Below are 57,671 nucleotides of genomic sequence, written 5' to 3'. Positions count from 1 at the left end.
AAGCATTATTTGATAGCAAAACATCTATTTCATTGTTGCATAACAATTGATAAAGTACTGTTTTATTTTTGTAACAATTTCAACGGATTTTCAATAAAAAAGACTACTCCAACAAATACAAATAACAATATAGTTCTGAAACCATATTGTAATATTCCGTTATCAAATTGCACCAAACGACTCAATAAGTAGAGTAACCAAGCTACTATTATAAACGTCAAGACCTTCCTTAGATTATATTTAATGGGATAATATTTCTGTCCTAGAAAATGGGAAGCCAGCATCATTAAAAAATAAACAATTAAAGTTGCCCAAGCTGACCCCACATAACCAAAATGGGGTATAAACAAAATATTAAGCGAAAGCGTAATGATTGCACCTCCGATAGCGATATAAGCACCAAATTTAGTTTTATTGGCCAACTTATACCAAATAGATTGGTTGTAATAGATACCTAAAAATATATTGGCCATTAATAAAATAGGCACCACTTTTAATCCTTCCCAATAACGTTCATTAATGAACCATTTAAAAATATCTAAATACAAGGTGACCCCAAGAAAAATGAGTGAAACAACAATGACAAAATAAGTCATGACTGTTGAATAAATTTTTGCTTTATCTTTATTATGTTCTTGTGCAAAAAAGAAAGGTTCTGCAGCATATCTAAAAGCCTGAATAAACAGTGTAATAATAATGGATAGCTTATAATTGGCCGAGTAAATTCCGACTTGAGACTGGGCGTATTCCACTCCTTTGTCAATAAGTAATCGTTTTAATAAAATTCTATCAATGGTTTCATTAACAATTCCAGCAAAACCAGCAATCACCATAGGCAAAGCAAATATTACCATGGTTCTCACCAGAAATTTATCCCACACTAACCGAATGGCTTTAATTTCTTTCCACAAAAACAAAGGCTTAATTAGACTAGCAAATAAATTCGCAATAAAAATAAAGCCGATACCAAATTCTGGATAAATTGGGAGTAAAACAAATAAGAAAAATAAATTTAAAATAATAGTAACCCCAATGGATGACAATTGAATTAAAGCAAACTTTTTAGCCTTATTTTGGAACCTCAATTTCGCTAATAAAACAGCACTTAAAGCATCAAAAGCCAATATAAATGCAAACCAAATTACATAATTAGCATGTTCGGGATACATCATCCAACTGGCAATAGGTTGCGCAAAGAGTAGAACTGTTCCCAAAAACACGACATTAATAGACAAAACAATAGAAAAAGCCTGATTAAAAGTTTTCTCTTTGTCTTTCGCGCCATTAACGAAACGGAAAAACGTAGTTTCCATCCCGAACATTAAAAATACCACTAAGAAAGCTACATAAGCATAAAATTCACTAATTACACCATATTCAGAAGTGGTAAAAAAGTAGGTATGCAAGGGCACTAGCAGATAGTTGAGAAGTCGACCGACAATGGAAGACAAACCATAAATGGCCGTTTGACCTGCTAGTTTTTTTATTACTGACACAATTTCTACTTAATCGCTTTGTTAAATAACTTCATATTTTTCATACTAAAATCTCAAAAAAATCAAATCTCAATCCGCAATATTCAAATTCAAAAAAAGTGAAAAAATATTTGAACACTTCTCCCTAACCCACTTATGTTTTTTCAATAATTGATGACAATATTTTCTTCATTTCTTCTCCTTCTTGAATTAGGTATAATAACTGCTCTTGGTTATTTAAATCATTTGTGTCATTTATTAATCTCAACCAAAATATGGCTTCTTTCGTCTATTTTCAGCTAACTTTTACGCTATAAACAAAAAAGTTCGCTCTTCTAAATCATATGGTTTCTTATCAGTCAAAGAAATTTTTTTTAAGCTACTCATTCGTCCATATTTGAACTTTTTGAGATTTGTAATTTGAATATTTGATGCTTGAAATAATTCTTAAAAGAATTATTTCCTAAATTCTGCTTTTCTTTTTTCCATAAATGCAGTCGTACCTTCCACAAATTCTGGAGTACCAAAACATCTGCCAAACTCTTCTATTTCTTTATCATAGCCATTTAGGCCATCTTTAAAGTTAGCATTTACAGCACGAATGGCCGCGCCAATAGCATTTGGAGAGTTCTTTAATATTTTAGCTGCAATTTTCTCTGCTAATGCGATTAATTCCTCGGGCGTAGTGACATGGTTCACCAAACCCCATTGAAGTGCTTCATCTGCATTTATCATTCCAGCAGTAGCAATCATTTCGAAAGCTTTTCCTTTCCCTACCAATTGCGTCAATCTTTGGGTTCCACCGTAACCAGGAATTACACCTAGAGAAACTTCTGGTAACCCCATTCTTGCATTATCTGAAGCAACCCTAATATGTGAAGCCATTGCCAATTCAAGACCTCCCCCTAAAGCAAAACCGTTTATGGCAGCAATTACTGGCTTATCCATAGCTTCTATATAATTAAATAATATTTCATGTCCCCAAGCGGATAATTCTTGACCTTCACTCGGTTTAAAATTTGCAAATTCCTTTATATCTGCACCAGCGACAAAAGCTTTCTCACCCGATCCAGTCAAAATAACAACACCAATATTTTCGTCTTGATTGGCACTTTTTAAAGCCTCATGTAATTCTAAAATCGTTTCACGATTTAAAGCATTTAATTGATTTGGACGGTTAATGGTAACAGTTAAAACATGACCATTTTCTTGTATAATTATATTTGATTCACTCATTTGTCGGTTTATTTTAATGGAATTATAAAAGTAATAAGAATGCGTTAATTTTTAAAGCGTGGGCGTTTATTATTGTTAACAAGTAGATGTTTTTATCGGGCTACTTTCGCCGAAACTGTTCTCGATACACTTCAACAAGTTTAGTGCAGCGCAATTTTATAAAAGAATTCGCTACACCAACCTTTTAAAAAACCTCTCGAACTGACACTTTGTTTCCCTTTGCATGAAAACCGTTATAGGCACTTCTCGAACGGATTGTTGTTTTGGGTTGTCCGTTCGAGTGTTCTTAATGAAAACGGCAGTTTGAATTAAAAATGTATCGAGAACAAAAGTGCATCCTGAGTACATACCTAGACACCCATATACTTTCCTCTATGCGCCATACGGAAGAGTCAAACATGTTTACTATTGGATGGACTTATCGATAAAAATTCATTTCATCCAAATATTTTCGAACTGGTTCGGTAACCAAATACTGAATGCTTTTTTTATTTTGAATGGCGCGACGAATAAAGCTTGAAGAAATTTTCATTAATGGCGCATCTACCATTTGAACGTGTGGATGCTTTAAAAGTTCATTTTCTTTCAAAGCCTCTGTCTTTGCCAATTCTTGAACGGTATAGACCCGTGGATAAATAAAAATGGGATATTTCTCTAGAATCACATCAAAATTCTTCCATTTATGAAAAGACCTTAAATTATCCTCCCCCATAATTAAAGCGAATTGATAAGTTGGATGTTTTTCTTTTAAATAAGCTAAAGTATCAATAGTATAAGAAGGTATCGGCAGGTCAAATTCTATATCTGAAGCCTTTAATTTAAGGTTATCATCTATAGCCTCTTTCACCATAGCCAATCGGTGTTTTTCATCCAGTAAAGAAGCTTTAGATTTATGTGGGTTTTGCGGTGAAACCACAAACCATACCTCATCCAATTCGTTAGTATTTACAAAGTGATTGGCCAAAATTAAATGACCAATATGAATGGGGTTAAAAGACCCGAAAAATAGTCCTATTACCTTACCCGACTTTTCTCGGTCAGGTACAAAGGAATGGATTAAATCACTAACTAAATCACTCATTAAGTTTGTATAAAATCTTGAATAATTACTTTAATTTCTGCACAAGCATGTTCTAAATTATCATTTAATAAGGTATAATCAAAATCGTCTGCATGTGCAATTTCCTCGTTGGCTTTATCCAATCGCATCTTAATTTGTTCCGGTGTTTCGGTCCCTCTATTTTTTAACCTTTGCTCCAATACAAATAATGAAGGTGGTTTGATAAAAATAGAGATGGAGCGTTCACCAAAAATACTTTTAAGGTTTTTTCCACCTAAGGCATCTACATCAAAAACGACAATTTTGTTATTTTTCCAGGCCTTTAATACTTCCGATTTTAAAGTCCCATAAAAGTTATTGGTATAGACTTCTTCCCATTCCACAAATTCCTTTTTTTCAATACGCTCCTTAAATTGAGCTACAGTAAAAAAATGATAATCTACGCCACTCTCTTCCTTTCCTCTAGGCTGCCGACTTGCCGCCGAGATGGAAAAGCTAAGATTTGGTATTTGTCTCAATAAATATTTTACAATCGTGGTCTTTCCAGCACCACTGGGGGCTGAAAATATGATACATTTACCTGGTAAATCACCCCAAAATGGTTTTTCTATATGTCCAGATGTATTCATTTAAAGTGTATTTAAAATTTGCTCTTTAATTTTTTCAAGTTCATCTTTCATTTCCACCACCAACTTTTGCATTTCTGCATGGTAGGATTTAGAACCTAAAGTATTAATTTCTCTGCCAATTTCTTGTACGATAAATCCTAATTTTTTTCCTTGTGATTTAGGTTCTGCTAAGATTTCTCTGAAGTAATTTAAATGACCATTTAGTCTTAATTTCTCTTCAGCAATATCGATTTTTTCTATGTAATAAATCAACTCTTGTTCAAAGCGGTTTTTATCCACTTTAGCCAATCCAACAAACTCCTCTAAATTACTTTCAATTCTTTCTTTAATCCCATCTATTCTCGCGGCTTCAAAATTTGGGACTGCATTAAATGAACTTTCAATATTTGAAATTCTCATGCTAAATTCATCCGCTAATAATTTACCTTCTTGCAATCTGAAATCAACCAAATTAACCAAAGCTATCTTCGTTAAATCATATAAGGCTTGCCATTCTCCTTCATCTACTTCTTCTTCGGCTGTTGAAAAAACATCAGGCATTTTGGTAATGATTTCCAAAAGGTTGTCATCCTTCAAATTCAAGGCTGATTTAATGGCAGTCAATTGCTCGTAATAATTTGCAACTACGGCTTTATTAATCACCGTATTGCTTTTCTCTCCGTTAGACTCAATATTAATAATACACTCTACTTTTCCACGGTCCAATTGGTCGCCAATTAATTTTCTCAATTCAATTTCTTTTGACTTGTAAATATGTGGTATACGTACAAAAAGGTCTAAGTTTTTTGAATTCAGTGATTTAATTTCAACTGTAATTTTTTTATTTTTAAAGTTGGCTGTGGCTTTACCAAAACCAGTCATTGATTGCAACATGAATCTTATATTTTATACGAAGATAAGAGAAAATAATAGGATAGTAAAAGCGAGGTTCTAATTTTCACCCTTCAAAGGTCATATAAATTATGTGTATATTTAAAACCTCCTTTAAAAAAGGTGCTAATAAATCCAAAAACACCCAATATGATTAAATATTTATCCTATTTTTTTTTCGTTCATTTTTTCATATTTGTCGGCCATAGTCAAAATAATCCTTGCGCACAACTAGAGTCTTATAAAATTGTTGTCCTCGGATCATCTACCGCAGCGGGTGCTGGAGTATCCAATTCTGACAGTGCATGGGTAAATCGTTATAGAAACTATTTAGAGAGCATCAATCCGAACAATGAAGTGGTTAACTTAGCTGTAGGTGGATACAATACTTATAAAATAATGCCAACCGGATTTATTCAACCAGCAGGAAGACCAAGTCCAGATGTAAACAAAAACATTACTGCAGCATTGGCTTTAAACCCAGACGCTATTATCGTCAACATGCCTTCAAATGACGTTGCTGGAGGCTATAATTACGCAGAACAAATGTACAATTTGGACAGTATTTTTCAATTGTCGAACCTCAATAATGTACCCATTTGGATATGTACGACGCAACCCAGAAATTTTTCAGACACCAATAAACTGAACCTACAATATGAATTAAAAGACTCAATAACATCCATATTTGATCCATTTACCATTGATTTTTGGACAGGATTTGCTTTAGCTGACCATACCATAGATCCTGTCTACAATTCGGGAGATGGGGTACATATTAACGACACAGCACATGCAGTGTTATTGGCCCGTGTAAAGTTGGCAAATATTTTAGATTATTTATATAGTGCGAGTAGCACAGTAGACTACAGTGTAAATTCATTTATCCATGAGTTTGTGTCCAATTGCGGAGACTCTAGTGATTATATACAAGTGGTTATTGCCAACCATGGAATTTTAGATACTTTAAACGGAATTTTAAATTTGTCGGTCCAACACCTTAATACTGGATTAACAAACACGCAAACACTTCCCATTATGCCAATTGCTGCTTGTGCAATTGATACCTTCAATTTTTACATCAACACTTTTCAAGCAGGAAACTACCATGTATTTGCGAATTCAGTTGCTTTTAATGATACCACAATTGGCAATGACACCCTTTCCTTATTTATCAGCACAACGGGACGCCCTAGCCCTCTTTTATTGTTGGATACCTTATGTGATCCAGGTATGGGATTATTGGCAGTTCCTGCTATTCTGGGGGACTCAGTGCAATGGTACCAAAATAGTAGCGCTAACACAGCAATACATTCTGGAAACGTTTTTCAAACACCATTCATCTCTGCCAGTCAAACTTGGTATGTTGAATCAGTGCGAGGACCATTGTTTTACGGAGGAAATTTGGGAACAACGCAAACTTCGAATATTAATTTCAATGGTGCAATGCTAAACATGATGCCTAATGCCGATTTAATTTTGGACAGTGTAGGTTTAAAAATCCTAAATACCGGTCAAGAATCTGTTGACATATATTACAAATTAGGAAGTTATTTAGGTCATGAAAACAATGCAAGTAGTTGGACTTTACTTACCACAAGTACCGCAATGGTAACTGATAGTTTAGCACTTACCTACTTTAAATTGCCAACATTTAATGCAATGGCAAATGATACCATTGGATTTTATTTTCAAATGACCAACGCCAATAGTAAGTTGGGATACTTGTCAATGTCGAGTTCAAAAACTAGAAGCAATGCACAACTCTCTATTTTTACAGGTAGTGGCATCAGTTATAATTTCACCAATAATTATTTCCCAAGAGACTTAAATTGTGATTTCCGTTATTCTTATGCTAATACCTCATACGGCACTTGTAATTCTGGTAAATACCCTGCGACAGTATATGTTTCTGATTATGAATTTTCATTAGGTAACGATACCATCATTGACATTTTAGACAGTATTACATTTAACGTACCATCACACTTAAACAATTGGTATTGGCAAGATGGAAGTACGGATGATATTCTTACCATAGCAGCTGCAGACTTGGGCGTAGGCATTCACTATGTTACTTTAACTGGAGAAGACAGTTTAGGTTGTACAGCAAGTGATGAGTTAATTGTAGGTGTTGCGAATTTAGTAGGACTTTCAAAAACAGTAGCAACCACTATTCAATTATTTCCAAACCCAGCTACAAATTGGATTAACATAAAAACGGCGGCAGAAATTGAGCGAATTGACTTGATTGGTATTGATGGAAAAATGATTCGATCAAACATTACAATTCCAGCAGACATTTCTGCATTACCCGAGGGGAATTATTTTATAAAAATCAAGTCTTCAAATGAAACAACTACAATTCCATTTATTAAGAATTAATCAGTTAAATTAAAGATAATTAAATACTTTTATTTACTACATGGGAAATTTGACCCCATGAAAGTATTTATGCTCCTATTCATTTGTTTTCATTCATTTCGTGTAAAAAGAACCTATAAAAGGTTGCACGAAACCCAAGCTTTCAACTAATCTATGATTTACTGCAGCACAAAGCCATTGGTTTAAAAAACTAATTATTGGTATTGGTAAGTATATATTTTTGGCATTCCTTGAACTTGGGATGCTACATTTTCTTTAAGTAATAACCTATTTTCACTTAATTCAAGTACTTCTCTTCGTTCTATCCCCACTCCACCATTGAGTCCCTTACCTGCGATTTTAAATTTTAACTTAATGAGACTATACTCTTGCGCAAATTTCCATTCATCAAAACCGTACTCCTCATTACAATTAATTGCCCCAAATTGATTGGAAACCTTCCCGTCTTTACTGAATAAAATACTGTTATCTAATTCACAAGAATCCGCAATTTCAATTCCATTTTCTGAAATACTAGTCAGCGCCCATTCCTTATCGGTTAACAAATCTAATTGATCGTAATTATCAATTTTTTGACAAGCAGAAAAAACCAATAACACAGTGGAATACAGTAACATTTTATTCATAATCCTAATATTTAGAGATGAAGCAAAAGTATACAAATATTCCTAACTGACTTGTTAACAGTTGTTAAAGCTTATTCTATATAAACTGAAATGTACTAAACAACAATATGCAGACTTTTTGTCTGTAAAGGACTAGCCTTACTGCCATTTTGTCGTGTTTAATTGTCTGAAACTGACTTTTTGAACTAAAAAATGCTTTGGTACTGAAATTGAAGAGAGGTTAATTGTAAAAAGTTTAACTAAAAACACAAGACAATGACATTAACTAAAAAAACAAACCCTTTTTTTCCAGCAATTTGGAACGACTTATTTGAAAACAACGTATTAACGCCTCAAACTGCCGTTCAAAGAGGAATAAATGAGCCCGCAGTAAACATTAAGGAGAACGAAAACGGCTTCAGTTTAGCCTTGGCTTCCCCAGGTATGAAAAAAGAGGATTTCAAAATTAACTTGAATGAAAATATATTAAGCGTATCTGCAGAAGTAGAAGAGAAAAAAGAAGAAAATCAGGATAAATATACTAGAAAAGAGTTTAGTTTTTCCTCTTTTAAACGAGACTTTAACTTACCTGAATCCGTAGATACGGAAAGTATAACTGCAAATTATTTTGATGGTATTTTAACCATCAACATTGCAAAAAAAGAAGAAGCAAAACCAAAACCAGCAAGAGAAATAGCAATTAACTAACAAACGAACTTCTTCATTTTATAAATAGTGTAAAAAGACCCTTGAATTTATTCAGGGGTTTTTTATTTTTGGTATAAGCAATTTTTTAAATCCAGCAAAAAATCCATATCTTCTTCCACCTTATTTCCAATGACTACCACGTCTGCTCCTGCTTCAAAAGCAGCATCAACCCCATCAATAGTCCGTATACCACCCCCAATAATTAACGGGATTGTAATATTTGATTTAACAGCAGCAATCATTTCTGCATTAATAGCGCGTTTAGCTCCCGAGCCAGCATCCATAAAAATGGTACTTAATCCTAACATTTGTCCTGCAATAGCTGTTTTAACTGCAATAGATATTTGGTCGTTTGGTATCGGGGTAGTTTGGCTCACATAAGCTACAGATGAATTTTTTTCACCATCAATTAAAATATATCCTGTAGGAATTGGGGTTAATTTCATTTCCTTAATTAAATGTGCAGACTTTACTTGGTGCCCTATTAAATAATCAGGATTTCTACCTGAAATTAAAGAAAGAAACAAAATGGCATCTGCATTTGGACAAACTTGCGTTTGCGCTCCAGGAAAAATTACTACTGGAATAGTGGTAAGCGCCTTAATAATTGCAATACAGGTATTAATTTCCTGAGCTGTAACCGTCGATCCCCCAACAAAAATAAAGTCAGGCTTTAACAGGTTTATTTTTTTCAACAAAGGCACTAACCGCACCTCCGAATGCATTTTTTCTGGATCAATTAAAATAGCAATTTTTCTTTTACCGTCTTTTAGTTTTTGTTGAATTGAATTCATTGGCAGTAAATATAATCATATTTTTATTTCAAAATATGAAACAAGAGTGCCCAAATGAAAGCGAGTTTATCAATAGAATGATACCTTTGTAGTGAAAAATATTTTTACCATGTCCTTTAAAAAAATAAATCCTGAATTACTTGCAATTTTAGCGGAAGATGGCATTACTGCACCAAATGAGTTTCAAGCTAAAACCTTACCTATCATTAAACAAGGAGCTGACTTATTTGCAATTGGGCCAAAAGGTTGCGGTAAAACAACCACCATGCTGCTTGCCATATTGCATAAATTAAATTTTGAAGCTTTTGAAGATGCGCCACGTGCGCTAATTTTGGTAAAAGATAAAGAAGCAGCTTTAGCCTTGGAAGAAAAAATTGTGAAAATCACCAAATACAATTCAGATATTAGGACCTATTGTGCTTACGAGCAAAAATTAATCGAACACCAAAAAGATGAGATTTATTACGGCGTTGACATAGTAATTGCAACACCTAAGCGTTTGAGTAAGTTGTATTTCTTAAATTCCATCAACCTCAATAAAATACAAACATTCTGTGTACATGATGCTGATTTTATTATCCGAAAAGAGTTTCATACAGACATTGCAAGAATTTCAGAAAGTTTAACCAAATGTCAACATTTAATATTCGGAGAAGCATTCAATAGCAAAATGGCTATTTTAAATGAATTGATTATGCCTAAGGCTAGAAAAATTATATTTTAAGCTCCGGATGTGGGTGAAAAGCCCAAGCCAACATCATGTCATTTTTTAACTCCATTATTTTAAATTGCGGTTTAATTTCAATCCCTGCTATGTCTATAATTGCAAATTGATCGTTTTGCACGGAATCCAAATAAATATTGTCCATAAAAAAGACATCATCCATGTCCATTAATTTATAAACCGCCTCTTTTATACACCAGGCTTTGGTCAAGTTTTTTAGATCGATAAAAGTCTCTTTTGGGTGTAAGAATTTATGCCGTACTTTATTTATTTTTTCAGAAACTGGCTCAATATCCAAGCCAAGTTCATATTGAGCAGAGTAAGCAATGGCGATACAATTGTGCGAATGAGAAATACTCAAATAACCATTATCAATAATGGGTTTACCACTTTTACTATATTTTACTTTTTCACCATCTCCAAATTCTCGCCACAATTTACGTGTGTAATAAAATTCAAGTCTTCTTTTTTCTGAGCCATAGGCCATACAAGTCGCTTTTTCTGTTTCAGAAAGCAATTCCATATCCAAGTTATGCATTAAACTAGGGTTGTAATGTAGTAGTTTAATGTGCACAAAGGCTGTTTCAACAATATCTTCAATCCAATATTTCAAAATAAATTATTCTTTTATTTGAAAGTAGTTTCGTACTTTTGCACCGTAATTATAAGAAATTTTATATACAATGAGTAATACACAAGAAAAATTAAAATACAAAGTTAAGGATATTAGCCTTGCGGCGTGGGGAAGAAAAGAGATTATATTAGCTGAAGCAGAAATGCCAGGTTTAATGTCTTTAAGAGAAGAATACAAGGAGGAGCAACCTTTAAAAGGAGCAAGAATTGCTGGATGTTTACACATGACCATTCAAACTGCTGTTTTAATTGAAACTTTAACAGCATTAGGTGCTGAAGTTACTTGGTCTTCTTGTAATATTTTTTCAACTCAAGATCAAGCCGCTGCTGCTATTGCTGCAACAGGAGTTCCTGTTTTTGCTTGGAAAGGTTTATCTGACGAAGAGTTTGATTGGTGTATCGACCAAACCATTAAAGGTTTTGAAGGTGGTAAACCATTGAATATGATTTTAGATGATGGTGGAGATTTAACCAACATGGTGTTTGATAAATATCCTGAATTGTGTAAAGACATTAAAGGTTTATCAGAAGAAACTACTACTGGTGTACATAGATTATACGAAAGAATGAAAAACGGAACGTTGGTAATGCCAGCAATTAACGTGAACGATTCTGTAACTAAGTCTAAATTTGATAACAAATACGGTTGTAAAGAATCTTTAGTTGATGCAATTAGAAGAGCTACTGATACAATGATGGCTGGTAAAGTTGCAGTTGTTGCAGGTTACGGTGATGTTGGAAAAGGTTCTGCTGCTTCATTAAGAGGTGCTGGTGCAAGAGTTATTGTAACTGAAATTGATCCAATTTGTGCTTTACAAGCTGCAATGGATGGTTTTGAAGTTAAAAAAATGGAAAACTGTATTGACAGAGCTAACATTGTAGTGACTACAACTGGAAACTTTGACATCATTAGAGGAGAACATTTCGAAATGATGAAGGATAAAACAATCGTTTGTAATATCGGTCACTTTGATAATGAAATCAATGTACAATACCTAAAAGATAACGCTTCAAAAGATAACATTAAACCACAAGTTGATCTTTACAAATTAAATAGTAACGGAAACGAAATTATTTTATTAGCGGAAGGACGTTTAGTAAACTTAGGTTGTGCAACTGGACACCCTTCTTTTGTAATGTCTAACTCTTTTACAAATCAAACTTTAGCTCAAATTGAGTTATGGAAAGATTCAGATAAATATGAGAACAAGGTATATATGTTACCTAAACATTTAGATGAAAAAGTAGCATTCTTGCACTTGGCTAAAATTGGTGTTGAGTTAGAAGTTCTTTCTCAAGAGCAAGCTGACTATATTGATGTGCCTGTTGAAGGACCATACAAAGTAGAGCACTATAGATATTAATAGATAGACCGCTGCGCTACTAGATGCTAGACATTAGACCGCTGCGCTGCTAGAAAATAGATTTAAAACCATTCGTCTTTGACGGGTGGTTTTTTTTTTGCCTTCGACTGCATCAGTTCGCAAAAAAACTAGTGAACTTGCTTGTTAAAAACAATTAATTTGAAAATGCTACCTTTGAGTTTACAATGTGAATTTATGAAGATTACTTTTTTACTTGTTCTATTATTTCCATTTTTTGCTATGACTCAAACTTCAAACATTACCCTTGGCGATTCCACCATTCAGTTGGTAAAAGCATTTAATGCGCCAGCATCAAAAGTCTTGTTTTTTAATATGCACGAAGACGAACAAACGAGTATTGAGGTGAGTAAGGCATTTGGACAAGGACACGCCATTAATTTTGTTTATTTACATCACCAATTAACCCGTCGGGTGTTTTATAATGTGGGCAAACGTGAATTTTCAATAGACCCAAATCGAATTTATACGAAGAAAGGAAGGAGAAAAACCATTGCACCTTGGCGACCATTTGCCTTTAAAGCGAACAACGAAGCGGCCAAATTAGCCAATACTATTTTAAGCCTGATTAAGCCCTTTAAAACCATTGTAACCATGCATAACAACACGGACGTGGAATACACCATTAAAAGCTACCTACCGGAAGGAGAAGAAGCAAAGAACACAGCCGACATCCACGTCAGTGATAAATGGGATGCAGATGATTTTGTGTATACCACTTCTGTCGATTTTTTTCATCATTTGAAAGCAGCAGATGTGAATGTAATTTTGCAAGACAATGTCAAATTTGTCAATGATGGTTCCCTATCGGTTTTTTGTGGCATTAACGGAATTGACTACCTCAACATTGAAGCACAAAAAGGACATTTTGATGCACAATTAAAGTTGACCGAAATTGTATACCACATGTTGATGGCACATTAAAGCTTGACAATTTTATAAGTCATTGATTTGTCAGGTCCAGTAAAAGTAAGGACATACACGCCACTAATCAAGTAGGACAAGTCAATGCTTTGGTATTGAAATTTGTTTAAATCTCCTTCATGGATGAATTTGCCACTGAGTTCATGAATCACAAAATGATTGTATCCAATTTCTTGCTGATCAAAAGTGAGATGAATCACCTCATTAAATGGATTAGGGTAAATCACAAAATCAGTAAAAGCCGCTGGAATTTCGAGATTAATTGGTTCAAATCGATTGCCTTCATTGATCCAGCCTTCATTTTTAATTTTTAAGAGGCATGCAGATTTTGTGAAATTAACAAGCGGCCGAACAGAAAGACTCGTGTCTTTTTTAAAGTTTTGGCCTAGTAATACAATATATTCATCATTAATATCAAATGAATTATCAAACTGAAATTCACTTAAATCGGCCCACTGATTTAGATATTTAACACCCACATAATCACCACTAGTTGTAAACTTTAGCAACTGTAACATATAGTCTTTATCCGTTCCTAATACATAAATATTATCTTTTGTTTTCCTTAAATCAATTGGATAAAACACTTCATTATCCACCGTTGTGCTAGCGCTTTCCATCTTATTGAATTGCTTATCATATTTAAATTTAAAACCCTCAATTGTATAGCAGCTGCCCGAAGGGGATGAAACAGCCTCAAAGGGACCAAAACCTAAATGATTTCTATAATATCCCATACCAAAAAAATTCCCATCTTCGGTAAATGTCGCTTCTGTCAAACTCGTCATATCATTTCCGCCAATTTGAAGGGTATCCATTAGGTTACCGTCCAAATCAAAAGTTTGCACAAAAGCATTTTGCCCTTTATATGCACAAGACATCCAAGTATTATAATACATTTGATTTTGAACTGTTACAATGGTTTTATTCGAAGCGTTGTAATTAAAAACACGAGAATAACCATGATAATCTAACCAAGGAGTAGGGGTGTTTTTTAGCCACAGCACGTTGCCTTCAGCATCCAATTTCATCAAGGCAGACTCAATACTCTTAATCGAAGTGACTTTATGTCCATCTACCGTTTCAGCCTGAAATTGGCGGTAAAATAAAGGGATATAAATATTGTCTGATTCATCAATAGCTATACCTTCAAAACTAACATTATCAGTATAATAATCTTCAAATAAATTCTTTTCCCACATCACTTTTCCCGTTGCTCCATTTAGCTTACAAACAAAATCTACCGCGCGGTCGTTTATTACAGTTAAGTCGTCAAAAACACCATTCTGAAAAAAGCCGCCCACTATTATTAAATTTCCCGCTGCATCTAATTCAAATTCGTGTGGTAACATACTAAAATGCCAATCTCCTCCTACTTGATTCATCCACTGTAAAGTTCCATTTTTATCATACTTTGCAAATACATGAACATTTTTTAACTTGTTTATTACAGTGCTATTTGAGGGGCTCACACTGTAATCACTTGCAGAACCATATGGATTGATATAAAATTCAACAAATACATTTTGCGCTTTATCCATTCTAATTTTTTTGGGATAAATATCTTTATACCCCACATCTTTGGGGTCTTTTCTGAAAAAGAGGTTCAATTGCCGAAACCATTCTTCATTTGTACTCGAATCAAAAGCAGGTTGTGGTGCATCCAGATCCGAAAAACTTCTACGTTTTAAAATTAAACTATCCTTGTTTTTTACATACCAATAAATATAATTATCGTCCACATAAAATACCATATTTCCTTCAGGATGCTCGATTTTAAACAATGATTTTAGATTCTTTCCATCAATCTCATATAAATAAAAATAATCATCTCCTCTATTTGTCAATACAGCATATAACTTATTGGCGTGCATAAAATAATTATTGACGCCACCATAATTATTACTATACCCATTAATATTAACAGGTATAGGACTTCCTTTGCCAGGAACCAAATCGGCAACCAGTTCAATAGAATCATAAGCGTTGATGTGTGCTATTTCTAATCCTCGTTCTATTGAGTTAACATAAAAATAGGTGTCATTTATATTCCCTGTATTCTCATTATAACTAGCTTTAGTATTGCTTGCATAGGTTAATTCGTGGCCTGAAATCAGTCCCGGATTATTTAAACTACCTTTATAAAGAAGTACATCATCAATATTAAAACTACCAAAACTATTAAAACTAACGCCCTCAGTAAAAAGAAACTGGTTATTCTTAAACGCCATACTTTTTGGGGCAAAACCACTTAAAAATAAACTCGATCCCATAGAAGTCATGTCTGTTCTATAAATAACCGAATCATTTGTTGTAATTATATTATAGTAAGCATATTGTCCGTAACTCCCATAATATCGATAATTAATTATTTCCTCAGTTTGTGGGTAAGCATGATAATTACTAATTGTAATACCATCTGTAGATATCAGATTATGCGTGTTGGTGTCTTGTGTTACAAAAACCATTTTATTGCTTAATATAAAATGGCCTAATAAATTTTCAGTCTCAAAAAAAGGAGGGATAATAAGGTTTTCCCCGTGAGATTTCCATACTTTACTTTCCCCCACATCTCTTAGGAAAATAAAAAACTCTCCTTTGTAAAATTCAGTCTCAAAAATAGCCAATGGGTCTGCCGTCAAATTATAATAAAAACCATTCGATTTAAATATATTTCCATTAAAATCAACGTTATGTATACGATATCGTCTTAAAGAACTATTAGATTGTTCGTGGGTCAAATAAAAGACGCCGCTGTCAGATAACGTGACATTGAAAGCATTACTTTCTAGGTGGAGTAAATCGGTTGTTTGTTTAGTATTTAAATCAGTGATTTTTAACAACTTTTTGTTGTACCCATCTTTTAGAAGGGTTAAAATTTTGTCCCCAATTATTTTGAAATCTAATACATCATTATTTATCGAATTCCCCGATTGTTCGAAACTTACAATATCCTCAGTTTGTGCATGCGTAAAATTTACAGAACCAAAGACGGCAATAAATAAAAAAGTATTAAAAATATTTTTTAGACTTTTTAATATTATGGCTATTTTATTTTTTGATGGTTTCATTTATTTGGCACTTAAACATGATTAAACAAAAGACTTTTTCCGAACAATAGCAATATAGTTAAAACTTTAAACCTAATAATCAATCTTTTATAATTTATTTTTTAAGGATGCACATGGCAGTTTATTTTTTCCGAGCCCTACACTTGAAAATCTAGTATATTAGCATTTCAAACTCAATTTATGGAAAGAAGAGACCAGGTGAAAATCTGTCAGCAATGTAGACATAGAAAGATGAATTTTAATCGCGGTTTATTGTGTGGATTAACGGATGAGTTTGCAGACTTTGATAACAGGTGTGAAAATTTTGAAGAAGACAAAGCAAGTGTGATGACCCACACCACAAATCAAGTTTTTTTTGAAGATGAACCTGCGTCAGCCCAAATTATTTCTGGCAAACTTGCTGGACTTTTGATACTACTCATTATTGTTATTTCTTTTGTTATTCCATCCATTCTAGAACAATCTACGGAGAGTTTTAAAATACATGACGCCTACCATTATTTCCGGTTTTATGCTTTAACATTTTCAACTTGGTTATTTATTGGTTTAGCACTTAAAAAATTGAATTTTGCAATGATTGCCGGTGGGGTACATTTAGTCCTCTTCACAGCCTTAATATATAGCTCACCTTCTAACTATCTGCTTAGAGAAATTGCGCCTATACTATGCAGTAGTGCCTGTTTTTCTCTACTTGTATTTACAGATAAAAAAAATGCAATAAAATTTACACTCATAGCCATTTTCATCTTTCTTAGCTTAGGTCCCTTATCCTACACCCAATTGTCGATTATTTCAAGAGAATATCGCCATGTATTTAAAAGCATTTTTGACATACGTGATATGTTTCATCAAACGATATCGATACTTGCACAAATCTCCCTTTATACTATTCCCTTTATTTTACTGACCTTAACATATACCAAATTAGTTAAAAGTAATACCACAAAATTTAGCCTCAATAAAATATCCCTCTTACATGTTATGTCGAACAAAAATATGGCTTTGTTTGTCTTTATTTTCTATACCAGTATTTTATTACTTTCATTTATTTTATTGGAATCCATCATTAATACTTTACAATTATTAGGTGGCGCTTCCTATATAAATGGGAATATAAGTAACGGTTTTATCCTTTTTATTGTTTTTAAAAACATACTTAGTTTTGTGTTTTTATTGTTTTTAGGTTGGTTTTATCGAAACATTACCTTAGCATTTTACTTAGCGAACAATAAAGCGATTTCCTGGAATTATTTTTTTTCTATGCTGCCAATCATCAATATTATTTTATGGATAGTCAACCTATCTATATTTGAACGTTCAGCAACCTATAACCGTAATAACATTGCAGAGTTGCTTAAATCAAAAAGCATGACCCTTGTGATTATCATTATATTTATTACCCTATTAAAATGTTTTATTCCCTTGTTGGATTCAAGGGTAGACATGTGGACGGTATTTGCTCAAATTATTGATTTTGCATTGGTCGTATTTTATTTAAATAATAAATACGGGCTTTATGTAGTTCTTGGTCTTGAAACACTACTGATTTTATTGTTGGTTTTATTAGAAATTAATGGGTTCGATATTCCACGAAATGCCATTAGTGCTGCGGTATTTTTCAGTATCGTTCGTTTAATACTAATTTACCCTGTCTTCCATGGAAATGCATTTACTGTTGGGTTACCAAAAGCCACGTCTGAGCCGTTGTGATAAATTTTAATTTAATAGCCCATCCGTTATTAATGCATTTCGAATAGCCTTTGCATTATTGGATAAAAAGGACCAATCGTATTCATATGACTTGAATTCTCTTTGGATTTCAACTTCAAAGTGTTGGAATTTTTTTAATTCCTCGGCCATGAATTGTGCAACATAAATAGAATCGGTTAACTGTACAATAAACGCCTCATATTTAGCTTTGATATCCTGGTTATAAAGTGCTGAATACACAATCTTTTCAATGTCAAATTGTTTTTTTTTATATTGCTCTGCTATTGCTTTTTGGCCTAAATATGGCAAAGCCCAATCCAGTGCAGGATAAGGATCGTAACCCACCGGCTCCATCATCATGGTCTTAAAATTATAATAAAATCGAATATTAATCCAACCCATAGCGTGATAGGCCTTACCTAAATCACAAAGTGCATAATATTTACCCATTAGTTCAGCATCAAAATTGGTATAAACGCTATCCGTCTGCTGTTGGTATTCTTTTATTATTTCAATGGCTTTATTCTTTTTATACTTATTGGATTTATCACCATAAACTTTAATCTTTGCCGTTTTTAACAAACCATAAGTGGATTCTTTTTTGACATCTTTTTCAAAATATTCTCCATCTTCAAATTTTAAAATTAAACCTTTTGGTTTCTGTTGATGGTCTATCATTCTTTCGGTCAAGTGCTCTTCTAAGTTATAAATCCCCCAAGACTCTTCATTCACAAATAGCTCCACAAAGGACATTTCATTACTTAGAATTCCATTTTTAACTAATAACCTATGAAAGACATAGCCATTTAAATACCCTCTTGATTTAGGGTTTTGAAGACTAAACACCTTTAGCCCATCTGATAAGGAATCTTCTAATTTTACACGAAATGACCATTTTTTACCATTTAAATGATCCGTCCAGTCTCCTTTTAATCGTACTTTTCCTGGAAGAATACTACTGTCTTTTTTTATTTCACAATTGACATAATCATTTTTTGATCGTTTTAACACCCCTACCTCAAGGGCTTTATCTCTAATATTTTGTAATTCATCAAAGTCCTTTTTACTAATTGATAAATAAATTTTATCTAGCTTAAAAACGGGTTTTTTTAAAAAAAACCAGGTAAAAAAAGCAATAGATAAGCTTAGTAAAATGGTCAATGAAATTTTTTTCATGTGTTAAATATATGATTAAATAAAAAAACCCTGCTAGCAATTTACTAACAGGGCTCAATTTTAATCGTAAAAGCTATTTATTGTTTTACAACACGTTTAGTCATTCTTCAACCATCAACTCAACACGCATTCCAATGTCGAGTAATTCTGGTAGACTGTCATTTCTCATGGCTTGTTCCAAGGTAAATTTGTAAGTGCCAGTTGTAGGGAAAACACCTTTAGAAATCATAGCTCTATTTTCCACTACAGTACCAGAATTGTCTCCTAGCCAAGTACCTTTCGGATCGGCTAGGAAAAATTCTAATGTATCAATGTCATTGTAACCATTAGGATAGCTACTGTGTAAAAATAAGTATATGTTACTGTATGGGTAATCTGTCGTGTTCCTTAAATTGATAAATAACTTTACAGGCAACAAGGAGTCAACGATATCGAATTCGAAAGTCTTTGGGTCTTCATACACCCATATATTATCGTCAAACTTCTGGTTCTCTTCGTAAATCAATTGATTATCACAACCAATTAACGCCATACTTATACAGCCCAATAAAAAGTACTTAGCTTTCCTTTTCATTCGGTTTAGGTTTTCTTTTATTTCTATTATTTGGCCTTGGTTTTGGCTTGGTATTGGCAGGCTTTGTTCCTTGATTTGGATTTGGCTTATCTGCAGCAGCTTTTGTATTACCCTCACCCACCGCTTGTTTAGATTTTGGTCTAGGCCTTGGTTTTGGCTTTGCACTTTTTGCATTTGGGTTATTGTTGTTCACCACCTTTGCTTTTCCTTCTCCTTCAGCTTGCCTAGGTTTTGGATTATTGTGGCGACTTTTATCGTTCGACACCTGTGGCGACTTTTGATTTCCCTGAGCTGGTTTTCTTTTAAACGGCTTCTTTTTAGCCGGAGGATTTGTATTTTCTCCTTTTGTTTCTATTGGTGGTTTACTTTTATTGTTCGGATTATTTGCATTTGCACGAGCCGCATTGTTTTTATTTTTACTCGGTTTCTTTTTCTTTTTCCGTTTAAAAACATGCTCAAACCTGTTTAAACTATCTTGTCCCACTACATTGGTATAATCAGGTTCTTTAACAGGCTCTAAAACAATAAAGTCTTTTAAATCATTTGGTTGTTCTCCCGCTTTATTCAATGCAATAATTTCGTGTACTCTTTCAATCTTTAATGGCACAAAACCATTAGAAGCACCTTCAGAATTTGCGTCGTATAAATACCACATTAACCCTCTAAAAACATCTGTTTTTACGTGAAAAGCTCTTCCTTTTTTTGTTTGAAGTTTAATATCATTTCTAGGAAAGGCTTTTAAAGCTTCCACATAAGTATCTAATTCAAAATTCAGGCAGCATTTTAGCTTACCACATTGGCCCGCCAATTTTTGTTGGTTTAGCGACAATTGTTGGTACCTTGCAGAAGCAGTTGAAACAGATCTAAAATCTGTCAACCAAGTAGAACAACAAAGTTCTCTACCACAAGAGCCTATACCACCTAATCTTGCTGCTTCTTGTCGTGCACCAATTTGTTTCATTTCAATTTTCAAAGAAAATTGTTCTGCTAAATCTCGTATTAATTGACGAAAATCTACCCGTTCGTCCGCTGTATAATAGAAAGTAGCTTTTGAGCCATCCCCTTGATATTCAACATCAGAAATTTTCATTTTCAAAGCCAAAGCAGAAGCTATTTTTCTAGCCTCGAACATTGTTTCGTCTTCTTTTTCTCTACTAGCAACCCATTTTTCAATGTCTGTAGTATTTGCTTTTCTTATTATTTTATGTGCTTCGTGTGACTTTAAGTTTGGTGCTTTTTTTCTTACCTGGATTCTTGCCAATTCGCCTACTACAGAAACAACCCCAACGTCTGTTCCTTGTTCTGCTTCTACAACAACAGCATCCCCAACTTGTAAACTTAAGTTATTTGCATTTCTAAAAAATGACTTTCTGCTGTTTTTAAATCTAATTTCTAATATATCGTAAGTGCTTTGACCGTTTGGCAACTCAATGTCAGCCAACCAATTAAACACAGGTAATTTACTACACCCTCCAGAACTGCAAGTTCCGTTACTTTTACATCCACGAGGCACACCATTACTATTTCCGCAACTTTGGCATCCCATATTTATAAAGTTTAAGATGTAAAGTTAAGGATTATTGCTCAATTGGTTTTAAGACTAAGCACAAATTATTCACGGAAAAAAGTGAATTAACACGATTGTCCCGTCCTCGGACTTAAAAGTTGATTTTTTTAATTTGAACTTTTCCAGAATCTGAAACTTGAACATAAAGAATATTGTCTGCTACACCACCTCCAACGCCGCTAGTATAAAAATGAAAATTATCAAAATGCTGTTCGCTATATGCTGGAACAAAATCATATGCTCCTACGTCTCCAGCAAAAAAATAAACTGGTAATTCTAAATTTTCAAATAAATCAAACGCGTCTATCCAAAAATTAGACGGTCCAAAAATCAAATTGTCGGAATTAGTTACAATGGTATCCATGTCGGTAAAATGCGCATAAATTAATTTGGACCACCAAACATGATGTGTAAACACAAAGACATTTTGAATTCCCTCTAAATTATTTAATTCAGTCTCTATTCTATTGACTTGTTGCGCATCCACTGTCCAACCGTGAAAATTTGTGTTTAGAATTAAAAACAGGTTGTTTTTTTTTCGTTCAGTCAAAAAATAACTACTCTGTACCTCCTCCAAAAAGTAATCTGTTGCTATGTCGTGATTACCAGGTGCAATCCAATAATCAATGCCTAAGCTATCGAATTCCTGTAAAACATTCTTCCAATTCTCTGCGTTAGGAGTTGCTACCACATCTCCAGTGAAAATAAACTTATCGGGCTTCACAAATTCAGCAATATTTCCTAAAACAGGCACAAGAGGCGCATAAAGTCGCCATTGAAAAACCAATGGATTTCCATAAGCATGTCCTGTCACCACAAAATCCAATTTATCAGTTTTTAGCGGGCCAATATTTTCTTTTCGACAGGCTAGAATAGAGGTTAAACAAATGAATATGATAAATGTTTTAAACACCTTTTTTAATGAGTTTCGTAAGTTTAATTACCAAATCCGAAAAGAGCAACTTTGCATTCGCATTTCTATCAATATGATAAATTGCTTCATCAAAGGCCGTAATCAAATCCGTAATATTTTGATTATTAATAAATTTAGCAAATTTATTCAAAAATGCTTTTTCTTCATCTTTTACATTTACCTTCTCTTCCCCTAGGTAATTATATATCAGACTTTCTCGAAACATATGTAAGCTATACCTTAAAAAGTTTTTTTGATTTTCTCTACCTATTCCACCTAACTCTTCCGCTACATTCATTAAGGCAATGGCATCAATAGCATAAGCGGATCTCATTAATTTAACAAAGCTTTCAAAATACTGGTTATTAGCAACATCTCCTTGAGACATGAGGACACCTTCTACTAGATTACCTTGTGTTAAACTCGCAATAGATTGGGCTTGATTTTCAGGCAGATTTTTCTCTTTTATCAAATAACTTTTTACTTCTTCAATTTTAAGATTTGGTACCTTTATTATTTGAGTTCTTGAAATAATAGTTGGCAGAATAGTTTCAATGGCATCACATACAAGAAAAAATAGTGTGTTTTCAGGTGGTTCTTCTAATATTTTTAAAAGTTTATTCGCTGCACTGGTATTCATTTTTTCAGGTAGCCAAATAATCATTATTTTGTACTTACCACTATATGATTTAAGGGATAATTTTTTTAAAATACTCCGACTTTCATCCACGCCAATTTGTGCGTTTTTACCCATTTCCTCCAAAAACTCTTGCCACATTTGGAGATTAAAGTAAGTATTTTGTTTGACGAAAGCATTCCATTGTTGACGCCTATCATCAGAGACTGAAACTTTAGTTTGAGCAGATTTTACTACTGGAAATACATAATGAACATCTGGATGAACCAATTGTTTTACTTTTACGCATGCATTACATGTTCCACAAGAATCATTTGCACCAGGAGATTCACACAATAGATACTGCGCAAATGCCATAGCAAGTGGTAGCTTACCAATTCCTTTATCCCCAATAAACATTTGGGCGTGACTAATTCGGCCTTTTTTTGCTTCTTTCAGCAAAAGTGCTTTGGTTTTTTCTTGTCCAATAATATCTTTAAACTGCATTTTGTCTTTATTTAATTAAACTCAACAGTTTTAAATGGATCAAATTCATTGATAGGACTAACTTCGGTAACCGTTTGATTGGCTACTTTAAAAGTTTTTGAGGGAAACTGCTCCATGATAGTTAAATCATGCGTTGCCATCAATATAGCTGTTCCTTCTTTAGCAATGGCTTTTAAAACGGCCATAATTTCTTGAGAAGTCTCTGGATCTAAATTCCCCGTAGGTTCATCTGCCAATATAAATTTAGGATTATTCAACAAAGCCCTAGCAATAGCGACCCTTTGTTGCTCTCCACCCGACAGTTGGTGTGGCATTACGTTTAGTTTATTCTCTAATTGAACCAATTGCATTACTTCTTCTGCTCTTTTTATAATTGCCGCTTTTTTCTTCCATCCGGTAGACCGCATAACAAACTCTAAATTTTTATACACAGAACGGTCATTCAACAATTGAAAATCTTGGAAGACAATACCCAATTCTCTTCTTAAAAAGGGAATTTGTTTACGGGTATATTTTGCCAAATTAAAATCTCCTAGATTTCCACTTCCAGCAGCCAAAGTTAACTCGCCGTATAAAGTTTTTAAAAAACTACTTTTTCCACTTCCTGTACGACCAATTAAATAAACAAACTCGCCTTTGTTTAATGCTACATTAATATTTTTTAAGATAGTAACTCCAGCCTGGGCAATTTCTCCATTTTTAATCCAAAAAATACGATTATCTTTCTCCATTGTTTACCCCTTATCTAATATTCTTTTCACATATTTTCCAATAATATCAAATTCTAAATTTACTGGCTGACCTTTATTTATATTTTTAAAATTTGTATGCTCAATGGTAAAAGGAATGACATGAACAGAAAACAAATTCTTTTCAGATTGTACTACGGTTAGGCTTACCCCATTTACAGTGATTGAACCTTTTGCAACTGTAACTTCATCATAATCATACGAAAAAACAAATTCCGTACTTCCATCATGGGTAATCACGTCTTTACAAACACCAACAGCATCTACATGGCCTTGAACAATGTGTCCATCTAGTCGCCCATTCATTTGCATACAACGTTCCAAGTTGACTTCATCACCGACTTTTAATTCCCCTAGATTAGTCCTTTTTAAAGTTTCATCAATAGCTGTTACCACATATTCATCTCCTTGAATAGCAACCACTGTTAAACAGGTACCATTGTGCGCCAAACTTTGGTCAATTTTTAATTCATTCGTAAAACTTGATTCAAATGTAAAATGAACATTGGTTTGTTCGGTTTCCATTTTTTTTAATCTACCTAAAGATTCTATTATACCTGTAAACATAATTATTTTGAATTAAAAATAGTAATGGTACCATTGAGTTCAATGGGAGTAATACCAGCCAACTTCACCACGTTTACTTTACAAACATAAAAGTAAACACCATCACTCAATGGCGTTCCTGAGGACATGTATGTACCATCCCAATTAATCATTGGATCATTAGATTGGTGCACCAAATCACCATAACGATTAAACACTTTCAAATCAATGCTTTCTACAAATTTAATTGGTAAAAGAGGGTGATACAAATCATTGACTGAATTTCCATTCGGTGTAAATACGTTTGGCAAGGCATAATACCCATCACAATTGTCCATACAAACCATATTAGATGGCACACTTTCATTATTGTATGGAAGTGAATCCACTGCAGTCACATAATAACAACCGGCAATACTACCTCGGTCTTTATGGATATAAAATGTATCTAAATCATTATTAATAGTGGTTAAAAAAGTTAAACTATCCCCCGAAAAAGGAGCGAAGTAAATATTATATTTCACCACATCATCCGAACAAGAATTATTTGGATTTGTCCAAGTCAAGTAAGTTTCTTCTTTTTCACAATCACCATCAATAGCTACAATAGGAGCACAAGGCGCTGTATAATCGAAAGGTATATTGCAGTGCGTTTGCGACCAATTTTCTAAGGGACTACGTATGCCATTTTCACTATAATATCCAATGGATAAGATTTTATAGCAATAGGTTTGTAAATTAACTAAGCCCGTATCCGTATAAGTTTGGTCAAAAGTAGAATCTATGAAAACAAAAGAGCCGGAACCTGTTGGTACTTCTTTATATACTTTGTAATATTCATTATACCAAGAAACATTTTCCGTCCAGTTCAATGTTAACTGATTGTCGTTTGGGACAGAGGATAAGTAAACGGAACTTGCTGGAGAAGAAGTCCCCACTAAACTACTGTTACTATATAGTTTTACTTGATAAGTATAGGCTTGGTCATTTGTATTCCGGTTTAAATCGACATAAAATGTATCTACTAACTCAATTGCCGAAGCGGTACTCGTAGTATAAATTAATGTATTTGTATTGATATCAAAATTGTTATTTCTATACAATTCATAATAATAAGGTCCAGGAAAATTTACTTGATTTAATAATTTTGGCCAAGACCAAAAGATAGTATCAATGCCATTTACCACATCCGTTACCAAAACAGAAACATTAGTTATGGCCGGCACTTCAAATTTCAATTTCTCACAAACTACTTCCGAAATACAACTTTCCACCCCTTTATCATTGATGATGGTAACCAGATAGCAATACTTATTTCCAACAGATAGTAAATCGTTATCTATGTATGTATTTGTCTCCGACCTGCCAATTTCAACAAATCCCATATTGATGGGTAGCATAGGATCGCAACATTCCGAATAATTGTAAACTGAATCTATCCTTCTATAAATTTTATATTCAAAATCTGCACAAGATAAACTCGGATGATACACATCCCAGTTTAATTGCATACTTCCACCAAGAGGTGTTACCACAACATTTTCAACTGGCGGTAATTTCACTTTGATATTATACGTAAACAAATCAGATAATTTAACTTCCGCATTATCATCTTCTGCGTGTATAATAATTTGATAATCTGTAGTTAGAGCCTGATCACAAGTTGGAGTCCAATTAAAAAAACCAGTTACATTCATCAACCCAGTAACCGGGGTAAAAATACCAGGATTATTGGGTAAACTAAATACATTACCTGTTGCAAACAAACTGATATTATCTTCCGTATCGTTTGCACTAAAAGGGATAGAAGTTGCAGCGCCAACGAAGATACAAGTATCTGGTTTTTCCTCAATTAATGGTGGCTTGTTATTACAATCATCTACGGTTAATTGCATATCTAATAACACAGCACCAATATAAATACCATTTCTATATTCTGATATTTTGATTGCCAAGTTGTATTCTCCAACAAAAACAGGGTTTACCCAACACAGGGTACCACTAATGGGATCAATACTCATAGCTCCACCACCTATATCGTCTGGATAGTTATATATCGTACCAATTGCCATTTCTAAACAATCTTCTCCTCTACAAGGTACTAAAGAGTATGCTAAGCTATCTCCATCAGGATCAAACGCAGAAAGATTATAACAGTAAGTTAAGTTTTGACAAGCAAATTCAGGACATGGGCAATCCTCTATAATCACTGAATTATTAGGTGTACCGATAAAAGGAGAAATAATTAATTCCGATTGCACACAAAATCTTTGATCTACAGAAGCAGAAATATTCACAATTCCTGCATTTCTATTTGGGTCCTCTACACTAATAATATAGCTCCCTGGTCCAGTAAAATCATGTGTCCCTACATAAACATTTTCTTGCACATCATACAAAGGGCTGGCAATAATCGATACTCTTGCAATCGTATCCAATGTCCCATCTCCCCATTTAATTTCCAACTCATCTCTATCTGCCTCGCTACTAGATTTAGTACAGGTTTTTATCGTAAATTCATAGGTGTTTCCTGAAATATGTTTATAAGTAATAGAACCTGCTCTATTGTGTGTAGCATGCAGCATTAATGCATGCAGCATTAAAAAAGTAAGTATGGCGAGTTTTTTAATCAATTGCTTTATGTTCTTTATCCCAAACGAAGTATTTAGCTCTATATTTTAAATTGGAGATAAATTAAGTGTCCATTTGATAATAAGTTATTTTATATGGTAAATAATACCCATTAACCAGAATTTTAAATTCTATGTAAATAGTAAATAACAAAAATACGAAAATAGTATGGAATTAAAATCACAAGAAAAACAAATTAATCAAAACTATGCCATCCTAAGAAAATACTTAACTTTAAACCTTTATTTTCGCTTATAATATTTAAAGAATGAATGATCATATAATCCGCGTAGGTATAACAATTGGTGACATCAATGGAATTGGTGCAGAAGTAATCATTAAAACTTTTGAAGATGCCAAACTTTTTAATACAAGTATCCCCATCATTTATGGGTCGAGTAAAACGCTTTCCTACCATAAAAAAGCAATAAACAATGAGCAATTTAATTTTTTATCGATTAAATCTGCTGCTGAAGCAAAACCAAAAAAAGTTAATGTAATTAACTGTTGGGAAGAAGAAGTTAAAATTGAGCTAGGCGTACAAAATGCAAATGGCGGAAAATACGCTTTATTATCTTTAGCACAAGCAGTAGAAGATTTAAAACAAAATAAGATTGATGTTTTAGTAACAGCTCCTATCAATAAAGATTGTGTCAAAGAAGCTGGATTTGAATTCCCGGGGCATACAGAATATCTTGCGCACATGTCTAACACAGAAGATGTTTTAATGTTAATGGTGGCCGACAATTTAAGGGTAGCCGTTGTTACCGGCCACGTGCCACTTAAAGATGTCGCCGGAATGATTACCAAAGAATTGGTAGAAGCTAAATTGAGAATATTTTTAAAAACTCTTAAAAAAGATTTTTCCATCACCCGTCCAAAAATTGCTGTATTAGGTTTGAATCCTCATGCTGGTGACAGAGGTACTTTAGGAGATGAAGAAATAAATATCATTCATCCTGCAATAAAGACATTACAAAACGAAGGAGAATTAATTTACGGTACCTATTCTGCGGATGGGTTTTTTGGGTCCTCAAACATTAAAAACTTTGACGGCATTTTGTCTATGTACCACGACCAAGGTTTAACTGGGTTTAAAGCCATCTCTTTTGATACTGGTGTCAACTTTACCGCTGGTTTACCTATTGTACGTACCTCGCCAGACCACGGAACGGCATACGAAATTGCAGGAAAAGGAATTGCATCTGAAAGCTCATTTAGAAATGCTTATTATTTAGCTTGTGATGTATATAAAACAAGAAAAATGAATAAAGAACTATTAGCAAATCCTTTGGTTACGCAAAAACAGAAGCCAGAGAAAAATAGAAGATAACACTTCTCTCCTCAAAAATATTTAAGGGGGATAAAACATTTCATTATTTTTTTGAACCCGTTTTTTTTATTTTTCTAGTAGTCTCCAAGCAGTACTATCCTTAATTATAAAAGTTAAGTCTCCCCTATTGGATTTAAAAACAATATTAGGATTAATGTTCTAAAGAAAAAATGGTTTGCACCGCACTTATGATGTATTGTACACCAATAGAAATAACAATAAATCCAATAATTCTAGACAGGGCATTAATGCCTGAAGCCCCCAAGCTTTTAGCGATAAAATTAGAAGACCTTAGAATAAAATAAATCCCCACAGTAACCACCACTATTGCAATAATAATAATCACTTGTTCCTGTATTTTTACAAATGTTTGTTGGTAAGAAATCAATAAACTAATCGTTCCGGGTCCAGCTAACATAGGTATAGCCAGTGGGGTTAAGGCAATTTCGGATCGATTAAAAGCATCATCCTTTTCTCTTTTTTTCATTCCTTTATGTTCGGCAAAAGTACCGGTTAACAAAGCAAAACCAGAAGAAGCAATAATGAGACCTCCTGCAATTTTAAGGGCGTTTAGACTAATGCCAAAAAAAAGAAGAATGTATTGTCCTAAATAAAAAGACAGGAATAAAATGATTAAAACATACAAAGCAGTATAAAAAGCGATCGTACTTTTTTCTTTTGGTGTATTATCCATTGTCAAGCCCACAAAAATAGGTACGGTACCTAAAGGATTAATGACCGAGAACATAGCCGTAAAACAAAGCAAAAATATTTCCATTTTTTTTTGCAAAGTAAGTCGCTTTTAACCCCTTAATAGGTTAGACTTGTGTTATGATTTAGTAAATTTAAAATTAATAAGTCGAAACGTTTTTTTAACTTTACGCCAACGCAAGAACACCCAATCATTATGCAAAATATTTTAATCAAAAACATCAAAGGCTTAGCCGGAATTTTAGAAAATAACCAAGCTGCTTTAAGAGGTGCAAATTTAAATGAATTACAGCAAATCGAGAATGCATTTTTAGCCATTGAAAATGGGAAAATAGCTTATTATGGGAAAATGGAAGAAATGGCCGGTATTAATGATTGGAGAAATCTTGAAATAATTGATGCCGAAGGTAAATTTGTAATACCTGCATACTGCGACTCACATTCTCATATTGTATTTGCAAAATATCGTGAGACTGAATTTGTAGACCGAATAAATGGATTGACTTATGAAGAAATTGGTGAAAAAGGAGGTGGCATACTAAATTCAGCGAATAATTTGGCAAATCTTTCGGAAGATGAGCTATTTGAATCCGCAATGGAACGTTTAGAATTAGTAAAAAGTTTTGGTACAGGTGCCATTGAAATAAAAAGTGGCTACGGTTTAACAGTTACTTCAGAATTGAAAATTTTAAGGGTGATTAAAAGACTAAAAGAGGCTTCTGATTTAACCATTAAAGCAACTTTTTTAGGTGCCCATGCTTTTCCTGCTGAATTTAAAGAAAACAATGCTGGTTATATTCGTCAAATAATTGATGAAATGTTACCGGTGATTGAGGCTGAAAATTTAGCCGATTATATTGATGTATTCTGTGAAAGAAATTATTTCTCTCCCGAACAGTTAGATGAAATTTTAGCTGCGGGCGTTAAGCATGGATTGAAACCAAAAATTCACGTCAATCAATTTTCCATATTAGGGGGGGTTGAAATTGGTGTAAAACACGGTGCTGTATCGGTCGATCACTTAGAAGAGTTTGACGAAAATGACACCGTAACCATGTCAAAAGCAAATACTATTGCAACAGCTTTACCAAGTTGTTCCTTCTTTCTAGGCATACCCTATTCACCCGTTAAAAAAATGTTGAAAAACAACATAGCAGTCGCTTTAGCCTCCGATTACAACCCCGGCTCTACCCCAAGTGGTAATATGCAATTTGTAAACTCCTTGGCATGTATACAAATGAAGTTAACGCCAGAAGAAGCGCTAAACTCGACGACTATTAATGGTGCATACGCCATGGAATTAGGAGATGAAATGGGGTCGATTACTATTGGAAAAAAAGCAAATTTAATCATCACAAAAAAAATATCGAGCCTAGCTTACATTCCTTATTCTTTTGGTGAAAATTGTGTTGAACGCATAATTTTATCCAAGTAATTTAAAACTGTTTTGAAATAGCGAGTCCCAATCCAATATGATTTAGGGCTTGAAATTGACGTTGGACAATGTCTTCACTCTTGCCATATACCCAACTATAATTTGGTGCAATTCTTAGACTTATTTTTTCATTTAAATGATAACTAAAACCCAAGGCTACCTTACTCCCAATAAACTGTAAAGGCACCTTGTCTTCATTAAACTTACTGGTGAATAACATTTTCTCAAAATTCGTTTCCAATTCCGCATCTAGTGCCCAACGTCTTTTTTGTAAGAAGTAATATCCAATTCCTAAACCTGAACCTACACTTAAAAACTGATCACCTGATTGCTCAAATGTTAATTGCATGTCTGACATACCCCTCAATAAAGAAAAACTGGGACTAGCATGGATATATAGTTTAGGTGTCAATTGAAAATTAACTACAATGGAAAGTGAAATGGGACGATTAATTTTTCTAAAGTAAATTGCGTTGTCAGGCACTACAGCTTCGTAAGGTGTACCTTGGTTATTATCTGTAGTAGATATGGTATTATCCAAAAAATTATTTTCATTTAACGATCTACTTGAACCAGTTTCAATACCTAATTTCCAGCGGGACAATTGTCGGTTTTGTACCGTAATTTTCGATAATTTTAAAGCGGGATCAGCCACCCTAATCAAGCTTGATTCCTGTGCCAACAACCTTTGTAATTTCGGAGCGGTCTCCATAAATTCTTTTTTATTATGGCGAATTACTTTATTTGGTTCAATCGCTTGGACCGATTTACGCCCTGTATATAGACGCTTCTTATTTTTAAATACACTATTTTTTGCTTTCTTAAAATGATGCTTTTGATCGCTATCTCTCTCCTCCATGGTCAATGACTCTTCTATGGTTGTTTCTACTGGCTTAATAAAATCTGCTTGTTTTACTTCCTTTAGATTTCTGGATAAATTATACTCCTCCTGCTCCAACGAATCGATAATTATTGCGGTTATAGCCGTTGGTTGCGTGTTATTGGTAAATGGCCTGAAAAAAAACACTGAAAAAATCAACGAAGCTGCAACACCTGAAGTACCAACTATCCACCAGATAACCGCTTTCTTTTTTTTCTTTTTTGAAATTACAGCACTTATATTTGTCCATGCGCTTTCATCTGGTGCAGCACCAAAGTCTTGAAATCGATTACTTAAACTCCCTTTATTCGACATAATTCAATATTTTTTGAGTCCTCAATTCTTCGCTTTCTAACATTTGGATCAACAGTTTTCTAGCCCTACTGTACTGAGACTTGGACGTACCTACGGTGATAGACAAATCATCTGCAATTTCCTGATGTGTATAACCTTCTATTGCATACAAATTAAACACTGTGCGATACCCTAAAGGCAAGCGTTGAATTTTTGATACTAAAACATCTAAATCAATTTTTTGAAATAAAACATCAGCTTCCTCATCAGGAATTAACTGTTCTATGTGAATCGATAATTCTGTTACTTTTATTTTTTGTTTCCTTAAACTTTCCAAAGCAGTAGTCACTGCAATTCTTCTCACCCAACCGCCCAAAGCACCAGTTCCTTTATATTGATTGAGTTTTTCAAATGTTTTGATAAAGGCATCTTGTAAAAAATCATCTGCTTCGGCTACATCTCGACTATACCTTAAACAGACTCCCTTTACCATGTAAGAAAATCTTCGGTATAACTCTTCCTGCGCTTGCTTTTTGTGTTTTAAGCATGCCTTTACTAACGCTTGGTCTGTATGTTTTATGTATTTAGAAATAGCCTATTTTATTCTTACCTAAAGATAAAGCCAAAACGCAAATCGAAGCGGTTAATCTCATAAATTGTTTTTGTAGTAACATCTGTTCCCCACCAATTCCACTCATCTACTTGCAGCTGACCGTACCTGAATCCCACACCTGAAAATATACCGAAGTGATTACCTAATTCATGTTGAAAACCGATCAATCCTTGGCCAAAAAAACCTCCTTTATTCCGTTCGCTCATTTGAAAAGGTAAGTCGTAACCAAACCCCAAACTGACATAAGGTGTTGTTCCTTTTTTCAACAAATTGTACCTGCCTTCAGCAAACAGCGGTAAATACATATTATTGTAAAATTGATCAATTCCTATTCCCAAACCTGCAGACCAATGTGCGTTAATCCTGTAACCGTTTAAGATTAAAAAATTAGCTGAAACATCAGACCCTCCTAAAACACCCAAAGAAACAGTTCCAAAGTAACCCTTTTCGAATACAGCTGGAACAAAACTTTCAATGGCTGACACTTCACTTTGTTTAAAAACCCAAATGCTACCATCCTTGGTTTTTATCTTCACTATTTCCTCTGTTTTTTCTGTAATAAATCCTCTAATTTCAGAACCGCTTTTTAGTTTTACCAAGTCCATTTGTGCAAACACTAAACCGCTAAATAACCATGTAAATAATAACAAATATATCTTCATGCCTTAAAATTTTAATTGACTTAATTTTTGAATATTTTGAATGTCAGTAATGTCGTATTGATAAAGGCCATCATCTCCAATTAGCATGGCTATGTTTTCGAGTACAATAATATCGGTTGCTTGAATGGAACCATAGGTTTTAACTTTATTATCTCCTACAGTCAAAGGTTCTGTTGCATCATATATTTTTAGTCCAGCTGAACCATCACACACAAACAAAGTATTGTTTTTAATGCCTAAGCCATGCGGGTTTTTTAAACTGTACGTCTTTTTTAATTCAGGTTGACTGTAGTTGCTGACATCTATTACGTCCAATTGGTTTTGTTGTCCGCTACAAGCTGTTCCCGTTCTTAAAGTTACGTATGCATAATCCCCATCAACCACTACTGGATCACAAGCATTTGCATGCTGTATAACACCAACTTGTGTAGGTTCATTTCTATTCCCTGTTTCATAAATCAACATGCCAGTTGTGGTTCCCATAAAAATATGATCATTATAGGTAAATAAAGTCTCCACTTCTCTCCAAATACCGACTTGATTTGTATTAGATGGTCGCGTTGGACTAGATAAATCAAATGGCTTTAAATTATTCCCATCCATTACATACAAATAATCGTTGAGTAAGGAAAATTTAGTAATGCTTCCAGAAACACCTTGACTACTGCTGCCAACACTCATATCGTTGCTATACAAAAACCCAGACTCAAACCCTGTCGCATCAGCTAGAAAAGTACAATTGATACAGCCACCTATTGGTGTTTTATCTGTTACATACTCTTCTATTTCCCATCCCGTGATGATACCTTTCGAAGGGTCTACATTTGCAAGTGGATATTGCGGATCGTGCGTTGGCCAAGCGTATTCAAAAACATTTTCTAATCGGCCACTTTCCTTTGGATTCTCTATACTTGAAACGTCAATCACTACCAAATCTGTATAGGCATTGACATATAAATATTGATTTTTAATGACAATTCCTGTAATTCCTGTGATGGCATAATAAGCCTTATTGATTGGTGCCTTAGGGTTAGTATTGTCTATGATGTGAATACCTTCAAAATTATCTAATATAAACAAGTAATTATCCTTAAAATATATATTGCCTTTTTGCGCAATGGTTTTAGCTGACTCGTATTTAACGGTCCCTAAACCTGCCCTGAAAGTTTCAAAGTCAGTATAAACTGGCACATTTGCTGTATACTTTTGAAATTGCTTGTCCTTACACGCGGTAAAAACAAATACCAACACCAATAAAGTCCCTATTACATTTTTCATAACTTGTATTTTTTACTTGATGCGGTATTATTAAAAAGGGTTGCATAAAAAAAGAGCGTTTTATAAAAAACGCTCTTTTAAAATAAAGTTATTGGTATCTATTAGAAAGTAAATCCAATAGAAATATTCAATAATTTAGAATAAGGAATTAAATTTTTAGAAGTCAATTTAATGTAATCATCTGTATATTCTGATTCTATTTTCTCTACATATTTTTTCACATAACCTTCTTGCGCATTAATAAAATCAGTTACATCTTTATCAATATTTTCAAAATCTACCTCTTCACCAGCTTGTTCTGTACCTTCGATAATGAATTTGTTTGAACCAACACCTAATCCAACCCATAATACATCAATAGAAAGTCTATCTGCAATAATCCATTGGTTACCGATTCCGATTCCACCACCAACAAAATTAAAACCAATATTTACATCTCCACCATGTGTTAAACCTGGATTATCTTTATCTGGAAAATCGAATGAAAATTCTGCTAATGTACCTTTTTGAATACCAAAATAAGGGGCTAAATAAAATCCTTTTAACGCTTTTTTACCTGGAAAATATTTTAATTCAAAACTCAAACCAGAAGATTTAAATTTATTGTTAAATATATCCGTATTAACACTTGCGTCATCTAATTGTTCTTTTGCAAAGTCAGTTAAAACGCCGCTTAAAGGAGCTGCTTTTTTGGTAGAAAAATTTACTTTTACACCAATAGCTAGCGCATCAGTAAGTTTTCTTTCGTAACCAATACCAATATTATTAGCTAATCCCAATTTAACAGGAGGTAAGGTCAATTTTACCGCGTTACTTTGACTCCAAGCACTTAGAGAAGAAAGCAGTACAAATGAGAAGATAAGTTTTTTCATGTTTTTAGTTTTTGTTTATGCCAGTAAAAATAGGGATTAATTCATGATTTTTATAGACTTCACTACTTTTCTTTTTTTACTTACCAAGTATACCCCAATGAATACTAGGATACTCGCTAAAAACTTCCAAAAAGTAAAATCATTGGTATAATCTGAAAAACCAAAATAAAATAGACCGACAATAAATATACTGACTAAAAGTGGTTGAAAATAAATATAAACACTTGCTATGGAAGGACTCAGTGTTTTCATGGCTGTTACCGTTAATAAATAAGGGATAAAAGTTACCCCAATCACCACAAAAGCCAACTTTATCAATTCTTCAGGAAGCCATGTTCTTTCGTAGGCTAAAAAGGCCTCTTGTGTGGTAGGTGGCCAAAACAAAATATAAACAAGACCAAAAGTAAACACCCAAGTAATTACGGTCAATGGTTTATATTTTTCCATCAATGGTTTTACAATTACCAAGTATAAAGAATAGGAGCAGGCATTGATAAATATAAACAAATCACCAATTGGACTAGCAGAGCCAATACCTCTAGCGCTCAACAATATGATTGCTACGGCTCCAATTGCGCCCAAAGAAATGCCAATAATCTTTTGCCGTGTAGGCTTTTCTCCCAATAAATATATAGATAACACAAAAACTAGGATGGGAGAAGCCGTCATTATAATGGATGAGTTAAGTGGGGAAGTCCGCATGAGGCCATTAAAAAAAAACAGTTGATTAATCGCAACACCAAATAATCCACACAGCAATAATCGACCAATATCTTTTCTAGCTATTTTTTCATAATTAAATAAATAGACTAACCAAAATAAAAAAGTTGCCCCTGTAACTCGCGCTAAAATAAACCCATTTGGTAAAATCGCATTTGGCATTAACCCTTTTGCGACAAGATAATTTATGGCATACATTAAGTTAACTGTAAACAATAACAAATGAGCTTTAAGATTACGCCCCATGGATAGCCATTTTTGCGGCTGCCACCACCGACTTTGCGTTACCAATAAAAACTTGATTGTCGACAAATATTACTGGACGTTTTAAAAAAGTATACTCTTCCAATATTAACCGTTTATAATCCAATTCTTTTAAGTTTTTATTTTTCAAGTCCATACTTTTATATTTCATAGCTCTTTTAGAAAAAACAGCTTCATAAGAACCAACGCTAGCTTTCATTTTATCTAAATCTGCTTCCGAAATTGGCGTTGTTTTTATATCTTGAAATGTAACGTCTTGTTGAATCTCAAGTTCTTTAATGATTCTTTGGCAAGTGCTACAAGAAGGTAAGTGAAAAATCTTTATCATCATATTAAATATAAGGGGGTAAAATTAATTATATTTAACGAACAAATTACATCCTATTTTAATGAAGCCAGACTATATATCTTACGAGCCTATCCAGATGGAGGAAACAGAATCATCTGAAAAAGCAGAACAGTTTTATCAATTGATGAATAAAAGAAGATCTATCAGACATTTTTCTGATAAACCTGTACCCCAACAAACCATTGAAAATATTATTAAGACTGCTGGCACGGCACCTTCAGGAGCAAATAAGCAACCTTGGGTATTTTGCGCGATACAAAGCAAGACTTTAAAACATAGAATTAGGAATTTAGCAGAAAAGGAAGAAAAAATAAATTACGCATCTCGAATGGGTGATTTATGGAAAAAAGACCTAGAAAAATTAGGTACCGACGAAAACAAGCCATTTTTAGAAATAGCACCTTGGTTAATCATTATCATGAAAAAAACCTACGATTTAGATGCAACCGGAAACAGACAAAAAAACTACTATGTAAATGAATCTGTGGGTATTGCGGCTGGTATATTAATTGCTTCGATACATAATGCGGGTCTGGTTACCTTAACCCATACACCAAGCCCAATGGACTTTTTGGCCCAAGCCCTAAATCGGCCAATAAATGAAAAACCTTATTTATTATTGCCGGTTGGATACGCAGCAGACACGGCACAAATTCCCAATATACAGCGTAAGCCAATTAATGAAATAATAAAATATTACGGATAAATTTTGATTTTTTGATGAATAGTATTTTCTTTGCAATTGTAAATAACTAAAAACGGATTATATTATGTCTGACGTAAATTCAAGAGTAATATCTATAATTGTAGATAAATTAGGTGTATCAGAAGATGAGGTAAATAATGAAGCAAACTTCACAAATGACTTAGGAGCTGATTCATTAGATACTGTGGAATTAATTATGGAATTTGAAAAAGAATTCAATATTGCAATTCCAGATGACCAAGCTGAAAAAATTCAAACAGTAGGAGATGCTATCTCTTATATTGAAGGAAATACAAAATAATTCAAACTTAAAAACTTTTTAACTTAACTTGCCATTTATGGAATTGAAAAGAGTTGTGATCACAGGACTAGGAGCTTTGACTCCTATAGGAAATACTGTAGATGAGTATTGGAACTCATTGATTAACGGTGTCAGTGGTGCTGCTCCTATTAAACAATTTGATGCGAGTAAGTTTAAAACGCAATTTGCGTGTGAATTAAAAAATTTCAATGTGGAAGATTTTCTCGACCGCAAAGAAGCTAGAAAACTAGATCAATTTTCACAGTATGCTATGGTCTCTGTATCAGAGGCCATGGCAGACTCTGGGATTGACTTAGAAAAAATCAATTTAGAAAGAGCTGGTGTAATTTGGGGATCTGGTATTGGTGGTTTAAAAACTTTTCAAGATGAAGCTACAAACTTCGCGCTTGGAGATGGTACACCAAGATTCAATCCTTTCTTTATCCCAAAAATGATAGCAGATATTGCTGCTGGGCATATTTCCATTAAATATGGTTTACGCGGACCTAACTACGTTACAGTTTCTGCCTGTGCATCTTCTAACAATGCATTAATTGATGCTTGTATGTTGATTCAATTAGGTAAATCAGACATCATTGTTTCTGGTGGTTCAGAAGCAGCGGTTAACGTAGCAGGTATAGGAGGTTTTAATGCTTTAAAGGCTTTATCTACTAGAAATGATTCGCCCGAAACTGCTTCTCGTCCTTTTGATAAAGACAGAGATGGTTTTGTATTGGGTGAAGGTTCCGGTGCTTTAATTTTAGAAGAACTAGAACATGCCAAAGCTAGGGGCGCAAAAATTTATGCAGAAGTAATTGGTAGTGGACTTTCTGCAGATGCTTATCATATTACAGCACCACATCCAGATGGCTTAGGCGCTTTGAGTGTGATGAAACAAGCAATTGCTGAAGCTGGTATTAAAAAAGAAGAAGTAGATTATATTAATGTTCATGGAACTTCTACACCATTAGGTGATATTGCGGAGACTAAAGCAATTAAAACAATTTTTGGAGACCATGCTTATGACTTAAACATTTCTTCTACTAAATCAATGACTGGTCATTTATTAGGTGCGGCTGGAGCAATTGAAGCAATTGCCTGTATTAAAGCAATTGAAAATGATATTGTACCACCTACCATTAATCATTTCACAGATGATCCTGAAATTGATCCGAAATTAAACCTTACTTTTAACAAAGCACAGAAAAGAACGGTAAACGTTGCATTAAGTAATACGTTTGGATTTGGTGGACATAATACTTCTGTCATATTCAGAAAATACAAAGGTTAATCTAAAACAAATAATTTGTTTCAATTTCTTTCCAAAAAAAAGAATACTGAAGAATTAATTTCTTTAACAACTTACGTTGTTAAAAAAACAGGTTATCGGCCAAAAAATATTCAACTTTTTGAAACTGCTTTTTCACACAAATCTTATACCAACTTATTGGAAGGCGTAAGAAGTAATGAAAGATTAGAATTCTTAGGCGATCGTGTAATCGACTTAATTGTAGCAGAATATTTATTTACAAAATTCCCCAATAAACCAGAAGGTGATTTGACTAAAATTAAGTCAAAAATAGTAAACCGTAAAATGTTGGCGCAAATTGGGGAAGAGATGGAAATGATCGACTACATACAATACAACAAAGGCCAATCTATCAACATCAACACCATTGTTGGAAACGCATTTGAAGCGTTAATAGGCGCTATTTATCTAGATTCCGACTACCAGGCAACCAAAGATGTATTCAACTCCTCTATCATCAGGAAATACATTAACCTGACCAAGGTAATGGAAGAAGAAATTGACTTTAAAAGTACCTTGATTATTCATTGTCAAAAAAATAAATTGGACATCAAGTATCAAATTAAGGAAGATGCGGATAAAGACAATGATTACACGTATATAATTTCTGCCATTATCAACAATAAGGAATGGGGAATTGGTCGAGGTAAAAATAAAAAAACAGCAGAACAAGCCGCCTCAAAAGAAACTTTGGAGCTTTTTGGTATGGAATAAGCAACGATCTTAGTCGCTATAAATCGATTATAATTTCACAAAACAAAGCGTAAAACAAAAATCCCCAACCTGAATAATCAAATTGGGGACTCAAAATTTATTTAATTTTAAAATTATTCTTTCACTTCTTCAGCATCTGTTTCCGTTGTCAATTTATCTCCTTTTAAGAAATTTGGCAATTGCATTCCTGCCTGGTTAAACATTTCCTCTAATGGTGGTACCGACTTGTATAATCCGGAAAGAAATCCAGCAGTTGATGATTTTCCATCTGCACTATTTCCTGATCCACTATCCCATACAGTTACTTTATCAATTTTGATATTTTTAATCGCATCCGCTTGAATTTTTACCAATTCAGGCAACTTATCTGCCACTAATAATAAAACAGCATCTTTAGGACTATTTCCTGAAGCTTTAACGATTCTATCTAAACCTTCGGCTTGTTTGGTTAAGATTTCCAACATACCCTGTGCTTCGGCTTGTTTTTTGAATAATATACTATCCGCTTCCCCTTTTGCAATTCTTCTGATTTGTTCCGCTTCGGCTTCGGCATCAATTTCAATTTTCTGCTTTTGAATGGCAGCTGGAACAATAATATCTGCATTCTGTTCCGCTTGTTTTCTTAATGCTCTTGCTTCTTCCGCTACTTTTTCTGCAGCATAAGATTCTTCCAAAGCTTTTGCTAATTGTACTTTTTCAGAAGCATTTGCTAATCTTTCCGCCTCTGCTTCTCTCGAACGTCTTGCAGCATTGGAATTGGCTTTAGTAATTTTGGCATTATTCTCACCTTCTACTGCCTGTGCGTCTGCCGCAGCAACCTGCACCCTTTGGTCCTGCATGGCGTTTGCTTCCCCAATAGATCCATCTCTATTTTTTTGAGAAACAGAAATTCGGGCATCATTTATCGCTTTCGCTGCCGCTTCTTTACCTAAGGCTTCAATATAACCAGACTCATCATGAATATCGGTAATATTAACGTTGATTAATTTAAGTCCAACTTTTTGTAATTCCACCTCTACATTATGGGTAATGTGGGTTAAAAACTTATCTCTATCGCTATTAATTTCTTCAATATCCATGGAAGCCACAACCATTCTTAATTGGCCAAAAATGATTTCTTGCGCCAAATCTCGAGTTGCTTCACCTGTCAAACCAAGTAATCTCTCTGCTGCATTTTGCATTACTGTCGGTTCTGTAGAAATACCTATTGTAAAACGAGAAGGTACATTCACACGAATATTTTGTTTAGACAATGCATTCGTTAAGTTTACTTCTATTGAAATAGGCGTTAAATCTAAATATTCATAGTCTTGAATAATTGGCCAAATAAACGCACCACCACCGTGAATACACTTTGCGGATCCACCTCCAGTTTTACCATAAACGACCAAAATCCTATCGGAAGGACATCTTTTATAGCGTTTAACAATTGAAAATATAAATACAGCAATAATAACGACTACTGCTGCAGGAATGGCATATACTGGAATACCATTTGATTGTAATAAAGTTAAATCCATTTTTTTATTTTGTTAATTTTTCTATTAATAATATTTCGCCACTTACCACCTCTGTTACTTTAATCACATCTCCTTGTTTTAAATCAACTTTGGAGTCTGTTAAAGCATTTAATTCTCTTTTTGAACCCTGTACGTCAATGGTTATTTTTCCCATTTTAGATCGGTTTGCACCAACCGATAAATAAACTTCTCCTACTTCTCCAATTGCTTTTGCAATTACCAATGTTCCATTTTCTGCTAATCTGCTTATCCAATAAAATAAAAAAGCCAAAATAAACATCATAGCTAAACCAGCCAAACTAGCGACAGTAATAGCCGATCCAGTAGAAAATTGATTATCTAAACAGACAATTCCGGTCCAACCAAATAAAGTGAAAAAGGCCATTACATTTTTAAAGGTGAAAAATTGTATTCCGATCCCTAAATCACCATCAATTTCCACATCTACATCCGTATCTATATCACCTCCAAACAAACTTAATATTAATAATACGCTAAAAACAGCGGAACCGACTAATGCGGTAATCCAAAAAACCAATTCTAAGGTAGACATGGTGATAAAAAAGTCCTTCATGTAATAGATGTTATAATTCGTTATATGCTCTATAAATATACTTTAAATAATTAAAGTAGCGTGTATAAAAAAACCGCTATGAATAATTCAAGCGGTTTTTAAATAAAATAGTTAATGTCAATTTATAAACTAAAAGCAGCTTTTACTTTGTCTACAAAATCCAATTTTTCCCAAGTAAAAGTTTCCACTTCCACCGTTTCTTCTCTACCAGCATTTTTAAAAGTAATGGTTTTAATTTCAGGGTTTCTACCCATGTGACCATAAGCTGCAGTATCCGAATATATAGGATTTCTTAATTTTAATCTTGTTTCAATAGCATAAGGTCTCATGTCAAAAACAGTACTTACAATTTTTGCAATCTCACCATCTGTCATATCCACATTAGCGGTGCCATAAGTATCTACAAAAATTCCCATTGGTTCCACTACACCAATCGCATAGGAAACTTGCACTAAAATTTCTGAAGCCACACCTGCAGCAACTAAATTTTTAGCAATATGTCTAGTTGCGTAAGCACCAGAACGATCTACTTTAGATGGATCTTTTCCAGAAAAAGCACCACCACCGTGTGCACCTTTTCCACCGTAGGTATCTACAATAATTTTTCTACCGGTCAAACCTGTATCACCGTGTGGTCCACCAATTACAAATTTTCCAGTTGGATTAATGTGGTAAGTAATATCATCCGTAAACAAAGCCTGTAATTTTGCAGGTAATTTTGCTTTAACTCTAGGGATTAAAATCTCTACAATATCCGTTTTAATTTTATTCAACATCTCTTCTTCATTCTCAGAAAAATCGTCATGTTGTGTGGAAACCACGATTGAATCAATTCTCTGAGGAACATTATCATCAGAGTATTCAATAGTAACTTGCGCTTTTGCATCTGGACGTAAATAAGTAATGTCCTTCATTTCTCTACGCAAATCAGCTAATTCTTGTAATAACTTATGTGATAAATCTAATGCCAATGGCATGTAGTTTTCAGTCTCCGTTGTTGCGTAACCAAACATCATACCTTGATCTCCTGCACCCTGATCCATAGGATTTCCTCTATCAACACCTCGGTTAATATCGTCAGATTGCTCATGAATAGCTGAAATTACAGCACAAGACTTAGCGTCAAACTGATATTCAGATTTGGTGTAACCAATTTTAGTAATTGTATCACGCGCAATTTGTTGCACGTCTAAATATGCATTTGACTTTACTTCACCGGCCAAAGTAACCAATCCAGTAGTAACTAAAGTCTCACAAGCTACTTTTGAGCTTGGATCAAACGCCATAAAATGATCAATTAGTGCGTCAGAAATTTGATCTGCAACTTTATCTGGGTGTCCTTCTGAAACCGATTCAGAGGTAAATAAATATGCCATGTTCTTTGTTTTAAATTTAAGTGAACAAATTTAACCAAATTATTTTAGGATAGAGTTTGAATATCTAAAATCTACTTTTTTTCACTAAATTTAATTCAGTTGTATATTATCTATTAATCTAACATTACCACAATAAGCAACAATACAAGCACTAATGTTTGGTTGAACACTATTTACAGCTTGTAATGTATCATTATCTACAATTTCAAGATACTCTAAATCCAAGCTCCCTTGTGCGAATAAAGCCAACATATTTTCTTTGATTTCGGATAAAGGTTTACCTTCTTGCACCAATAATTTACCTAACTTCAAGACCCAATTAAGTATTCTCGCCGATTCTTTTTCTTGCGGACTTAGCAAGGCATTTCTGGAGCTCATTGCCAAGCCTGAAGCGTCTCGCAAAATAGGACAAGTTACTACATCAACTTTTAATGCCCGTACCTTGGTCATGTGCTTTATAATAGCAACTTGTTGAAAATCTTTAATCCCAAAAAACGCTTTATCTGGTGCTATAATTCTAAAAAAGGATTCTACAATATTGCACACCCCATCAAAATGACCTTGACGAAATTTTCCTTCCATAACTTGGTCTAAACCATTCAAATCAATGCTATAAACCGCATCTTTGATTGGATACATTTCTGCAACCGTTGGTAAAAACAAAACATCACATGCTGTATTAGCAAGCACTTCCATATCTGCTTCAATCGTTCTTGGATACCTTTCTAAATCCTTTTTATCATTAAATTGTGTTGGGTTTACAAAAATACTAGTGATTACAAAATTACACAAATCACTAGCAGCATCAATAAGTGAAACATGCCCCTGATGCAATGCGCCCATGGTAGGGATAAAACCAATATTATCCTTTGGATTATTTAATCGGAATGCATTAATTAGATTTTTTAATTCTTTTACCTCGGTTACAATTTTCACAATAATGAACAGTTTAATCGCACAAATCTATAGGATACAATTGAAATACCGCATTTTTTTCGTACTTTTGTAAGATAGAAATCAGAAAAACATTTTATGGATAAGAAAAAAGTACTTTTTATTTCACAAGAAATTTCACCTTTTTTACCATCCTCTACCATTTCAAGTATAGCAAGAAAATTACCACAGGGAATACAGGAGAGCGGGAAAGAAATCCGAGCATTTATGCCGAGATTTGGTTGTATCAACGAGAGGAGACATCAATTACATGAAGTAATCAGATTATCGGGAATGAATTTAATTATCGACGATATCGATCATCCACTAATTATTAAAGTGGCATCTGTTCCTCAAGCAAAAATTCAAGTATATTTTATTGATAACGACGACTTCTTCAAAAGAAAAGCCACTGTTAGTAATAGTGATGGAGAAGAATTTGATGACAACGACGAAAGAGCAATGTTCTTTAGTCGTGGTGTTTTAGAAACAGTTAAGAAACTAGGTTGGAAACCAGACATTATTCATTGTCACGGTTGGATGTCAGCATTTGCTGTGCTTTACATCAAAAAATTATATGCAGACGACCCACACTTTTCAGAGGTAAAAGTTGTTTATTCTGTATATGATAAAGAATTTAACAAAAATTTGAATTCTAAACTAACTGAAAAACTTAATTTTGACGGATTCAAAGCTGAAGATTACGACGGAATCGGAAAAGGTAGTTTTATTGAATTAAATAAATTGGCAATGCAATTGGCTGATGGAATTGTTCAAGGAAGTGAAAACATAGATGAAGAATTATCTAAATTTATGGATTCAACTGAAATTCCTACATTGGAATACTATCCGGAAGAAAATAGCGTTAAACCAGTAGATGAGTTTTACGACCTATTAGTAGGAGAATTAGTTGAATAAAAATGATAAAAAAATATAAAATCTTAAACCAGCGGAAAGTTATTCAACTTTCCGCTGGTTTTTTAATAAGCTTTTTAGCCTTAACCGGTTGTAAAAAAGAAATTAGTTCCATTGGAACAGATATCAATCCAAACGGATTAAACTTGGTAAAACAAGATACCTTTTCCATACTAACGGAATCTGTTGTTGTCGATAGTTTACCTACCGACGAAACAAGCATTAGTTTATTGGGGGCATATAATGATCCATCATTTGGCATTGTAGATTGCGGCGTGGTGACGCAAATCAGACTATCTTCTGAATCACCAAACTTTGGAGAAATTTCAGACATCACAGTCGACTCTGTCGTATTGTCCTTTCTTTATACAGGACTTTTAAACTATGGCACAGTCACTGATTTAAGTTTTGAAGTTTTTGAAATCACAGATCAATTAACTAGAGTCGATCAAGAGTATTATGCCAATACACCGGTAAATTTTGTTAATTCTAACTTGATGATGGCTGGAAAAGAAATTCAAAAACCCGATTTATACAGCCAGGTAATTTTAGCAGATGACACATTAAGTCCAATGTTAAGACTACCATTAAAAACTACTTTCGGTGATTATTTAATTAGCAACGTTGCTCAAATGTCATCCAACGACAATTTTACTTCTTTTTTTAAAGGTTTATATGTCCGAGTGGCCAATGCTTCTTCTTTTGGTGAAAATAAAGGAACTGTTCTATATCTATCTCTTGAAGATGCGTTGTCAAATCTGGTATTATACTATACCATAGGCAGTGAAAACAAAAAGTTTACTTTCAATATCAATTCAAATTGTGCAAGATTTAATAAAATGGACTTTGACATTGCCAATACCGATTTGTATCAAGCATTAAATAATACAGAAGCAGCCCAAGAAAAAATATTTTTACAAGGTTCTCACATTAGATCAGAATTTCAATTCCCATATATCACAGAATTTGCAAAGGACAGAAACATAGTAATCAACAAAGCTGAATTAGTGGTTCCTGTTCAGGATTTCGTGGCAAGCCCTTATAGCCCTTCACAAAGTTTATTTATCGGTAGAATTGATGAAGGGATACTAACTAGTTATACTTATGATTATTCTAGTTTTACTTCAGTAGTTTTTGATAATGAAACTAAAACTTATACTTTTAACCTAACAAGAGATTTGCAAAGGGTAGTTTCTGGAGAAATCGAAAATGTTGGATACAGAATATACCCAACCAGCTTTTTTGGTTCTACCATAGAAAGAACAGTTTTCAGTGGACCGAAAGCAAATACCAAGGAAAAAACAAAATTGATTATTACATATACAGAATACTAATTATGTGTGGAATTGTAGGATATATTGGAAACAAAAGAGCATACCCAGTTTTAATTAAGGGATTATCTCGACTAGAATACAGAGGTTATGATAGTGCTGGAGTGGCACTTTTAGCCGATTCAGAACATTTGAATATATATAAAAGAAAAGGAAAGGTTCAAGACTTAGTTGATTTTATTGGTGAAAACAATACCCAAGGAAATATTGGGATTGGTCATACCAGATGGGCAACACATGGTGAACCAAATGATGTAAATGCACATCCTCATTTTAGTAGTGATGGTAATATTGCATTAGTGCACAATGGAATTATTGAAAATTATGCCATTTTAAAAAAGGAGCTCATTAATCGTGGCCATATTTTTAAAAGCGAAACGGATACAGAAGTATTAATTCATTTAATTGAAGAGATACAACATAACACACATACTAGTTTAGAAGAGGCAGTAAGACTTGCCTTAAATGAAGTAGTTGGTGCATATGCCATTGTTATTCTTTCTAAAAATGAGCCCGATAAATTAATTGCGGCTAAAAAAAGTAGTCCATTAGTAATTGGATTGGGTGAAAATGAATATTATATAGCCTCTGATGCAACACCAATTGTTGAGTATACAAAAAATGTGGTTTATTTAGAAGATGAGCAAATTGCCATCATCAACAAGGATCATGGGTTTAGAATAATCAATATTGCGAATAAAGAGGTAAACCCTTACGTACAAGAATTAGAAATGCAACTAGAAGCTCTTGAAAAAGGTGGCTATGAGCATTTTATGTTAAAAGAAATTTACGAACAACCTCGTGCCATACACGATAGTTTTAGAGGGCGTTTAAATGCCAAAGAAGGCTGGGTTTCATTAGGCGGCGTAAAACCTTATATTAAAGAAATTGCCAACGCCGACAGAATTGTAATCATTGCTTGTGGTACTTCATGGCATGCTGCATTGGTAGCAGAATATTATTTTGAAGATCTTGCACGCATACCTGTTGAAGTGGAATATGCGAGTGAATTTAGATATAGAAATCCTATCATCAGAAAAGGAGACGTAGTAATTGCCATTTCTCAATCAGGTGAAACTGCCGATACTTTAGCTGCCTTAAAAATGGCCAAAGAAAATGGGGCATTTTTATTCGGTATTGTAAATGTAGTGGGCTCTTCAATTTCAAGAATTACGGATAGTGGTTCTTATACACATGCAGGACCAGAAATAGGTGTAGCATCCACAAAAGCATTTACCACACAAGTTACTTTATTAGCCATGATGGCTATGATGTTGGGTAAAGAAAGAAATACTATTGCACCAAAACGTTTTCAAAAACTGCTGGATGAAATGGAAGCATTGCCAGATAAAATTGAAACTTTATTAGAAAGTAACGATTATATTGAAACCATTGCGGCACAATATAAAGATGCTACAAACGCATTATACTTAGGTAGAGGGACAGCTTTCCCTATTGCTTTAGAAGGTGCTTTAAAATTAAAAGAAATCTCTTACATACACGCTGAAGGTTATCCTGCTGCAGAAATGAAACATGGACCTATAGCTTTAATAGATGAAAACATGCCTGTTTTTGTAATTGCTACTGAAGGAGAAAACTACGAAAAAGTAGTGAGTAATATACAAGAAGTAAAAGCTAGAAAAGGAAAAATTATTGCCATTGTTACCAAGGGAGATACTGAAGTAAAAGCAATTGCCGATCATACTATTTCTATTCCTTCAACAGACGAAGTATTGGTTCCTATTTTAGCGACAATACCATTTCAATTACTTTCTTACCACATAGCGGTTATGAGAGGCTGTAATGTCGATCAACCAAGAAATTTAGCGAAATCAGTAACGGTAGAGTAAAAACTTGATTTAAAATAAAAATTTAATAACTCACTTCGATTCATTTTGAAGTGAGTTTTTTATTGAATAATCTTCCTAAAAACAAGCGTAAAAATAAAAGTCCCCGTTAAACTATTCTATTTCTATTTCAAATGACTCCGCATTTACCTGTTGGGTTGCAGGTAAATTATCTATCAAATAATAAGTCAACCCGATTAAAACAGCAACAATTACGAGTTTTCTGATCAATCCCCAAGGCACTTCTCTTCTGAATCGCTGATGTTGTTTTAAATTAACTTTTGGTTTTTCTGAATCTGAACTCATATTAATAAAAGTTAAATATAATTCACAAATAATGAACTGTGCATAACTTTAGCATAATAATTGACTTATAAATACAGTGTCCCTTATTTTTGCAATATGAAATTAACTTTGAAAACCGCCTTACTGATTATATTATTTCTGCCATTTTTTCTCCATGCGCAAAGTGATACTTTGACGGATTCAACGATTAACTATGATGCTCAAAACACCATTATTTTAACTCCTGATTTCTATAAAAAAAGATATGTGGAAAGTGACTTGATGTATAAAATCACCGACAATAAAGGGAATGGTTTTGACAGTTTATACGGTACCCGTAATATGCGCCCTATTTTACATGGTGTTGCTTACAGAGGAGGCGCCAATAATTATTATCACTTAACCGATAAAAGAAACAATCACAACCCCTTGCCTAATGATGGTATGGACAACTTGTGTGCAGAGGGTTTTTCAGCTGGTGTGTATTTGTACCAACAGAACTTTGAAACGGCTCCATTGGCCGATACTTGTAATTGCATAGATAAGGATACGAACACATTTCAGTATTACCAAAAAGATTATTTTGACGACAAGCATGTACGTGACATGGTAGAAATGGTTTATCAATCCGCGACAAATGATAGTGTTGGTCCAGTATACTTACACTGTTGGAATGGCTGGCATGCCTCAGGTTTTATTTCAGCGGTAATACTCAAACAGTTTTGTGGTTATTCCAATTTTGACGCCGTAAACTATTGGGACCTGGGAACAGATGGTGCCAATACCAGTCCGCGTTACCAAACCCAAAGAGAACGTATCAAAGCCTTTCAACCTTATCCTGAATTTACCGTTTCAGATTCTTTAAAAAATTGTCTTTGCCCACCAATGCCTGATAATATCGACAGCACCGCCTTACACATAGAAATTGAGCACTTAATTGTAGTCCCTGAGGCCATTCCTGTAGGTTATCAAGTGGTATTATATAATGTGAAATTTGGACCCGGTAAAACGAGCTTTAGTAACATTGCCACAAACAAAGACATGAAAAACTTATTAATGGCTTTAGATGCAGATCCCAACTTAAAAATTGAAATAGGTGGATATACTGATAATTCTGGGAATGCAGCAAACAACGTAGCATTGTCGACTCAAAGGGCAAAATTTGTATACGACTACCTCATCAAAAACGGTTACAGCACTGAACGAATTACCTATAAAGGATACGGACCAATAAACCCCATTTATAGCAATCGTTACAAATCAACTCGAGAAGGAAATAGAAGAATCGAAGTCAAAATTTTATCAAAAACGCAACATAGTTCTTCAAAATTAGTGGATGAAAAACCAGTAATTGAAGTCATAAAAGAGACTCCAGAAACTGCTTATTTGAGTTACTTTTTAAAACAACAAAAAGCTACGGAATCCATGGGACAACCAAAACAGTCAAACTTTATTATTGACAGTTTACAGTTTGCTTCAGGGAGTGCTTTATTGCCTGAGTCGGGTATAGCCATTGATTATATAAATGAATTATTATTAATATTGAAGAAAAATCCTGTTCTCAAAATAAAAATCAATGGATACACTGATGCGAGTGGTATTGCGGAAAAAAATGTGCTGTTATCCAACGAACGAGCAAAAGCAGTTTATGATTATATGATAGCAGGTGGACTTAATGCAAACCGCATACATTATGCTGGACATGGTTCCGCCGATCCTATTGCTCCGAATGCTTATAAATGGGGTAGAGACATCAACCGTAGAATTGAAGTAGAATTGGTGAATGATTAACCATTAAGGCGCTCCTAAACTTTCAATTGCTATTATTTTAAAATAATACGCCGACTGATAACATTTTCATCTGTTTCAATTTGTAAAAGGTATGTACCTTTGGCAAAATTACTTAAATCAAACTGAAAATTGGAGGGTTCCATTTCGACTAAAAAGCGACCCATTGCATCAAAAATTTGAACACTATTTGTAGACTGTTTCTCATCATTTATATAAATGATTCCAGTACTTGGATTGGGGTATAAAACAATATTATTTTCTTCAGCAATTAAATTTTCAATACTTAAACTGGAAATATAAACTATTACCGCTGTACCTCCAGTTCCTTTACAACCGGCCGAATCAGTTAACGTAAGATGATAAGCGGTAGTTTGCAGCGGTTTTGTCCAAAAGTCAGTATTTGTAGAATCCAATAAACCATGGTTGGGACGCCATAAATAGGTTAATGGAGGAATACCACCAAAAACATTCACAAATCCGGTTAAAATTGAATCACCCAACAAAATCGATTCATACTGTATTGGCAATCCAAATGTAAATTTTGGATAATAAATTGTTATGCTATCCTTAGCGATTTGATTATTTGCATCAGTAACCGATAAAAAAAACTCCATTTCATCTAATCCTCCCAAAAAATTCGGCGTTAAAGTAGCTGTATCGTCTAAAAAAGTAGAGGCATGAAAAACCAATGAAGAGCCTGGAAAAGTATAAGGTGCCATGTACCAGCTATAGGAGTATGGTGGCGTTCCTTGATTGAATATTGTATTAATACCCAATTGATGACTTACAGTAGCAGTGTCAGGATAAGCAGGACAAAAGACCGTGTCATTTCCCAAGTCAATACTGAATTGACAAATTGAATTTTGATATATTAAAAAACTAAAGACAAATAAAATATATTTCATGGAGGATTGAATTCTGGTAATTATAAATACGAACATGTTGATTAAAAGGTTGGTGATAAAAAGAATCAATCCATGATTTAAAGACTATTTGTAATGAACTAATGAGTGGATAGAAATATTTCATTTAACTAATTCCATTTTTAGCTTTGGAAAAGTAATTTATCAGCAGTTATCAATTATTTTCTGATTACAATTATCTTTGTTACATGAATGGTAAAGAATTCAAAAATTTAGTTGCTGAATCCCCTCAAATTACAGCGCTAACAGATTTAATTTCAAAAGGTAAAAATAAAATTTCTTTAAAAGGTTCTCATGGTGCCTTTACTTCAACTTTTATGGAGTCGGCCATCCAAAAATTGGGAGGTAACCATTTAATTATTTTAGCGGACAAAGAAGAAGCGGCTTATTTTTTAAACGACATTCAAAGTTTAACCGACCATGCGCCTAATGTATTGTTCTTACCACATTCCTATAAAAAACCCTATCAATTCGAAGCCATTGATAACGCAAACGTTGTAGCCAGAGCGGAAGTATTGGCTTATATCAATGCTAAAAAAAATGGTGTAATCATTACTTATCCTGAAGCTTTGGTGGAAAAAGTAATGACTAAAAAACAATTTGCTAAAACAATCTTAGAAATTAAAAAGGGCGGAGAATATTCTATTTCCTTCATCAATGAATTATTGATTCAATATGAATTTGAAAAAGTAGATTTCATTTATGAGCCAGGTCAATTTGCTGTGAGAGGTGGAATTGTGGATGTATTCTCCTATTCAAATGATCAACCCTATAGAATTGAATTTTTTGGTGACGAAGTAGATTCTATTCGAACATTTGATCCAACGAATCAATTATCCATTGCCACGCATACCAGGTTGACCGTTGTTCCCAACATTCAAACCCAAATAAAATCAGAAGCAAGAGCGACAATACTTGAATTTTTGGGACCAGAAACAGTAATTTGGTGTAAAGACTATTTGTTTACAAAAGGAATAGTTGAGCAACAATACCAAGCGGCTTTAGACATTTTTAATGCATTGCCTGATTCACCAGTTCCAGCTACCCCACCAGTAGAACTGTATTATGAAAAATCAGTTTTTGATGCACAGTTTAAAGCACAAACCTTAATTGAATTTGGCAGTCAAACCAATTATTACGAAGAAACCATTCATTTTAACATCAAGCAACAACCGAGTTTTAATAAAAATTTCGACTTGTTAATCGAGCATTTTAATGAATTAGAAAAAAATAATTATAAAATTCAAATAGTTTCTAACCAACCCAAACAAATAGAACGTATTTATTCTATTTTTGAAGACCTTGGAGCAGATTCCACATTTACCACCCTTAATTATTCTTTTCATGAAGGGTTTATCAATCACGATTTAAAAATTGCTTGTTATACCGATCATCAGATTTTTGAAAGATACCACCGCTTTAAACTAAAAGACGGCTTTAGAAAAAACCAACAAGCCCTTACTTTAAAAGAAATATACAATTTAAATCGGGGTGATTTTGTCGCCCATATCGATCATGGAATTGGACAGTTTTCTGGTCTGGAAATAATTGATGTAAATGGAAAACCGCAAGAGGCCATTCGATTAATATACCGAGACAATGATGTATTGTATGTCTCAGTACATTCCTTGCACAGAATTTCAAAATATACAGGCAAGGATGGTACACAGCCAAAAATGAATAAAATTGGCTCACCACAATGGGACAAAGTTAAAAAGAAGACCAAGGCAAGGGTAAAAGAAATTGCCTTTAATTTAATAAAACTATACGCCCAACGAAAGGCAGAAAAAGGTTTTGCATTTGCACCTGACAACTATTTACAAAACGAATTAGAAGCCAGTTTTATTTATGAAGACACACCTGATCAATTAAAAGCAACAGTAGATGTAAAAGCGGATATGGAATCAGAAACACCAATGGATAGATTAGTCTGTGGAGACGTTGGTTTTGGGAAAACAGAGATTGCCATTCGAGCAGCCTTTAAAGCCGTCTGTGACAATAAGCAAGTCGCTGTATTAGTGCCGACTACAATCCTGTCATTACAGCACTTTAAAACGTTTAAAGAACGTTTAAAAGATTTTCCATGTGAGGTAGATTATATCAATCGATTTAAAACGACCAAACAAGTTAATGAATCTTTAAAAAGGTTAGCTGCTGGAGAAACGGACATTATAATTGGCACCCATAAGCTGGTTGGTAAACAAGTTAAATATAAAGATTTGGGATTAATAATTATTGATGAAGAGCAAAAGTTTGGTGTTGGCGTAAAAGATAAATTGAAGACTATAAAAACAACGGTCGACACTTTGACTTTAACGGCGACCCCGATACCAAGAACTTTACAATTTTCTTTAATGGGTGCGCGTGACCTTTCCATCATAAATACCCCACCACCAAATCGTCAACCAGTAGAAACCCATGTGGTAGGATTTAATGAAACTGCCATTCGAGACGCAGTCGCTTATGAAACAAATCGTGGTGGACAGGTATTTTTTGTACACAATCGTGTGCAAAACATACATGAAGTGGCAGGCATGATCCAAAGATTATGTCCTGGTATACGGGTAGCAGTTGGCCACGGTCAAATGGATGGTGCCAAATTAGAAAACATCATGATGGACTTTATCAATCACGAATATGATGTTTTGGTAGCTACCACTATTATTGAATCGGGAATTGATGTTTCCAATGCGAATACCATTATGATTAACCAGGCCCAAAACTTTGGTCTGAGTGATTTGCACCAAATGCGAGGAAGAGTTGGTAGATCCAATAAAAAGGCTTTTTGTTATTTGATTGCACCACCAATGCATACCTTGCCAAATGACTCTAGAAAACGACTAGAAGCTTTGGTACATTTTTCCGATTTAGGTTCCGGTTTTAACATCTCCATGCGAGATCTTGACATTCGAGGGGCTGGTAACTTATTGGGTGGAGAACAGAGCGGTTTTATATCTGATATTGGGTTTGAAATGTATCAAAAGATATTAAAAGAAGCCGTACAAGAATTAAGGGAAGAAGAGTTTAAAGACCTATATGAAGAAGATCCAAATGTAGATGGACAAGAATTTGTAACAGACTGTATTTTAGAAACAGATTTAGCATTACTAATTCCGGACACGTACGTGAATAATGTATCTGAAAGATTAGCACTTTACCAGTCACTAGACAATTGCAATAATGCCGAGGAATTAAGCAATTTTACAAACCAATTAAAAGATCGATTTGGTGCATTACCCAATGTCGTAAAAGAGTTATGTAAATCCATTGAAATGCGTTGGTTAGCTAAATCCATAGGATTTGAAAAACTAGTCATTAAGTCGAAGAAAATGATTGGGTATTTTGTGGCTAAACAAGATTCACCTTATTACCAGTCTCCACAATTTACGAAAGTGTTACAGTTTATACAATCCAACCCGAAAAATTGTAAGATGAATGAAAAAAACAACAGATTAAGGTTAGTTTATAACGATATCAATAGCATTGAAAAAGCATTACATGAATTAGAAAAAATTTAATCTTAATTGGTTATCTAAATCTTTTAAGTTAAATTGCATCAAATCTTTAAGGTAGATGAAAGATAAGATTAAGTCCGTTGAATATTCTAATTTGTATAAAAAAACACAAATTAAACTAATCACTTCTTTCAATGTAGTTCTTTTATATTTATTGCCCTTACTTGCCGTTATACTATTCTTTTTTTATGAAAGAACTGGAATACCAACCATTACAGCCTTCTTATTTATTGTACTGGTATACATAAATTTAAAAGTCAATAAAAATTATTTCCTTACTGCAAAATTATTAAGTATAACGGGACTTGTGCTTTGCCAATACACCCTATTGTTTTTTCCTGAAATCATACATTTTGTAGATCCCATGTGGATTCTGGTAATTGTATTTTTCACCTATTTCACCCTGGGAAAGAATTGGGGAACGGTTATATTATTTTTAAATATTATAGGGGTGTGTTGGTACATAATATTTTTAATGACAGATAATTTAAACCAACTGGCGCATACTGGAATCTCTACACGTATTGGTATATCCATCAACTTTATTATTTGTGCATTACTCATTACTTATATGATGATGGAGTTTATTAAACTCAATAAAAATTCTGAAAATAATTATCGGGAAATTGCCAACTCCTTAAAAGAAAAAAATAAAGAAAAAACAGTACTGTTAAAAGAAGTACATCATAGAGTAAAAAATAATTTACAGGTTATTATCAGTCTATTGAGATTACAGCTTCATGATTTAAATGATGAAAATTTAGAAAAGCCATACAATGAATCTATCAACAGAGTAATGGCTATGTCTTTGATACATGAAAAAATATATCAGTCTTCTGATTTGGCAAAAATTGATTTAGAAAATTATATCCATACCTTAACAGAAGACTTGATCAGTTCCTATTCCGTTCATTCCAGTATTACCTTTGCAATTGAATCTAAAGTAATTTCTGTCAGTATCAAATCATTAGTCCCTATGGCCTTGCTTTTTAATGAGTTAATTTCAAACTCTATTATGCATGGTTTTAAGGATAAAAAGCAAGGGGAAATAAAGGTGAAGATTTGGGAAGAAGACCAAATTATCCACATTTATTATATGGACAATGGTGGGTGGATAAAAAATACGCGTTCTGGTTCATTAGGATTAGAACTTATTACCTCATTGACAGAACAATTAAATGGAGAGTTTGAAAGAAAAATCACAGGTGGTACGACCTATAAATTCCAATTTCAAGCACTTGATTAAGTTTTTTTAGCCGAATCATTCATGTTTCCAATAAACTTTTCTTGTACAGTTACTTATCCATTATAATAAGACAAATAAAACAAGAAATTCAGACCACAAAATGAATATAAAAACAGTGAATTAAGACTGCTTTATTTCCTCTTAGTATTTGTGTTGACGAGGCATTAAAAGAACTGCAAAAAATTGGCCTTTTATTTAACAATTAAGTTAACTTGACGACCTTAATTGTCCGTGCATGTCTTTGACTATAAAAAACGATTTACATTCAAACCCATATTTACTAGCTCAATTTAGATTGACCTTGTATTTTAATCTCATATTAGTTATATTATTACCAATACTTTCGGTATTTCTATACCTACTAAATGAGCCTGCGGCTTTTCCAACACTTATTGGCTTTCTTGCTTGTACATTAGTTTATGTCAATTTAAAAATAAAAAAAAACCACTTATTTGCTGCTAAAGCGCTTAGCATTATTGGGCTCATACTATGTCAGTACACCTTAATTTACTTTTCAACTGCTTATCACTTTGTGGACACCATGTGGATTATGGTAATAGTATTATATACTTATTTCACCTTGGGAAAAATATGGGGTAGTACCCTATTATTTGCGAACATTTTAGGCGTTTCATTTTATATTTTATTTGTCTTAAAAGACAATATTCAAAACTTAAAACCCTTAGAACAACAAGATTTAATAGCTTTAACTTTAAACTTCATCATATGTACTGTTCTTATATCTTATATGATGTTTCAATTTATAAAATTGAATAAAAATGCTGAAAAACAATACATTCAAATAGCGAATAGTTTAAAGGATAAAAATAAGGAAAAAACTGTTTTATTAAAGGAAGTACACCATAGGGTAAAGAATAATTTACAAGTAATTATTAGCTTGTTGCGGTTACAGCTGCAGGACTTGGATGACGAAAGCTTGGAGAAACCTTATAATGAATCCATCAATCGAGTGATGGCCATGTCGTTAATACATGAAAAGATATACCAATCTTCAGATCTCGCAAAAATTGACCTGAAAAACTACATAGAATCACTAATTAGGGATTTAATTCATTCCTACGAACTAAAACACAAAATCGTCTATAACATTGAAACAGATATTATTAATATAAACATTAAAAACTTGGTCCCTATGGCTTTATTATTGAATGAATTAATATCAAATTCAATAATACACGGCTTGAAGCACACCAATAATGGTAACATAAGCGTTAAAATTTGGGAACTAGAAAATGATTTACACATTCATTATACAGACAATGGAACCTGGGTTAAAAGTGCAAAAACAGGCACATTAGGTTTAGAATTAATTTCTTCATTGACAGAGCAAATGAATGGTACATTTGAAAGGAAAATTGAGAATGGGACCGCATACAAATTTCAATTCACAGCATTAAGTGAGTTGATATAAAATTACCATCCACTTTTAAGTTTAGTGCGAACCTTCTCCTAATTTCACAAATATATT

At 33.7% G+C, this 57,671-nt stretch carries 51 protein-coding genes (1 of these 51 only partly in view); 19 read left to right on the top strand and 32 right to left on the bottom strand.

Annotated elements, in window-relative coordinates:
• Positions 1-62: 62 nt before the first annotated feature.
• The 5 genes from DNU06_RS12420 to DNU06_RS12400 all read right to left on the bottom strand — a co-directional run bounded on the left by DNU06_RS12420 (position 63) and on the right by DNU06_RS12400 (position 5,273).
• Entirely contained in the window at positions 63-1,496 is a 1,434-nt protein-coding gene (locus tag DNU06_RS12420; protein ID WP_111063669.1) for an oligosaccharide flippase family protein, read from the bottom strand.
• A 435-nt stretch (positions 1,497-1,931) separates the two neighbouring features.
• The gene (locus DNU06_RS12415) at positions 1,932-2,711 is read right to left on the bottom strand and encodes an enoyl-CoA hydratase/isomerase family protein (protein ID WP_111063668.1); all 780 of its coding nucleotides are present in this window, start codon (positions 2,709-2,711) and stop codon (positions 1,932-1,934) included.
• A 418-nt stretch (positions 2,712-3,129) separates the two neighbouring features.
• Entirely contained in the window at positions 3,130-3,792 is a 663-nt protein-coding gene (gene nadD / locus DNU06_RS12410) for a nicotinate (nicotinamide) nucleotide adenylyltransferase (RefSeq protein WP_111063667.1), read from the bottom strand.
• Entirely contained in the window at positions 3,792-4,400 is a 609-nt protein-coding gene (gene gmk, locus DNU06_RS12405) for a guanylate kinase (RefSeq protein ID WP_111063666.1), read from the bottom strand. Before gmk ends, nadD begins: the two co-directional genes overlap by 1 nt.
• The gene (locus DNU06_RS12400) at positions 4,401-5,273 is read right to left on the bottom strand and encodes a YicC/YloC family endoribonuclease (protein ID WP_111063665.1); all 873 of its coding nucleotides are present in this window, start codon (positions 5,271-5,273) and stop codon (positions 4,401-4,403) included.
• Positions 5,274-5,420: 147 nt separating this feature from the next.
• Between DNU06_RS12400 and DNU06_RS12395 the strand changes: the two genes are divergently transcribed.
• On the top strand, positions 5,421-7,655 hold the full coding sequence (locus tag DNU06_RS12395) for a GDSL-type esterase/lipase family protein (protein ID WP_111063664.1): 2,235 nt from the start codon (positions 5,421-5,423) through the stop codon (positions 7,653-7,655).
• Positions 7,656-7,849: 194 nt separating this feature from the next.
• On the opposite strand, the gene DNU06_RS12390 is transcribed toward DNU06_RS12395, so the two are convergent.
• The gene (locus DNU06_RS12390) at positions 7,850-8,281 is read right to left on the bottom strand and encodes a hypothetical protein (protein WP_111063663.1); all 432 of its coding nucleotides are present in this window, start codon (positions 8,279-8,281) and stop codon (positions 7,850-7,852) included.
• A gap of 255 nt (positions 8,282-8,536) precedes the next feature.
• On the opposite strand from DNU06_RS12390, the gene DNU06_RS12385 reads away from it, so the two are divergent.
• Entirely contained in the window at positions 8,537-8,968 is a 432-nt protein-coding gene (locus DNU06_RS12385) for an Hsp20/alpha crystallin family protein (RefSeq protein WP_111063662.1), read from the top strand.
• A gap of 62 nt (positions 8,969-9,030) precedes the next feature.
• On the opposite strand, the gene DNU06_RS12380 is transcribed toward DNU06_RS12385, so the two are convergent.
• Positions 9,031-9,762: a phosphoglycerol geranylgeranyltransferase gene (locus DNU06_RS12380; protein ID WP_111063661.1), complete on the bottom strand. Its 732-nt coding sequence runs from the start codon at positions 9,760-9,762 to the stop codon at positions 9,031-9,033.
• 109 nt (positions 9,763-9,871) lie between these two features.
• On the opposite strand from DNU06_RS12380, the gene DNU06_RS12375 reads away from it, so the two are divergent.
• The gene (locus tag DNU06_RS12375; protein ID WP_111063660.1) at positions 9,872-10,486 is read left to right on the top strand and encodes a DEAD/DEAH box helicase; all 615 of its coding nucleotides are present in this window, start codon (positions 9,872-9,874) and stop codon (positions 10,484-10,486) included.
• Here the strand turns inward: DNU06_RS12375 and DNU06_RS12370 are convergent.
• Entirely contained in the window at positions 10,476-11,099 is a 624-nt protein-coding gene (locus tag DNU06_RS12370; protein ID WP_146239235.1) for a 4'-phosphopantetheinyl transferase family protein, read from the bottom strand. The two genes, DNU06_RS12375 and DNU06_RS12370, sit on opposite strands and share 11 nt — an antisense overlap.
• Positions 11,100-11,169: 70 nt before the next feature.
• Here DNU06_RS12370 and ahcY point away from each other — a divergent pair, with 70 nt between their 5' ends.
• Together ahcY and DNU06_RS12360 are read left to right on the top strand one after the other, a co-directional pair.
• Positions 11,170-12,483, top strand: coding sequence for an adenosylhomocysteinase (gene ahcY, locus DNU06_RS12365; RefSeq protein WP_111063658.1), 1,314 nt, complete (start codon positions 11,170-11,172; stop codon positions 12,481-12,483).
• A 195-nt stretch (positions 12,484-12,678) separates the two neighbouring features.
• A complete protein-coding gene (locus DNU06_RS12360; protein WP_111063657.1) occupies positions 12,679-13,425 on the top strand; it encodes a hypothetical protein in 747 nt (248 codons plus the stop codon).
• Here the strand turns inward: DNU06_RS12360 and DNU06_RS12355 are convergent.
• Entirely contained in the window at positions 13,422-16,496 is a 3,075-nt protein-coding gene (locus tag DNU06_RS12355) for a T9SS type A sorting domain-containing protein (RefSeq protein WP_111063656.1), read from the bottom strand. The two genes, DNU06_RS12360 and DNU06_RS12355, sit on opposite strands and share 4 nt — an antisense overlap.
• A 231-nt stretch (positions 16,497-16,727) precedes the next feature.
• Here DNU06_RS12355 and DNU06_RS12350 point away from each other — a divergent pair, with 231 nt between their 5' ends.
• Positions 16,728-18,206, top strand: a complete 1,479-nt coding sequence (locus DNU06_RS12350) for a hypothetical protein (protein ID WP_158526888.1) — start codon at positions 16,728-16,730, stop codon at positions 18,204-18,206.
• Positions 18,207-18,212: 6 nt separating this feature from the next.
• Here the strand turns inward: DNU06_RS12350 and DNU06_RS12345 are convergent, their stop codons facing one another.
• From DNU06_RS12345 to DNU06_RS12310, 8 genes are all read right to left on the bottom strand, one after another.
• Complete coding sequence (locus DNU06_RS12345; protein ID WP_111063654.1) at positions 18,213-19,382, bottom strand: CotH kinase family protein; 1,170 nt, start codon at positions 19,380-19,382, stop codon at positions 18,213-18,215.
• A gap of 100 nt (positions 19,383-19,482) precedes the next feature.
• A complete protein-coding gene (locus DNU06_RS12340; RefSeq protein WP_111063653.1) occupies positions 19,483-19,956 on the bottom strand; it encodes a gliding motility lipoprotein GldH in 474 nt (157 codons plus the stop codon).
• Complete coding sequence (ricT, locus tag DNU06_RS12335; protein WP_111063652.1) at positions 19,940-21,502, bottom strand: regulatory iron-sulfur-containing complex subunit RicT; 1,563 nt, start codon at positions 21,500-21,502, stop codon at positions 19,940-19,942. Before ricT ends, DNU06_RS12340 begins: the two co-directional genes overlap by 17 nt.
• 112 nt (positions 21,503-21,614) lie before the next feature.
• Entirely contained in the window at positions 21,615-22,436 is an 822-nt protein-coding gene (locus DNU06_RS12330; RefSeq protein WP_111063651.1) for a metallophosphoesterase family protein, read from the bottom strand.
• Complete coding sequence (gene holB, locus DNU06_RS12325; RefSeq protein ID WP_111063650.1) at positions 22,429-23,559, bottom strand: DNA polymerase III subunit delta'; 1,131 nt, start codon at positions 23,557-23,559, stop codon at positions 22,429-22,431. Before holB ends, DNU06_RS12330 begins: the two co-directional genes overlap by 8 nt.
• 11 nt (positions 23,560-23,570) lie before the next feature.
• Positions 23,571-24,290, bottom strand: a complete 720-nt coding sequence (locus tag DNU06_RS12320; RefSeq protein WP_111063649.1) for a cell division ATP-binding protein FtsE — start codon at positions 24,288-24,290, stop codon at positions 23,571-23,573.
• Positions 24,291-24,293: 3 nt separating this feature from the next.
• A complete protein-coding gene (locus tag DNU06_RS12315; RefSeq protein ID WP_111063648.1) occupies positions 24,294-24,875 on the bottom strand; it encodes a riboflavin synthase in 582 nt (193 codons plus the stop codon).
• 2 nt (positions 24,876-24,877) lie between these two features.
• On the bottom strand, positions 24,878-27,487 hold the full coding sequence (locus DNU06_RS12310) for a T9SS type B sorting domain-containing protein (RefSeq protein WP_146239234.1): 2,610 nt from the start codon (positions 27,485-27,487) through the stop codon (positions 24,878-24,880).
• A 266-nt stretch (positions 27,488-27,753) separates the two neighbouring features.
• Between DNU06_RS12310 and pdxA the strand changes: the two genes are divergently transcribed.
• Positions 27,754-28,818, top strand: a complete 1,065-nt coding sequence (pdxA, locus tag DNU06_RS12305; RefSeq protein ID WP_111063646.1) for a 4-hydroxythreonine-4-phosphate dehydrogenase PdxA — start codon at positions 27,754-27,756, stop codon at positions 28,816-28,818.
• Between the two features lie 151 nt (positions 28,819-28,969).
• Here pdxA and DNU06_RS12300 read toward each other — a convergent pair whose 3' ends face one another.
• Positions 28,970-29,596 carry a MarC family NAAT transporter gene (locus tag DNU06_RS12300; protein ID WP_111063645.1) on the bottom strand — a complete coding sequence of 209 codons (627 nt, stop codon included), beginning with the start codon at positions 29,594-29,596 and terminating at the stop codon, positions 28,970-28,972.
• Positions 29,597-29,725: 129 nt separating this feature from the next.
• Between DNU06_RS12300 and hutI the strand changes: the two genes are divergently transcribed.
• Positions 29,726-30,964 carry an imidazolonepropionase gene (gene hutI, locus DNU06_RS12295; RefSeq protein ID WP_111063644.1) on the top strand — a complete coding sequence of 413 codons (1,239 nt, stop codon included), beginning with the start codon at positions 29,726-29,728 and terminating at the stop codon, positions 30,962-30,964.
• 1 nt (position 30,965) lies between these two features.
• On the opposite strand, the gene DNU06_RS12290 is transcribed toward hutI, so the two are convergent.
• The 7 genes from DNU06_RS12290 to DNU06_RS12260 form a co-directional block, all read right to left on the bottom strand.
• Positions 30,966-32,159 (bottom strand): hypothetical protein, encoded by a 1,194-nt coding sequence (locus tag DNU06_RS12290; protein ID WP_111063643.1) that lies wholly within the window; start codon positions 32,157-32,159, stop codon positions 30,966-30,968.
• On the bottom strand, positions 32,149-32,718 hold the full coding sequence (locus DNU06_RS12285) for an RNA polymerase sigma factor (protein ID WP_262510051.1): 570 nt from the start codon (positions 32,716-32,718) through the stop codon (positions 32,149-32,151). The genes DNU06_RS12290 and DNU06_RS12285 overlap by 11 nt, the downstream gene beginning before the upstream one ends.
• Positions 32,719-32,744: 26 nt before the next feature.
• Positions 32,745-33,413 (bottom strand): hypothetical protein, encoded by a 669-nt coding sequence (locus DNU06_RS12280; protein WP_146239233.1) that lies wholly within the window; start codon positions 33,411-33,413, stop codon positions 32,745-32,747.
• A 3-nt stretch (positions 33,414-33,416) separates the two neighbouring features.
• Complete coding sequence (locus tag DNU06_RS12275; RefSeq protein WP_111063640.1) at positions 33,417-34,691, bottom strand: LVIVD repeat-containing protein; 1,275 nt, start codon at positions 34,689-34,691, stop codon at positions 33,417-33,419.
• 101 nt (positions 34,692-34,792) lie between these two features.
• Complete coding sequence (locus DNU06_RS12270) at positions 34,793-35,563, bottom strand: DUF3575 domain-containing protein (RefSeq protein WP_111063639.1); 771 nt, start codon at positions 35,561-35,563, stop codon at positions 34,793-34,795.
• A gap of 36 nt (positions 35,564-35,599) precedes the next feature.
• Positions 35,600-36,529, bottom strand: coding sequence for a DMT family transporter (locus tag DNU06_RS12265; protein WP_111063638.1), 930 nt, complete (start codon positions 36,527-36,529; stop codon positions 35,600-35,602).
• The gene (locus DNU06_RS12260) at positions 36,519-36,878 is read right to left on the bottom strand and encodes an arsenate reductase family protein (RefSeq protein WP_317048243.1); all 360 of its coding nucleotides are present in this window, start codon (positions 36,876-36,878) and stop codon (positions 36,519-36,521) included. Before DNU06_RS12260 ends, DNU06_RS12265 begins: the two co-directional genes overlap by 11 nt.
• 58 nt (positions 36,879-36,936) lie before the next feature.
• Between DNU06_RS12260 and DNU06_RS12255 the strand changes: the two genes are divergently transcribed.
• The 4 genes from DNU06_RS12255 to rnc all read left to right on the top strand — a co-directional run bounded on the left by DNU06_RS12255 (position 36,937) and on the right by rnc (position 39,926).
• Positions 36,937-37,602 carry a nitroreductase family protein gene (locus tag DNU06_RS12255; RefSeq protein ID WP_111063636.1) on the top strand — a complete coding sequence of 222 codons (666 nt, stop codon included), beginning with the start codon at positions 36,937-36,939 and terminating at the stop codon, positions 37,600-37,602.
• Positions 37,603-37,666: 64 nt separating this feature from the next.
• Complete coding sequence (locus tag DNU06_RS12250; RefSeq protein ID WP_111063635.1) at positions 37,667-37,903, top strand: acyl carrier protein; 237 nt, start codon at positions 37,667-37,669, stop codon at positions 37,901-37,903.
• Positions 37,904-37,940: 37 nt separating this feature from the next.
• A complete protein-coding gene (fabF, locus tag DNU06_RS12245) occupies positions 37,941-39,194 on the top strand; it encodes a beta-ketoacyl-ACP synthase II (RefSeq protein WP_111063634.1) in 1,254 nt (417 codons plus the stop codon).
• Positions 39,195-39,209: 15 nt separating this feature from the next.
• Entirely contained in the window at positions 39,210-39,926 is a 717-nt protein-coding gene (rnc, locus tag DNU06_RS12240; RefSeq protein ID WP_111063633.1) for a ribonuclease III, read from the top strand.
• A 113-nt stretch (positions 39,927-40,039) separates the two neighbouring features.
• Here rnc and DNU06_RS12235 read toward each other — a convergent pair whose 3' ends face one another.
• From DNU06_RS12235 to panC, 4 genes are all read right to left on the bottom strand, one after another.
• A complete protein-coding gene (locus DNU06_RS12235; RefSeq protein ID WP_111063632.1) occupies positions 40,040-41,446 on the bottom strand; it encodes a flotillin family protein in 1,407 nt (468 codons plus the stop codon).
• Positions 41,447-41,450: 4 nt separating this feature from the next.
• On the bottom strand, positions 41,451-42,020 hold the full coding sequence (locus DNU06_RS12230) for a hypothetical protein (protein WP_111063631.1): 570 nt from the start codon (positions 42,018-42,020) through the stop codon (positions 41,451-41,453).
• 122 nt (positions 42,021-42,142) lie between these two features.
• Entirely contained in the window at positions 42,143-43,396 is a 1,254-nt protein-coding gene (gene metK, locus DNU06_RS12225; RefSeq protein WP_111063630.1) for a methionine adenosyltransferase, read from the bottom strand.
• A gap of 90 nt (positions 43,397-43,486) precedes the next feature.
• A complete protein-coding gene (gene panC, locus DNU06_RS12220; RefSeq protein WP_158526887.1) occupies positions 43,487-44,332 on the bottom strand; it encodes a pantoate--beta-alanine ligase in 846 nt (281 codons plus the stop codon).
• A gap of 96 nt (positions 44,333-44,428) precedes the next feature.
• On the opposite strand from panC, the gene DNU06_RS12215 reads away from it, so the two are divergent.
• Genes DNU06_RS12215 through glmS form a run of 3 tightly spaced genes read left to right on the top strand, consistent with a single transcriptional unit; the run spans position 44,429 to position 48,425 of the window.
• Positions 44,429-45,247 (top strand): glycogen/starch synthase, encoded by an 819-nt coding sequence (locus tag DNU06_RS12215; protein WP_111063628.1) that lies wholly within the window; start codon positions 44,429-44,431, stop codon positions 45,245-45,247.
• 2 nt (positions 45,248-45,249) lie between these two features.
• The gene (locus DNU06_RS12210; protein WP_111063627.1) at positions 45,250-46,578 is read left to right on the top strand and encodes a DUF4270 family protein; all 1,329 of its coding nucleotides are present in this window, start codon (positions 45,250-45,252) and stop codon (positions 46,576-46,578) included.
• 2 nt (positions 46,579-46,580) lie between these two features.
• Entirely contained in the window at positions 46,581-48,425 is a 1,845-nt protein-coding gene (gene glmS, locus DNU06_RS12205) for a glutamine--fructose-6-phosphate transaminase (isomerizing) (protein WP_111063626.1), read from the top strand.
• Positions 48,426-48,536: 111 nt separating this feature from the next.
• Here the strand turns inward: glmS and DNU06_RS12200 are convergent, their stop codons facing one another.
• A complete protein-coding gene (locus DNU06_RS12200) occupies positions 48,537-48,728 on the bottom strand; it encodes a hypothetical protein (protein WP_111063625.1) in 192 nt (63 codons plus the stop codon).
• Between the two features lie 96 nt (positions 48,729-48,824).
• Here DNU06_RS12200 and DNU06_RS12195 point away from each other — a divergent pair, with 96 nt between their 5' ends.
• Complete coding sequence (locus tag DNU06_RS12195; protein WP_111063624.1) at positions 48,825-50,498, top strand: OmpA family protein; 1,674 nt, start codon at positions 48,825-48,827, stop codon at positions 50,496-50,498.
• A 32-nt stretch (positions 50,499-50,530) separates the two neighbouring features.
• Here the strand turns inward: DNU06_RS12195 and DNU06_RS12190 are convergent, their stop codons facing one another.
• The gene (locus DNU06_RS12190) at positions 50,531-51,439 is read right to left on the bottom strand and encodes a T9SS type A sorting domain-containing protein (protein WP_111063623.1); all 909 of its coding nucleotides are present in this window, start codon (positions 51,437-51,439) and stop codon (positions 50,531-50,533) included.
• A 170-nt stretch (positions 51,440-51,609) separates the two neighbouring features.
• Between DNU06_RS12190 and mfd the strand changes: the two genes are divergently transcribed.
• The 3 genes from mfd (at position 51,610) to DNU06_RS12175 (ending at position 57,614) form a co-directional block, all read left to right on the top strand.
• Complete coding sequence (gene mfd, locus DNU06_RS12185) at positions 51,610-54,939, top strand: transcription-repair coupling factor (RefSeq protein WP_111063622.1); 3,330 nt, start codon at positions 51,610-51,612, stop codon at positions 54,937-54,939.
• A 55-nt stretch (positions 54,940-54,994) separates the two neighbouring features.
• A complete protein-coding gene (locus DNU06_RS12180) occupies positions 54,995-56,182 on the top strand; it encodes a sensor histidine kinase (protein ID WP_111063621.1) in 1,188 nt (395 codons plus the stop codon).
• 235 nt (positions 56,183-56,417) lie between these two features.
• Complete coding sequence (locus tag DNU06_RS12175; protein ID WP_111063620.1) at positions 56,418-57,614, top strand: sensor histidine kinase; 1,197 nt, start codon at positions 56,418-56,420, stop codon at positions 57,612-57,614.
• A 21-nt stretch (positions 57,615-57,635) separates the two neighbouring features.
• On the opposite strand, the gene DNU06_RS12170 is transcribed toward DNU06_RS12175, so the two are convergent.
• On the bottom strand, positions 57,636-57,671 hold the final stretch of the coding sequence (locus DNU06_RS12170) for an aldehyde dehydrogenase (protein WP_111063619.1). 1,422 nt of this gene lie beyond the right edge of the window; the window shows 36 of its 1,458 coding nt (coding positions 1,423-1,458); its start codon lies beyond the right edge, outside the window; its stop codon occupies positions 57,636-57,638.

Origin of the sequence: Putridiphycobacter roseus, from assembly GCF_003234935.1 — a bacterium.
Taxonomy (GTDB): Bacteria; Bacteroidota; Bacteroidia; order Flavobacteriales_D; family Crocinitomicaceae; genus Putridiphycobacter; species Putridiphycobacter roseus.
The sequence above is the reverse complement of the archived record's forward strand: the minus strand, read 5'-3'. Positions and strand labels throughout refer to the sequence as shown.

What these genes read in the sequence shown, in the direction of transcription:
- DNU06_RS12250 (WP_111063635.1), top strand. Translation starts at nt 37,667, where the DNA reads ATGTCTGACGTAAATTCAAGAGTAATATCTATAATTGTAGATAAATTA.
- DNU06_RS12215 (WP_111063628.1), top strand. Translation starts at nt 44,429, where the DNA reads ATGGATAAGAAAAAAGTACTTTTTATTTCACAAGAAATTTCACCTTTT.
- ricT (WP_111063652.1), bottom strand. Translation starts at nt 21,502, where the DNA reads ATGGGATGCCAAAGTTGCGGAAATAGTAATGGTGTGCCTCGTGGATGT.
- DNU06_RS12320 (WP_111063649.1), bottom strand. Translation starts at nt 24,290, where the DNA reads ATGGAGAAAGATAATCGTATTTTTTGGATTAAAAATGGAGAAATTGCC.
- DNU06_RS12235 (WP_111063632.1), bottom strand. Translation starts at nt 41,446, where the DNA reads ATGGATTTAACTTTATTACAATCAAATGGTATTCCAGTATATGCCATT.
- DNU06_RS12280 (WP_146239233.1), bottom strand. Translation starts at nt 33,413, where the DNA reads ATGAAGATATATTTGTTATTATTTACATGGTTATTTAGCGGTTTAGTG.
- pdxA (WP_111063646.1), top strand. Translation starts at nt 27,754, where the DNA reads ATGAATGATCATATAATCCGCGTAGGTATAACAATTGGTGACATCAAT.
- DNU06_RS12415 (WP_111063668.1), bottom strand. Translation starts at nt 2,711, where the DNA reads ATGAGTGAATCAAATATAATTATACAAGAAAATGGTCATGTTTTAACT.
- gmk (WP_111063666.1), bottom strand. Translation starts at nt 4,400, where the DNA reads ATGAATACATCTGGACATATAGAAAAACCATTTTGGGGTGATTTACCA.
- DNU06_RS12180 (WP_111063621.1), top strand. Translation starts at nt 54,995, where the DNA reads ATGAAAGATAAGATTAAGTCCGTTGAATATTCTAATTTGTATAAAAAA.
- DNU06_RS12385 (WP_111063662.1), top strand. Translation starts at nt 8,537, where the DNA reads ATGACATTAACTAAAAAAACAAACCCTTTTTTTCCAGCAATTTGGAAC.
- DNU06_RS12360 (WP_111063657.1), top strand. Translation starts at nt 12,679, where the DNA reads ATGAAGATTACTTTTTTACTTGTTCTATTATTTCCATTTTTTGCTATG.
- DNU06_RS12340 (WP_111063653.1), bottom strand. Translation starts at nt 19,956, where the DNA reads ATGAAAAGGAAAGCTAAGTACTTTTTATTGGGCTGTATAAGTATGGCG.
- DNU06_RS12175 (WP_111063620.1), top strand. Translation starts at nt 56,418, where the DNA reads ATGTCTTTGACTATAAAAAACGATTTACATTCAAACCCATATTTACTA.
- metK (WP_111063630.1), bottom strand. Translation starts at nt 43,396, where the DNA reads ATGGCATATTTATTTACCTCTGAATCGGTTTCAGAAGGACACCCAGAT.
- glmS (WP_111063626.1), top strand. Translation starts at nt 46,581, where the DNA reads ATGTGTGGAATTGTAGGATATATTGGAAACAAAAGAGCATACCCAGTT.
- DNU06_RS12270 (WP_111063639.1), bottom strand. Translation starts at nt 35,563, where the DNA reads ATGAAAAAACTTATCTTCTCATTTGTACTGCTTTCTTCTCTAAGTGCT.
- ahcY (WP_111063658.1), top strand. Translation starts at nt 11,170, where the DNA reads ATGAGTAATACACAAGAAAAATTAAAATACAAAGTTAAGGATATTAGC.
- DNU06_RS12350 (WP_158526888.1), top strand. Translation starts at nt 16,728, where the DNA reads ATGAATTTTAATCGCGGTTTATTGTGTGGATTAACGGATGAGTTTGCA.
- DNU06_RS12380 (WP_111063661.1), bottom strand. Translation starts at nt 9,762, where the DNA reads ATGAATTCAATTCAACAAAAACTAAAAGACGGTAAAAGAAAAATTGCT.
- DNU06_RS12390 (WP_111063663.1), bottom strand. Translation starts at nt 8,281, where the DNA reads ATGAATAAAATGTTACTGTATTCCACTGTGTTATTGGTTTTTTCTGCT.
- DNU06_RS12345 (WP_111063654.1), bottom strand. Translation starts at nt 19,382, where the DNA reads ATGAAAAAAATTTCATTGACCATTTTACTAAGCTTATCTATTGCTTTT.
- DNU06_RS12255 (WP_111063636.1), top strand. Translation starts at nt 36,937, where the DNA reads ATGAAGCCAGACTATATATCTTACGAGCCTATCCAGATGGAGGAAACA.
- DNU06_RS12355 (WP_111063656.1), bottom strand. Translation starts at nt 16,496, where the DNA reads ATGAAACCATCAAAAAATAAAATAGCCATAATATTAAAAAGTCTAAAA.
- DNU06_RS12395 (WP_111063664.1), top strand. Translation starts at nt 5,421, where the DNA reads ATGATTAAATATTTATCCTATTTTTTTTTCGTTCATTTTTTCATATTT.
- DNU06_RS12200 (WP_111063625.1), bottom strand. Translation starts at nt 48,728, where the DNA reads ATGAGTTCAGATTCAGAAAAACCAAAAGTTAATTTAAAACAACATCAG.
- holB (WP_111063650.1), bottom strand. Translation starts at nt 23,559, where the DNA reads ATGCAGTTTAAAGATATTATTGGACAAGAAAAAACCAAAGCACTTTTG.
- DNU06_RS12275 (WP_111063640.1), bottom strand. Translation starts at nt 34,691, where the DNA reads ATGAAAAATGTAATAGGGACTTTATTGGTGTTGGTATTTGTTTTTACC.
- DNU06_RS12315 (WP_111063648.1), bottom strand. Translation starts at nt 24,875, where the DNA reads ATGTTTACAGGTATAATAGAATCTTTAGGTAGATTAAAAAAAATGGAA.
- DNU06_RS12190 (WP_111063623.1), bottom strand. Translation starts at nt 51,439, where the DNA reads ATGTTCGTATTTATAATTACCAGAATTCAATCCTCCATGAAATATATT.
- hutI (WP_111063644.1), top strand. Translation starts at nt 29,726, where the DNA reads ATGCAAAATATTTTAATCAAAAACATCAAAGGCTTAGCCGGAATTTTA.
- DNU06_RS12210 (WP_111063627.1), top strand. Translation starts at nt 45,250, where the DNA reads ATGATAAAAAAATATAAAATCTTAAACCAGCGGAAAGTTATTCAACTT.
- DNU06_RS12195 (WP_111063624.1), top strand. Translation starts at nt 48,825, where the DNA reads ATGAAATTAACTTTGAAAACCGCCTTACTGATTATATTATTTCTGCCA.
- fabF (WP_111063634.1), top strand. Translation starts at nt 37,941, where the DNA reads ATGGAATTGAAAAGAGTTGTGATCACAGGACTAGGAGCTTTGACTCCT.
- DNU06_RS12300 (WP_111063645.1), bottom strand. Translation starts at nt 29,596, where the DNA reads ATGGAAATATTTTTGCTTTGTTTTACGGCTATGTTCTCGGTCATTAAT.
- DNU06_RS12400 (WP_111063665.1), bottom strand. Translation starts at nt 5,273, where the DNA reads ATGTTGCAATCAATGACTGGTTTTGGTAAAGCCACAGCCAACTTTAAA.
- mfd (WP_111063622.1), top strand. Translation starts at nt 51,610, where the DNA reads ATGAATGGTAAAGAATTCAAAAATTTAGTTGCTGAATCCCCTCAAATT.
- DNU06_RS12265 (WP_111063638.1), bottom strand. Translation starts at nt 36,529, where the DNA reads ATGGGGCGTAATCTTAAAGCTCATTTGTTATTGTTTACAGTTAACTTA.
- DNU06_RS12260 (WP_317048243.1), bottom strand. Translation starts at nt 36,878, where the DNA reads ATGATGATAAAGATTTTTCACTTACCTTCTTGTAGCACTTGCCAAAGA.
- DNU06_RS12290 (WP_111063643.1), bottom strand. Translation starts at nt 32,159, where the DNA reads ATGTCGAATAAAGGGAGTTTAAGTAATCGATTTCAAGACTTTGGTGCT.
- DNU06_RS12375 (WP_111063660.1), top strand. Translation starts at nt 9,872, where the DNA reads ATGTCCTTTAAAAAAATAAATCCTGAATTACTTGCAATTTTAGCGGAA.
- nadD (WP_111063667.1), bottom strand. Translation starts at nt 3,792, where the DNA reads ATGAGTGATTTAGTTAGTGATTTAATCCATTCCTTTGTACCTGACCGA.
- DNU06_RS12230 (WP_111063631.1), bottom strand. Translation starts at nt 42,020, where the DNA reads ATGAAGGACTTTTTTATCACCATGTCTACCTTAGAATTGGTTTTTTGG.